The 56,020-nt window shown below is 58.5% G+C and carries 58 protein-coding genes and 2 pseudogenes (1 of these 60 running past the window's edge); 31 read left to right on the top strand and 29 right to left on the bottom strand.

Annotated features, from left to right (window positions below; all coding sequences use genetic code 11):
- Both AC0V6U_RS11675 and AC0V6U_RS11670 read right to left on the bottom strand, forming a co-directional pair.
- A protein-coding gene (locus AC0V6U_RS11675; RefSeq protein ID WP_472643334.1) for a GumC family protein crosses the window boundary here: on the bottom strand, positions 1-908 show its beginning. It extends 1,291 nt beyond the left edge of the window; only the first 908 of its 2,199 coding nucleotides appear in the window; its start codon is at positions 906-908; the stop codon falls past the left edge of the window.
- Positions 909-915: 7 nt separating this feature from the next.
- Positions 916-1,593, bottom strand: a complete 678-nt coding sequence (locus tag AC0V6U_RS11670; RefSeq protein ID WP_472643333.1) for a polysaccharide biosynthesis/export family protein — start codon at positions 1,591-1,593, stop codon at positions 916-918.
- Positions 1,594-1,883: 290 nt separating this feature from the next.
- On the opposite strand from AC0V6U_RS11670, the gene AC0V6U_RS11665 reads away from it, so the two are divergent.
- The gene (locus AC0V6U_RS11665) at positions 1,884-2,456 is read left to right on the top strand and encodes a hypothetical protein (protein WP_472643332.1); all 573 of its coding nucleotides are present in this window, start codon (positions 1,884-1,886) and stop codon (positions 2,454-2,456) included.
- Here AC0V6U_RS11665 and AC0V6U_RS11660 read toward each other — a convergent pair.
- Both AC0V6U_RS11660 and AC0V6U_RS11655 read right to left on the bottom strand, forming a co-directional pair.
- Complete coding sequence (locus AC0V6U_RS11660; protein WP_472643331.1) at positions 2,453-2,935, bottom strand: glycosyltransferase; 483 nt, start codon at positions 2,933-2,935, stop codon at positions 2,453-2,455. The two genes, AC0V6U_RS11665 and AC0V6U_RS11660, sit on opposite strands and share 4 nt — an antisense overlap.
- Positions 2,932-3,267 carry a glucuronosyltransferase gene (locus tag AC0V6U_RS11655; protein ID WP_472645758.1) on the bottom strand — a complete coding sequence of 112 codons (336 nt, stop codon included), beginning with the start codon at positions 3,265-3,267 and terminating at the stop codon, positions 2,932-2,934. The genes AC0V6U_RS11660 and AC0V6U_RS11655 overlap by 4 nt, the downstream gene beginning before the upstream one ends.
- 255 nt (positions 3,268-3,522) lie before the next feature.
- Here AC0V6U_RS11655 and AC0V6U_RS11650 point away from each other — a divergent pair, with 255 nt between their 5' ends.
- The 6 genes from AC0V6U_RS11650 (at position 3,523) to AC0V6U_RS11625 (ending at position 8,913) form a co-directional block, all read left to right on the top strand.
- Complete coding sequence (locus AC0V6U_RS11650) at positions 3,523-4,605, top strand: CaiB/BaiF CoA transferase family protein (RefSeq protein ID WP_472643330.1); 1,083 nt, start codon at positions 3,523-3,525, stop codon at positions 4,603-4,605.
- Positions 4,606-4,609: 4 nt separating this feature from the next.
- Positions 4,610-5,059: a MaoC family dehydratase gene (locus AC0V6U_RS11645; protein WP_472643329.1), complete on the top strand. Its 450-nt coding sequence runs from the start codon at positions 4,610-4,612 to the stop codon at positions 5,057-5,059.
- 78 nt (positions 5,060-5,137) lie between these two features.
- Positions 5,138-7,087 (top strand): DUF3604 domain-containing protein, encoded by a 1,950-nt coding sequence (locus tag AC0V6U_RS11640; RefSeq protein WP_486169470.1) that lies wholly within the window; start codon positions 5,138-5,140, stop codon positions 7,085-7,087.
- Positions 7,084-7,530: a hypothetical protein gene (locus AC0V6U_RS11635; protein ID WP_472643327.1), complete on the top strand. Its 447-nt coding sequence runs from the start codon at positions 7,084-7,086 to the stop codon at positions 7,528-7,530. Before AC0V6U_RS11640 ends, AC0V6U_RS11635 begins: the two co-directional genes overlap by 4 nt.
- Complete coding sequence (locus AC0V6U_RS11630; protein WP_472643326.1) at positions 7,490-7,918, top strand: peptidylprolyl isomerase; 429 nt, start codon at positions 7,490-7,492, stop codon at positions 7,916-7,918. The genes AC0V6U_RS11635 and AC0V6U_RS11630 overlap by 41 nt, the downstream gene beginning before the upstream one ends.
- Complete coding sequence (locus AC0V6U_RS11625) at positions 7,915-8,913, top strand: HupE/UreJ family protein (protein ID WP_472643325.1); 999 nt, start codon at positions 7,915-7,917, stop codon at positions 8,911-8,913. The genes AC0V6U_RS11630 and AC0V6U_RS11625 overlap by 4 nt, the downstream gene beginning before the upstream one ends.
- A 691-nt stretch (positions 8,914-9,604) precedes the next feature.
- Here AC0V6U_RS11625 and AC0V6U_RS11620 read toward each other — a convergent pair.
- The 9 genes from AC0V6U_RS11620 to AC0V6U_RS11580 form a co-directional block, all read right to left on the bottom strand.
- Positions 9,605-9,985: a hypothetical protein gene (locus AC0V6U_RS11620; protein ID WP_472643324.1), complete on the bottom strand. Its 381-nt coding sequence runs from the start codon at positions 9,983-9,985 to the stop codon at positions 9,605-9,607.
- A 40-nt stretch (positions 9,986-10,025) separates the two neighbouring features.
- Positions 10,026-11,522 (bottom strand): hypothetical protein, encoded by a 1,497-nt coding sequence (locus AC0V6U_RS11615; RefSeq protein ID WP_472643323.1) that lies wholly within the window; start codon positions 11,520-11,522, stop codon positions 10,026-10,028.
- A gap of 72 nt (positions 11,523-11,594) precedes the next feature.
- Complete coding sequence (locus AC0V6U_RS11610; RefSeq protein ID WP_472643322.1) at positions 11,595-12,098, bottom strand: hypothetical protein; 504 nt, start codon at positions 12,096-12,098, stop codon at positions 11,595-11,597.
- A 71-nt stretch (positions 12,099-12,169) separates the two neighbouring features.
- Entirely contained in the window at positions 12,170-14,410 is a 2,241-nt protein-coding gene (locus tag AC0V6U_RS11605; protein WP_486169469.1) for a peptidase domain-containing ABC transporter, read from the bottom strand.
- The gene (locus AC0V6U_RS11600) at positions 14,407-15,516 is read right to left on the bottom strand and encodes an HlyD family secretion protein (protein ID WP_472643320.1); all 1,110 of its coding nucleotides are present in this window, start codon (positions 15,514-15,516) and stop codon (positions 14,407-14,409) included. The genes AC0V6U_RS11605 and AC0V6U_RS11600 overlap by 4 nt, the downstream gene beginning before the upstream one ends.
- A gap of 537 nt (positions 15,517-16,053) precedes the next feature.
- Positions 16,054-17,478 carry an efflux transporter outer membrane subunit gene (locus AC0V6U_RS11595; RefSeq protein ID WP_472643319.1) on the bottom strand — a complete coding sequence of 475 codons (1,425 nt, stop codon included), beginning with the start codon at positions 17,476-17,478 and terminating at the stop codon, positions 16,054-16,056.
- A 3-nt stretch (positions 17,479-17,481) separates the two neighbouring features.
- Positions 17,482-18,498 (bottom strand): efflux RND transporter periplasmic adaptor subunit, encoded by a 1,017-nt coding sequence (locus tag AC0V6U_RS11590; RefSeq protein ID WP_472643318.1) that lies wholly within the window; start codon positions 18,496-18,498, stop codon positions 17,482-17,484.
- 31 nt (positions 18,499-18,529) lie between these two features.
- Positions 18,530-19,270 (bottom strand): ABC transporter ATP-binding protein, encoded by a 741-nt coding sequence (locus tag AC0V6U_RS11585; protein ID WP_472645757.1) that lies wholly within the window; start codon positions 19,268-19,270, stop codon positions 18,530-18,532.
- Positions 19,271-19,275: 5 nt separating this feature from the next.
- Complete coding sequence (locus AC0V6U_RS11580) at positions 19,276-20,412, bottom strand: ABC transporter permease (protein ID WP_486169468.1); 1,137 nt, start codon at positions 20,410-20,412, stop codon at positions 19,276-19,278.
- Between the two features lie 94 nt (positions 20,413-20,506).
- Between AC0V6U_RS11580 and AC0V6U_RS11575 the strand changes: the two genes are divergently transcribed.
- Together AC0V6U_RS11575 and ftsH are read left to right on the top strand one after the other, a co-directional pair.
- Positions 20,507-21,139, top strand: coding sequence for a TetR/AcrR family transcriptional regulator (locus AC0V6U_RS11575; protein WP_472643316.1), 633 nt, complete (start codon positions 20,507-20,509; stop codon positions 21,137-21,139).
- 129 nt (positions 21,140-21,268) lie between these two features.
- On the top strand, positions 21,269-23,242 hold the full coding sequence (ftsH, locus tag AC0V6U_RS11570) for an ATP-dependent zinc metalloprotease FtsH (protein WP_472643315.1): 1,974 nt from the start codon (positions 21,269-21,271) through the stop codon (positions 23,240-23,242).
- Between the two features lie 103 nt (positions 23,243-23,345).
- Here the strand turns inward: ftsH and AC0V6U_RS11565 are convergent, their stop codons facing one another.
- A complete protein-coding gene (locus tag AC0V6U_RS11565; protein ID WP_472643314.1) occupies positions 23,346-24,422 on the bottom strand; it encodes a DUF3667 domain-containing protein in 1,077 nt (358 codons plus the stop codon).
- A 176-nt stretch (positions 24,423-24,598) separates the two neighbouring features.
- Entirely contained in the window at positions 24,599-24,946 is a 348-nt protein-coding gene (gene rpoZ / locus AC0V6U_RS11560; RefSeq protein ID WP_472643313.1) for a DNA-directed RNA polymerase subunit omega, read from the bottom strand.
- Between the two features lie 113 nt (positions 24,947-25,059).
- Between rpoZ and AC0V6U_RS11555 the strand changes: the two genes are divergently transcribed.
- Positions 25,060-26,238, top strand: a complete 1,179-nt coding sequence (locus tag AC0V6U_RS11555; RefSeq protein WP_472643312.1) for a phospholipase D-like domain-containing protein — start codon at positions 25,060-25,062, stop codon at positions 26,236-26,238.
- A gap of 24 nt (positions 26,239-26,262) precedes the next feature.
- Here the strand turns inward: AC0V6U_RS11555 and AC0V6U_RS11550 are convergent, their stop codons facing one another.
- On the bottom strand, positions 26,263-27,771 hold the full coding sequence (locus AC0V6U_RS11550) for a replicative DNA helicase (RefSeq protein ID WP_472643311.1): 1,509 nt from the start codon (positions 27,769-27,771) through the stop codon (positions 26,263-26,265).
- 139 nt (positions 27,772-27,910) lie between these two features.
- Here AC0V6U_RS11550 and AC0V6U_RS11545 point away from each other — a divergent pair, with 139 nt between their 5' ends.
- Genes AC0V6U_RS11545 through AC0V6U_RS11535 form a run of 3 tightly spaced genes read left to right on the top strand, consistent with a single transcriptional unit; the run spans position 27,911 to position 29,611 of the window.
- The gene (locus AC0V6U_RS11545) at positions 27,911-28,426 is read left to right on the top strand and encodes a UPF0262 family protein (protein ID WP_472643310.1); all 516 of its coding nucleotides are present in this window, start codon (positions 27,911-27,913) and stop codon (positions 28,424-28,426) included.
- A gap of 22 nt (positions 28,427-28,448) precedes the next feature.
- Positions 28,449-29,198 (top strand): glycoside hydrolase family 25 protein, encoded by a 750-nt coding sequence (locus AC0V6U_RS11540; protein ID WP_472643309.1) that lies wholly within the window; start codon positions 28,449-28,451, stop codon positions 29,196-29,198.
- Positions 29,177-29,611, top strand: a complete 435-nt coding sequence (locus tag AC0V6U_RS11535; protein WP_472643308.1) for a cytidine deaminase — start codon at positions 29,177-29,179, stop codon at positions 29,609-29,611. The genes AC0V6U_RS11540 and AC0V6U_RS11535 overlap by 22 nt, the downstream gene beginning before the upstream one ends.
- Here the strand turns inward: AC0V6U_RS11535 and AC0V6U_RS11530 are convergent.
- The 3 genes and pseudogenes from AC0V6U_RS11530 to AC0V6U_RS11520 form a co-directional block, all read right to left on the bottom strand.
- Positions 29,608-30,297: a DUF4197 domain-containing protein gene (locus AC0V6U_RS11530; RefSeq protein ID WP_472643307.1), complete on the bottom strand. Its 690-nt coding sequence runs from the start codon at positions 30,295-30,297 to the stop codon at positions 29,608-29,610. The genes AC0V6U_RS11535 and AC0V6U_RS11530 overlap by 4 nt on opposite strands.
- Positions 30,298-30,375: 78 nt before the next feature.
- A pseudogene (locus AC0V6U_RS11525) lies at positions 30,376-31,514 on the bottom strand (M14 family metallopeptidase).
- Positions 31,515-31,522: 8 nt separating this feature from the next.
- Positions 31,523-32,182, bottom strand: a complete 660-nt coding sequence (locus tag AC0V6U_RS11520) for a DUF4136 domain-containing protein (RefSeq protein WP_472643306.1) — start codon at positions 32,180-32,182, stop codon at positions 31,523-31,525.
- Positions 32,183-32,332: 150 nt separating this feature from the next.
- On the opposite strand from AC0V6U_RS11520, the gene galE reads away from it, so the two are divergent.
- The 3 genes from galE (at position 32,333) to AC0V6U_RS11505 (ending at position 34,279) form a co-directional block, all read left to right on the top strand.
- Positions 32,333-33,337 (top strand): UDP-glucose 4-epimerase GalE, encoded by a 1,005-nt coding sequence (gene galE / locus AC0V6U_RS11515; RefSeq protein ID WP_472643305.1) that lies wholly within the window; start codon positions 32,333-32,335, stop codon positions 33,335-33,337.
- 96 nt (positions 33,338-33,433) lie between these two features.
- Entirely contained in the window at positions 33,434-33,559 is a 126-nt protein-coding gene (gene ykgO, locus AC0V6U_RS11510) for a type B 50S ribosomal protein L36 (protein ID WP_007165381.1), read from the top strand.
- A gap of 102 nt (positions 33,560-33,661) precedes the next feature.
- On the top strand, positions 33,662-34,279 hold the full coding sequence (locus AC0V6U_RS11505; RefSeq protein ID WP_472643304.1) for an HAD family hydrolase: 618 nt from the start codon (positions 33,662-33,664) through the stop codon (positions 34,277-34,279).
- 98 nt (positions 34,280-34,377) lie between these two features.
- Here AC0V6U_RS11505 and AC0V6U_RS11500 read toward each other — a convergent pair whose 3' ends face one another.
- Positions 34,378-34,719, bottom strand: coding sequence for a CC_3452 family protein (locus AC0V6U_RS11500; protein WP_472643303.1), 342 nt, complete (start codon positions 34,717-34,719; stop codon positions 34,378-34,380).
- Positions 34,720-34,874: 155 nt separating this feature from the next.
- On the opposite strand from AC0V6U_RS11500, the gene AC0V6U_RS11495 reads away from it, so the two are divergent.
- Complete coding sequence (locus AC0V6U_RS11495) at positions 34,875-35,423, top strand: winged helix-turn-helix transcriptional regulator (protein WP_472643302.1); 549 nt, start codon at positions 34,875-34,877, stop codon at positions 35,421-35,423.
- A gap of 11 nt (positions 35,424-35,434) precedes the next feature.
- On the opposite strand, the gene AC0V6U_RS11490 is transcribed toward AC0V6U_RS11495, so the two are convergent.
- A complete protein-coding gene (locus tag AC0V6U_RS11490) occupies positions 35,435-36,931 on the bottom strand; it encodes a YifB family Mg chelatase-like AAA ATPase (RefSeq protein ID WP_472643301.1) in 1,497 nt (498 codons plus the stop codon).
- A 145-nt stretch (positions 36,932-37,076) separates the two neighbouring features.
- Here AC0V6U_RS11490 and AC0V6U_RS11485 point away from each other — a divergent pair, with 145 nt between their 5' ends.
- The 6 genes from AC0V6U_RS11485 (at position 37,077) to yihA (ending at position 41,552) form a co-directional block, all read left to right on the top strand.
- Entirely contained in the window at positions 37,077-38,036 is a 960-nt protein-coding gene (locus tag AC0V6U_RS11485) for an alpha/beta hydrolase (RefSeq protein ID WP_472643300.1), read from the top strand.
- Positions 38,037-38,134: 98 nt separating this feature from the next.
- Positions 38,135-38,269, top strand: coding sequence for a 50S ribosomal protein L34 (gene rpmH, locus AC0V6U_RS11480; RefSeq protein WP_119514694.1), 135 nt, complete (start codon positions 38,135-38,137; stop codon positions 38,267-38,269).
- A gap of 110 nt (positions 38,270-38,379) precedes the next feature.
- Positions 38,380-38,790 (top strand): ribonuclease P protein component, encoded by a 411-nt coding sequence (rnpA, locus tag AC0V6U_RS11475; protein ID WP_472643299.1) that lies wholly within the window; start codon positions 38,380-38,382, stop codon positions 38,788-38,790.
- A complete protein-coding gene (gene yidD / locus AC0V6U_RS11470) occupies positions 38,787-38,996 on the top strand; it encodes a membrane protein insertion efficiency factor YidD (protein WP_472639804.1) in 210 nt (69 codons plus the stop codon). Before rnpA ends, yidD begins: the two co-directional genes overlap by 4 nt.
- A 76-nt stretch (positions 38,997-39,072) precedes the next feature.
- A complete protein-coding gene (yidC, locus tag AC0V6U_RS11465) occupies positions 39,073-40,857 on the top strand; it encodes a membrane protein insertase YidC (protein WP_472643298.1) in 1,785 nt (594 codons plus the stop codon).
- Positions 40,854-41,552, top strand: coding sequence for a ribosome biogenesis GTP-binding protein YihA/YsxC (yihA, locus tag AC0V6U_RS11460; RefSeq protein ID WP_472643297.1), 699 nt, complete (start codon positions 40,854-40,856; stop codon positions 41,550-41,552). Before yidC ends, yihA begins: the two co-directional genes overlap by 4 nt.
- Before the next feature lie 3 nt (positions 41,553-41,555).
- Here yihA and AC0V6U_RS11455 read toward each other — a convergent pair whose 3' ends face one another.
- A complete protein-coding gene (locus AC0V6U_RS11455; RefSeq protein WP_472643296.1) occupies positions 41,556-41,975 on the bottom strand; it encodes a VOC family protein in 420 nt (139 codons plus the stop codon).
- Between the two features lie 146 nt (positions 41,976-42,121).
- On the opposite strand from AC0V6U_RS11455, the gene AC0V6U_RS11450 reads away from it, so the two are divergent.
- From AC0V6U_RS11450 to AC0V6U_RS11435, 4 genes and pseudogenes are all read left to right on the top strand, one after another.
- A complete protein-coding gene (locus AC0V6U_RS11450; protein WP_472643295.1) occupies positions 42,122-42,784 on the top strand; it encodes a glutathione S-transferase family protein in 663 nt (220 codons plus the stop codon).
- The gene (locus AC0V6U_RS11445) at positions 42,784-43,668 is read left to right on the top strand and encodes a S1/P1 nuclease (protein WP_472643294.1); all 885 of its coding nucleotides are present in this window, start codon (positions 42,784-42,786) and stop codon (positions 43,666-43,668) included. The genes AC0V6U_RS11450 and AC0V6U_RS11445 overlap by 1 nt, the downstream gene beginning before the upstream one ends.
- A pseudogene (gene dapE, locus AC0V6U_RS11440) lies at positions 43,665-44,805 on the top strand (succinyl-diaminopimelate desuccinylase). The gene AC0V6U_RS11445 and the pseudogene dapE overlap by 4 nt, the downstream one beginning before the upstream one ends.
- Positions 44,806-44,821: 16 nt before the next feature.
- A complete protein-coding gene (locus tag AC0V6U_RS11435; protein WP_472643293.1) occupies positions 44,822-46,081 on the top strand; it encodes a dicarboxylate/amino acid:cation symporter in 1,260 nt (419 codons plus the stop codon).
- A gap of 506 nt (positions 46,082-46,587) precedes the next feature.
- On the opposite strand, the gene nth is transcribed toward AC0V6U_RS11435, so the two are convergent.
- From nth to dapB, 3 genes are read right to left on the bottom strand one after another with little or no spacing between them, the layout of a single operon-like run.
- Positions 46,588-47,238 (bottom strand): endonuclease III, encoded by a 651-nt coding sequence (nth, locus tag AC0V6U_RS11430; protein ID WP_472643291.1) that lies wholly within the window; start codon positions 47,236-47,238, stop codon positions 46,588-46,590.
- Entirely contained in the window at positions 47,235-48,431 is a 1,197-nt protein-coding gene (locus AC0V6U_RS11425; RefSeq protein ID WP_472643290.1) for a M48 family metallopeptidase, read from the bottom strand. The genes nth and AC0V6U_RS11425 overlap by 4 nt, the downstream gene beginning before the upstream one ends.
- A gap of 22 nt (positions 48,432-48,453) precedes the next feature.
- Positions 48,454-49,185, bottom strand: coding sequence for a 4-hydroxy-tetrahydrodipicolinate reductase (gene dapB / locus AC0V6U_RS11420; RefSeq protein ID WP_472643289.1), 732 nt, complete (start codon positions 49,183-49,185; stop codon positions 48,454-48,456).
- A 34-nt stretch (positions 49,186-49,219) separates the two neighbouring features.
- Between dapB and AC0V6U_RS11415 the strand changes: the two genes are divergently transcribed.
- From AC0V6U_RS11415 to AC0V6U_RS11400, 4 genes are all read left to right on the top strand, one after another.
- Positions 49,220-49,921, top strand: coding sequence for an NAD-dependent deacylase (locus AC0V6U_RS11415; RefSeq protein WP_472643288.1), 702 nt, complete (start codon positions 49,220-49,222; stop codon positions 49,919-49,921).
- Positions 49,922-50,034: 113 nt separating this feature from the next.
- Positions 50,035-50,379, top strand: a complete 345-nt coding sequence (locus AC0V6U_RS11410; RefSeq protein ID WP_472643287.1) for a hypothetical protein — start codon at positions 50,035-50,037, stop codon at positions 50,377-50,379.
- A complete protein-coding gene (locus AC0V6U_RS11405; protein WP_486169467.1) occupies positions 50,366-50,878 on the top strand; it encodes a hypothetical protein in 513 nt (170 codons plus the stop codon). The genes AC0V6U_RS11410 and AC0V6U_RS11405 overlap by 14 nt, the downstream gene beginning before the upstream one ends.
- Entirely contained in the window at positions 50,871-51,896 is a 1,026-nt protein-coding gene (locus AC0V6U_RS11400; RefSeq protein ID WP_472643285.1) for a methyl-accepting chemotaxis protein, read from the top strand. The genes AC0V6U_RS11405 and AC0V6U_RS11400 overlap by 8 nt, the downstream gene beginning before the upstream one ends.
- Positions 51,897-51,929: 33 nt before the next feature.
- Here AC0V6U_RS11400 and AC0V6U_RS11395 read toward each other — a convergent pair whose 3' ends face one another.
- The 4 genes from AC0V6U_RS11395 to mutM form a co-directional block, all read right to left on the bottom strand.
- Positions 51,930-52,718: a HesA/MoeB/ThiF family protein gene (locus tag AC0V6U_RS11395; RefSeq protein WP_472643284.1), complete on the bottom strand. Its 789-nt coding sequence runs from the start codon at positions 52,716-52,718 to the stop codon at positions 51,930-51,932.
- A gap of 121 nt (positions 52,719-52,839) precedes the next feature.
- Complete coding sequence (gene dnaA, locus AC0V6U_RS11390; protein WP_472639793.1) at positions 52,840-54,303, bottom strand: chromosomal replication initiator protein DnaA; 1,464 nt, start codon at positions 54,301-54,303, stop codon at positions 52,840-52,842.
- A gap of 428 nt (positions 54,304-54,731) precedes the next feature.
- Positions 54,732-54,992 carry a 30S ribosomal protein S20 gene (gene rpsT, locus AC0V6U_RS11385; protein WP_472640822.1) on the bottom strand — a complete coding sequence of 87 codons (261 nt, stop codon included), beginning with the start codon at positions 54,990-54,992 and terminating at the stop codon, positions 54,732-54,734.
- A gap of 185 nt (positions 54,993-55,177) precedes the next feature.
- Positions 55,178-55,993: a bifunctional DNA-formamidopyrimidine glycosylase/DNA-(apurinic or apyrimidinic site) lyase gene (gene mutM / locus AC0V6U_RS11380; RefSeq protein ID WP_472643283.1), complete on the bottom strand. Its 816-nt coding sequence runs from the start codon at positions 55,991-55,993 to the stop codon at positions 55,178-55,180.
- Positions 55,994-56,020: the final 27 nt, after the last annotated feature.

Here is a 56,020-nt window from a genome sequence, read left to right as displayed (position 1 = left end):
TGTGCCGCGGGCATGGAGGAAATAGCTCTCCACCTTTGCTGCGCCGCTATGCGTTTTGCCCGCGCGGCGCTGGCGGTTTCATTGATGCTGGTCAGATTGGCGGCGGTTGTTGTGGTAGCCGCTTCGCCGTCTTCGCTTGCTGGCTTTTGCGTGACGATGCCATTGCTGCGGGCATAGGCGTTCGCTGCCTTTTCGGCATCTTGGAGCTGGGCCCGCACATCGGCGATCTGCTCTTGCAAATAAGTGCGCGCATATTCGTTGCTGTCGACGTTCCGGCGCGCGTCGGATGAGACATAAGCCTCGGCATAGGCGTTGGCGATTTCCGCCGCTAAGGCCGGGTCTTCCGATTGATAGCTGATCGTTGCGATCCGGCTGTCATAAGGGATGTCTGCGGTCAGCCCGCCCTTCAGCATCGACGCGGCAATGGCGGTTTTGTCTTCAAGCCATTGCTCGTCACTGCGACCATTCGGGCGGCCACTGTCTGCTTCTTCGCCGATAAATCCGGGGCGCTCAGCCAGGTTGAGATTTTGCGCGACAACCAGCGCAAGATTGTAGCTTTCGATCACGCCAACTTGCGTCGCCATGTAGCTGGAGATTTCATTGTTGTAAATTTGCGGAGCGACATCCTGGCCTTCGACTACATACAGCCCGCGCGGTTCCACACGCAAGGTCGTGTCGGCCTGGTAGACCGGCTGTTGCAGCATGGTAAGTATGAGCCCGGCAACCAGAGCAAGCAGAACTGTGCCGCCAATCGTCCAGCGCTGTCTGAACAATAGGCCGCGCAAGGCGGTCACATCGAACAGCGGTCGCCGCTCCTGCGTGCTCGCCTCAGGCGACGGGAGATAGCGGTCGTACCACGCATTGACTGGCTCGGGCGCCTGACTTGGGACTGCGGACGTTTCGTTCATGACCGGCTCAATTGTCTAGGCTCGCGAAGACGCCGAATGCTGGCAGTGCGCGCAGGGTGTCTTGCCAGAACTGGGACAATGTCGAGGTGCCAACCACAACCCTGTCACCGGGCTCTAGTACTGGGTCGAGCATTGTCCCACGGCTGACCTCGCCATAGTCGAAGCGCGCCGCGTAAATACCATCGGGACGGGTGCGGAAGACCGCCACTTGTTTGAGCTCAGCTACGCGGGTCACCCCTTTCGCCATTGCGATCGCGGATGAGAGCCGAGCGCCCGGCTGAAACGGGTACACGCCAGCTTCTTGCACGGCTCCCTCAACAGTCACCAGATGGGACGCATAATCGGAGATATTGACGCTTACGCGAGGGTTCTTGAGGCCCAGTGTGTCCAATCTTTGGGTGAGTTCGCTTTCGATCTCACCGGTTGTTTTGCCGCCAACTTCGTGGCGTCCCAGCATCGGGAGCGAGACGATCCCATCGACCCCGACGCGCACATCCTCGAGCGAAAGATCAGGCTCACGAAAGACGCTGACGGAGATCACATCAGAAGCGCGCAGCCGATATGTGCCAGGTTTTTCGAAAGTGTAGTCGGCCTGTCCCAACGCTTCGTTAGGCGCGGTGACGCTCGCGCCAATATTGGCCGGGGGCAGAGAGGCGCAAGCCCCTAGGACGGCTGTGACACCCAAGATTAAAGCACTGCGAAGTGCTTGATCAATAATCTGAATTCTCACAATAATGATCCCCAAGGCTCTTCGTTCGAACCTTAAGTATTAGAGACTAGTGCGGCAAATCCTCAGGTGCAACAAGTTACGCGGATTCGTTTGAAGTGACCTCGCGCTACACGGTGAGTAGAGCCCATTCATCGATTGCTGGAGGATTGATATTGCACGCGATCTGGCTGCTGGACCGGCTGGCGGACGTAAATTATGGCTTGTTGCGGATTTGATTTCACTTCGCTGAGAAAGGGTGGGGGGCTGTGCTTCAGGATGTATCGCTCCTCGATTGGCTTGGCGCAGGTCTCTATCTGTTCGTGGCCATGATGTGCGGCGCGGCGTGGAGGGTTTCAGTTCAGCAGGGTGTGAGCGTGCCGCATGGGCGGGCTTGGTCCCTGATGGCATTGTTCTTTTGCCTGCTTATCGCGTCGCGACTGTTGGGTCTTGAGGACACGCTGCGCGATGTGATGCGCGATCTGCTGCGATCTCAGGGTGCTTATGAGGCTCGCAGTGTTTGGCAACTTCCCGCCGTGATTGCGCTCTTTACAATCGCAGTCTGCGCCCTTGGCTTGATTGTCCGACAAGGACTGCGCGCCACGCCCGGTACGGACAATAGCGACGCAAATAGGATGCTAATGACTGCGCAGCTGGCCGCATTTGCGATGCTGCTGTTGGTTGGGCTGCGAACCATATCGCTGCATTCAGTGGATGCTATGCTCTACAGCGGTCCGATAAGATTGAACTGGATTTTGGATATTGGCGCGTCATTGCTCGTTGCTGGATGCGCGGTGCGGTTTGCGGTGATTGTAGCGGGGAAGCAGAGTGGCTGCCGCTAAATCTGGCCTCGCTCAATGAAGCTTGAGACTGCGTTTAGAAGCTCTGTGGAGGCCGTAGGTTCGCCGTCCGGCAGGTCTGGGTTGGCCAAGCTCTCCCTGATCGCAGCACCGAGATCACCTGCCTCCCAGACGACAAGTATACCGGGACGACTGCTCAGCTGCTTGGCTGTCGCCAACTGATGATCATTGCGATGCTCGCCTAACTCCGCTCTTCGGGGAAGTAAGATGACCGGTTTTCGCAGCCTTTGCGCGGTCAAGACTGTGCCAATCCCAGCGTGCGAAACGATCAGCTTAGATTCCGCTACGAGCGCTTCAAATTCCCCAGCATCCAAGCTTTCGTGCGTTTCCATACTGGCTGGACGATAGTCGCCTCGTCCCGTCTGAGCGATGACGGGCATATCCAGCGTTGGCGCAATGTCGTCCATCGCGCGTATCAGCCGGTCAAACCCCAGCTGCATCCCCACGGTCACCAAAATCACAGGACTGCTCCACGAAAACGGGGCTTAGTGTCGCTCGCTAAATGGCTCCACTGCGTAAGGCATTCATGAGCCACGTGTTTCGACAGCTTCCCGCACATTGAGAGCTGCTCAGCATTGGCGACGCTATCAATCCATAGCGTTTTGGCGCCTATCAATCTTCCGATGAGGATGCAGAAAAACCCGGGTGCGGCACCGGTGGAGATCACAGCGCTCGGTCTCTCTTTCAGCACAAGGCGGATTGCCGCAATCAGGCAAAGGAGCGCTCGAAGGGGCGTGCGCTGATTGCAATCAGGCAGTTCCGCAGCGTCCCCAATTCCATGCGCGGCGGCCATGTCTTTGTGGGTCGTGGCATAGCAGACGCCGTGCGGATCAAGTGACGATCGCAGCATCATTAGCTGCTCCCAATGCCCTCCCCCGATGCGACTGCTAGGACCTTTTTCATATCGTAACTGGCCCCTCATCTGGCAAAAATCGCTGACCAAACAATTGTGTGACTTGTGCTCACAAAGTCAATCAATCTCCGACTCGATATCTTGCCAGCCGAAGCCGGGCAGGCCAATGTCCCCGGCCAGAGGGAGACGAATTGCATGACGCAATCGAATGGGCCGCTAACTGGCCTCAAAGTGGTCGAGTTTACGGGCATTGGCCCAGGGCCGCACGTTGCAATGCTGCTCGCGGATCTGGGCGCTGAAGTTGTTCGGATCGAGCGCCATGGCACTCAGATCAGCAACCCAGTGGTCGAGCGTGCACGCAATCGCGTTGCCGTGGACGTGAAGAGCGATGAGGGCCGCGCCTTTTGCCTTGAGACTTTGGCCAATGCAGACGTCTTGATCGAAGGGTTTCGCCCCGGTGTCATGGAGCGCTTGGGGATGGGTCCACGAGAAGTGCTGAGCGCGAATGAGCGCTTGATCTATGCCCGGATGACCGGGTGGGGCCAGGACGGCCCGCTCGCAAAGGCGGCTGGGCATGACATCAATTATATCGCGATCACCGGCGCGCTTGCCGCGGTTGGCAGGACCGGAGAGCTGGCGATACCGCCGCAGAACCTCGTCGGTGATTTTGGCGGCGGGTCGATGTACTGCGCATTCGGGATCCTTGCCGCTCTGTATGAACGAGAGCGGTCAGGCAAAGGGCAAGTTGTCGATGCAGCGATCGTCGATGGCGCCACCAGCCTGATGAGCTTTTTCTTTGGTGCTGGATCGCGGCCATTCCTCTCGACCGAGAAGGGCAAGGGCATGCTGGGCGGAGCGGCGCATTTCTATCGCTGCTTTGAATGCGCTGACGGCTTGGAAGTGTCTGTGGGCGCGATTGAGCCGCAGTTTTATGCCGAGTTCCTCGCAAAATCGAATGCGCCGAGCGAGCTTTCCGAAGGCCAGATGAACCCGGGCAATTGGGATGATTATGCCGAGCAATTGGCGGCGATGTTCAAGACCAAGACGCAGGCCGAATGGTGTGATTTGCTAGAGGGTAGCGATGCTTGCTTTGCTCCGGTCCTTCCGGTCGAGCAAGCCCGCGAGCACCCGCATTTGAAGGCGCGCAGGGCCTATGTTGAGCATGGTGGCGAGTGGCACACTGCGCCTGCTCCTAGGTTTAGCCGCACGCCGGGCGTCATCCGTGACAGCGCGATGGACGGGGCAGATGTTGCCGCAAGTTGGAAGAAGGAAGGCTGAAGCAATGGCTGGAAAGTACTTTGACGAGTGGCAAGTGGGTGAGCGGATCGAGCACGATATCCGCCGCACGGTGACCGAGACAGACAACCTGTTGTTTTCGACCATGACGCACAATCCCCAGCCGCTTCACCTTGATATTGAGGCCGCAAAGGAAAGCGGTTTTGGGCAGATTCTGGTCAATTCGACCTTCACGTTTTCGCTCTTGGTCGGGCTCTCAGTGGGCGACACAACCTTGGGCACGCTCGTGGCAAACTTGGGCTTTGATAAGGTCGTCACGCCCAAGCCAGTGTTCATCGGCGATACCTTGCGCGCGGCAAGCGAAGTCAAAGAACTGCGCCCCAGCAAGTCGCGCCCCGAGGCTGGCGTCGTGACCTTCATCCATGAATTGACGAACCAGCGCGATGAGGTCGTGTGCCGCTGTGAGCGGTCTGCCTTGTTGCAAAAGTCGGGCTGACCATTCCCCTTTGGCTTGACGAAGTGCGTGTCCTCGGCCCACATTCTTGGCCATAAAAAGAGGAATGGGAGGGACGCCATGCAGATGACATGGAAAGCGGCCGCTTTGGCCGGCATTGCGAGTATTTCGCTGGCTGGATGCGACGCGCTCAGCGGCGTTGATGAGGCGCAAAGCGGGGATGGCGAAGGCACCATCGAGCTCGCCGAGTTTCCCGACCGGCCCTATTGGGGTGACACTCACCTCCACACAGACAATTCGGTCGATGCCTTTGGTTTCGGCGTTCGCCTCGGCCCAGAAGACGCGCTGCGCTTTGCCAGCGGCGAAGAGGTGACGGCGACCACTGGTGTGCCTGCCAAGCTCGCGCGTCCACTGGATTTTCTGGTCATTGCCGATCACTCTGATGGCTTAGGTGCGACCCGGCGGCTCTACGATGCCCCGCGTATCGGCGTGCAGGCGATGGGCGATGAGACCATGCTGCGCTGGTACGACATGATGCATGAAAGCCCGGAGCAATCGCAGCGCGCAATTGGTGAGCTGATTACGGCGGCGGCCAATGGCACTTTGCCCGAGGCGATGAGCGATCCAGAGCGGCAAATAGAAAACACCACCGATATTTGGAACACTCAGCTGGAGATTCTTGACCGCTATAATAAGCCCGGCAGCTTCACGGCGCTGGCCGGGTTTGAATGGACGCTGATGCCTGATGGCAACAATTTGCACCGGGTGGTGATGTTTCGCGATGGCAGCGACCGGACCAGTCAAATCCTGCCATTCCCAGGGCTCAGCAATACAGCGGAACAATTGTGGGATTACATGAGCGCCTATGCGGAGAAGACGGGCGGCAAAGCGCTCGCCATTCCGCACAACTCGAACCTTTCCAATGGGATGATGTTTGAGATGACCATGCCCGATGGCAGCGCAATGACGGCAGAATATGCCGCCAAGCGCGCAGCGGCGGAGCCGGTGGTTGAGGTCACGCAAATCAAAGGCGATAGCGAAACTCACCCGCTGCTTTCGCCCAATGATGAAATGGCCGGTTACGGCGTAAAGGGTTGGGAGCTTGGCAATTTGCCGCTCACCGCCAGGACAGAGCCTGAGATGCTGGGCGGCAATTATGTGCGAGAAGCGCTCAAGCGGGGCCTTTCTCTCGAAGAGCAACTCGGTGTGAACCCCTATGCCTTTGGCATGATCGGCTCGACCGATAGCCACACTTCGCTTGCGACGGGCGATGAGGACAATTTCTTCGGCAAGCACACCGGCAATGAGCCCAGCGTCGAGGACCGTGCGGCTGCCGCGCAAAACCTCGGCACACGCGAAGGACGGTTCGGCTGGCACTATCTTGCGGGCGGCTATGCAGCGGCCTGGGCGCGCGGCAACACCAGGGCGGAGATTTTCGACGCGTTCGCCCGGCGAGAGGTTTACGCCACCACTGGCCCGCGCATGTCTGTGCGTATCTTCGGAGGGTTCGACTTCACTGATGCGGATTGGGACGGCGACTGGGTGAGGGCAGGCTACACGCGCGGCGTGCCAATGGGCGGCGAATTGGCCGACAAGGGAAGCGCGCCAAGCTTCATGATCTCCGCACTCAAGGACCCTGACGGCGCAAACCTCGACCGCGTTCAGGTGGTGAAGGGGTGGATCGATGCCTCCGGCGAGGCCCAGGAGCAGGTCTATGACGCCGTTTGGAGCGGCATGGAGAGGCGCGCGCTCTCAGGCGGCAAAGTCCCCTCTGTCGGCGATACCGTTGACCGCGAGACGGCAACCTACACCAATGGCATCGGTGCAGCCGAACTGCGCACCGTCTGGACTGATCCAGACTACTCTGAGGGCCAGCGTGCATTCTACTATGTCCGCGTCATCGAGATACCAACACCGCGCTGGACGCTGTTTGATGCGGTGCGTTTTGGGATCACTCTGTCGGACGCAGCGATGGCCGACGCTGTGGCCCAGGAGCGTGCGTACACCTCACCGATATGGCTGCGGCCTGCGGTGGTGGCGACGGCCACTGCGATCATGGAGGAAGGGTGAGCGAGCCGAGCGAGGCGGCCAGAGCCTGGCCCAATTGGACGCGCGAACCGCTGGTCCATTTCCTGGCCGCGGGCGCGCTCATCTTTGCCCTGTTTGCGTGGCGCGGCGAAGAGGTCGACCCTGCTAGCCGCACGATTGACATTGACCGTGCGGTTCAAGCCGATCTGTCCCTGAGGTTCGAGCGTACCTTGGGCCGGGCACCGACGGATGCGGAGCTTGACCAGCAAATCGAGCGCTTTGTCCGCGACGAAGTGCTCTACCGCGAAGCGCTGCGTCTTGGCTTTGATCAGGGCGATGCCGTCGTTAGGCGCAGGCTGGCGAGCAAGATGGACCTTGCCGCCAGCGCGCGGGCCGAAGTCGCGACGCCGTCTGATGAGACCTTGCGCGCTTGGTATGAGGCCAATGCGGAGCGCTATCGCCGGCGCGGTGAGCTACAGCTTTGATCAGCTCTATTTCGAGAGCGAAAGCGCGGCCACGTCTTCCATTGCTGCCCTCACCTCGGGCGGTGATTGGAGCGCCATCGGCGAGACCATCAGCCTGCCCGCATCCTCGGACGGCATGCCCGCCCGCGAAGTCGATACCCGCTTTGGCGAGCTGTTCTTGGCGGAGCTCGCTCAGCTTGATCCCGGAGATCGCTGGCAAGGGCCGTTGCGCTCTGGCTTCGGTTGGCATTTGGTCCGATTGCGAGCCAAGACCAGCGTTGCTGCGCCCGACTTTGCGAATGTCCGCGGCCAAGTCCTGAACGATTGGCGCAGCGAGACGATCGCCTCCCGCAAGGAAGCAGCCTATGACCTGCTGCGCAGCGCCTACACGGTCGAGATTGCTGAGTGAGGTCATGGCTGGGATGGCTGCTGACGTGCTGCGCGGTGCTGCTTGCAGTGCCTGCGTCCGCCGATGAGATCCGCCCCGCCATTGTTGAGCTGTCCGAGCAAGAGCCAGGCGAGTGGCTGCTCGATTGGAAGCTGCCCATCGCCTCCGCCGATCAAGCCGCCGGTCCCGTTCCTGCGCTGGTGATCCCGGAGAGTTGCGCCTTCATCGAGGGGCCCGTTCTGCGCGCCGCCCCGCTCGCACAGCTTGGGCACGGCCGGTTGCGGTGTGAGGGGACGCTTGCGGAGCAGCGGATCGGCTTTGCCGCGCTGCCTAGCGGTTCGGATGCGCTGCTGCGGGTGGTTCCGATTGGGCAAGCGTCGCAGACCTCTCGGCTGACGTCCGACATGCCAAGCGTTCTCATAGCCGCCGCGCCCACCACTTGGAGTGTCGCCCTCAGCTACTTTGCCATCGGGGTTGAGCACATCCTGCTCGGCTGGGACCATCTGCTGTTCGTCATCGCGCTGGTGCTGCTGGTGCGCGGGGGCTGGTCGGTCGTCAAAGCCGCCACGGCCTTCACGATAGCGCACTCGGTCACTCTGGTCGCGACCACATTGGGCTATGCCGGATTGCCGCAGCGCCCCGTTGAGGCGCTGATCGCGCTGTCCATCCTGTTTCTGGCGGTGGAGCTGCACGCACTCGGTCAGCCGGATCGGACGATGAGCTGGACACAGCGCGCGCCGTGGCTGGTGGCGCTGGGTTTCGGCCTGCTGCATGGGTTTGGCTTTGCCGGTGCGCTGTCGGAGATTGGCCTGCCAACTGGCGAGGTGCCCGCCGCACTGCTGGCCTTCAACATCGGCGTGGAGGCGGGGCAATTGCTGGTCATCGCCGCCGTTCTGTGCCTGCGCTGGCTGGTCCTGCGCTGGGCGCCTCAGGCATGGCCGATTGCGCTGAAGCTCATCACCTATGCGATCGGCACCATCGCTAGCTTCTGGCTGTTTGAGCGGCTTCTGACTTAGCTCCGTCCATCGTATGTGAGGCACGCTTGGAACGGCTGGAACACAGTCATGGCCAAAAAACCAATCGATCACAGACGGGGTTGTTGATCGATTTACTCGATTAATGATGGGTTGGAGAGCACGGGGCAAAAGCATGCCGCAGTCCTAGCGAGCGCGCGCCAAGTAGGAAAATCCGCGCGCCCTCATACTCCCGCGCATCGTCATCCCAGCGAAAGGCACTCTCTTTAGCCCGCCCAAGGACTGGGCTCTCAAGCGGGCAAGCGCTGCACTGCATGGTCCTAGACCCCAGCTCGCGCTGGAGTGACGCAAACGATGAAACACGCGTCATGCTGAATTCAGTTCAGCATCCATCCTTAGCTCCAAGCCTTGTTGGCCGCGCGGGGGATGGACCCTGAACCAAGTTCAGGGTGACGTGGTATGTTTGGTGCTGAGGCTTACCAACTTTACTCGAGCGTCCGCTTTGAGGTGTCTCGTGTCAGCTATAAAATGACCATCGTTGGGGGTGAAAGCGGACAATCCGATAAACAACCGCTGTACTTAGCAATTTTCAAGATCTTCAAGCGGAGCGAACCGGTTGAAATGTCATATGCCTAAGGCAGGGCAGCTGCGACCAGCTTCTCTTCGACGATACGTTATGGGCACTGCCGCAAATATAACCTCGAACTTTTCTATGATCCTCTACCGCGAGAATTCATTGACATTCAATCGCTGCATCTATCGAGGAGCGAGATAACTCACCAGCATATGAAATCCAAATTTCAGAACGACCATCGACTAACTTCGTTGTTACCCTGATGTCTCCGCCGCGGGCGATAAATGTGCTACCGCTAGCGCAATATCCATTGACCGTCCCGCCTCTTGAGCAATGTGCAATCCTCTTTAACTTAGGATTGAATTTATCGGATGCGTTATCAATACAACGACTAAGAGAAGAAATGGGACGATCTGAAGCGAGCTTCAACACGTCTTCGTATTTTGGAGAAAACTGCTTGCTTAGATAGAAAAGTAAAAATGGAGCGGCAATCAAAGAGAAAACTATCGGTAAATTCTGTCTCACCTTGGATAGTTTCAACGTCCACCTCTTCTGCTCACAATGACGGTTCCTCACGCATTTATTCCACGGACACAACCAATTTTGGGGTCTCAATGATAGGGCCTGGCCCATTGCCTTTTGAACAAAGCGCATCGGTCGCTTGTGAGCAGTGGTAGATGATCGCAGCCGCCGCGTATCTTGCTGAGTACGCATCATCCGTAGAATCAAAATTTGTCAGCAATTCACTTAGCGGCTCGGTATTCGCTTTCGGTGCAAAGACAGCGCCATCCACGCAGTTATTTTCAATTTTCGAGAACTGAATATTTAACGCAAGGCCAACATCATATCGGAGATGCTGGCGCATCGCGTAGGCTGCGATTGACAAGTCTTCCCGCACGAAATTCTCCGATGGAATGCATAGCGCAAATGACATGTCATTTTCATACCGAGGTAGCTCTGAATCTGTTTTTGGGACGTGAATGAGATTAGAGATCACAACTAGATTGGATGGTGCACCTGACAAGTCTGAGCCTTCCTCGCAGGCGGTGCCATTCGCGCTGTACTCAAAGTAAGTGTGAGCAATTCGCTCATCGGACAGTTGGTCGGTTCCCCCGCTTTTTCGTGCACGAGAGCCGCAGACACTCGCCCAAGCTAGGCGCAAGTTGTTCGCTTTTGGTTGAGAAATAGGCGATGAACCAAACGTTCTTCGTAGCTTCTTTTGTATACCGGTGAGCACCCTGTTCTCACCTTGTATGATGAACCCGGCTTTTCCAAACGGCCTCACATCCTCGGTTCTTAGCTCAGTGCCGGTAAGGTTGTCATAGATACCAGCAAGAAGCTTAGTGGTCAGAAGCGGGTCGGCTCTGCCTTTGTATGCGATGAACAGAGCATTTGGAATGGAATCCTCCGACTTTAAATTCGCTTCTTTCGGTCCTTCCGATAAATCATCCCAGGCATTCGGGAAAGTAGCAAGCGCAGCTTGCGATGAGGTGATCCGAGTATATTCCCCTGAGTCCTTGAATTCATAAACTTCGAATTCTCCAGGTTTCCAGTCCAACGATTTCGAACCGGCCGCTCGAGACTGCTCTGCAACGCAGGTTTCGTTTCGTATTGCTTCTTCAGTTTGTAATAATGCAGCAGTTGCCGAAGCACCAAATTGTGGCATTTTCGCCAGTAGAGCATTCTCATATCTAACTAGTGATCTCTCCTGCTCTACGATGTCCAAGCCTGGTCGTTTTGCAATCCCTGCGGCAGCGGCAAGGGCGATGTTTCCTAAATCTTCGCGCTCATCCCAATGCTCTACGCTTACTACGATCTTGTCGATGGCAGCTACGGCATCGACAGAGAATGCCTCATGACCTCGATCTGTGAGTTCCTGATCGACCAGTCGCGCATAGAGGTGTTCTTTAAGATGTTGGTCTAAGCAGCTCGAATTCTCAAAATGTAATCGGTGCTCGTGAACTATAACTCTCACCTGCTTTGGATTCGCAGCGGCAGAAGACAAGAGGTGTGGGTATATATTTAACAGAGCTATAATCGCTATAAATATCGAAAAAAATGAAACATATCGGCCCATTTCTCTACTCCCACATTTTGATTTTGGGCCGCAATAAAAATCACGACCCAAAATTCCATTCTATTTCAATTACTATTCTGGGAACTGCGGACCAACCAATGGGCCCAATGCCCTACGTATATCTTCTGCGGGGTCACCGGTTGATTCATTTGCAGGGCCAAAAAGGGCTTCTCTAAGAAGCTCATTAGATCGCTCGACAAATTCCCTGAGGTCTTGTTTGGCTTCTATTGATGATAGATAGCTGGAAATGACCGCAATTGCTGAAGCCAAAGCAGCAGGGACTCCAAAAGCTTGTAGTGTGTAGGAGAAATTTCGTTCGCGCTCGGTCAGATGTTCATCAAAACCATCCGATGGTAGTTTGTCGAACAATCGGGGGGTACCGTCACCAAATGAATCCGGGTCCAAGCCATTGTATCCATAAATCTGCGAAAATTCCACTGCAGCTAAATAGTCGTAGTCGTCGAGATGACCGCCACCAAAGTTGTTTGGTTCTTCAAAGCCACCAGAAACGACTTTCAGTTCGTTTTCGGACAAAGCTCGGAATCCGGATTCCCGATTGATATTGTTATGAAGCAAAGCGCTTCTCCCTTTAGTCTATCTCTGCGCCTTGATGATGCTAATCGAGGCGGCGCAGAAGTTTACCTCGACTAACTCGACGTGCTCGGTTTTACCCCCTCTGCGCTATCCGTAGTGCCTGGGAGCTTTCCTGATGGGACTCCTTGCAAATGGGCGATCATCTCTCGCTGAGCTGCTCTAGCTTTTGCCGCAACTTCAGCATCGGTTGCAGTTCCGTCTCTGACGTCGATTACCCGTTCAGCAGCCTCGAGCGTTGCTGGCCTGTGAGCAACGGCGATACGCGTGATGCCTAGCTCCTTGAGTGTGGCGAGGATTTTATCCTCGTTTTCTGCATCGAGATTGGCAGTGCCTTCGTCGAGAATCAGGACTTTGGGATTGGGATAGAGCGCCCGTGCCAGCAACACGCGCTGAAGCTGACCGCCAGAGAGAACCGACCCCATATCGCCAACGAGCGTTTCATAGCCCATCGGCATCGCCTCGATCTCAGCGTCAATATGGGCTTGGCGCGCAACTTTACGCACACGTTCCATGTCGATCTCTGGATCGAAAAAGGAAATGTTTTGAGCAAGCGATCCAGCGTAAAGCGTATCGCCTTGAGCAACTGAACCAATTGCCTGGCGATATTTGATCTTGCGGTAAGAAGTGATTGGCCTCTCGCCCAGACGTACGGCTCCGTTAGATGGCTCAAACAGCCCCATCAGGATTTTCATCAGGGTGGTCTTGCCGCCTCCGGACGGGCCAGTGATGGCTATGAATTCGCCCGGTTCGATCCTTAGATTAACACCTTGAAGTACCATCGGCTCATTGGTGCCGTAGCGATAGAAGACGCGATCGAGCGCCAGCGATTTGGTAAAGTCGGGCTCTTCGTCGCTCTTCTCCGTCTCGCCTTCTTCGAGCGGGCTGAGCGCGATGTCGGCGATACGGGTCAGGTGAACTTTGACGATCTGATAGTTGATCATTTGCTCGGTCAGCCGCATGCCAGCATCCAGGAACTGTTGCTTGTAGGCCTGGAAGGCGAAGATCATGCCGACGGTCAGGATGGAGTCGAACGCAAGCGTGATCGCGATGTAGACGAAGATCACTCTCTCGACGGCAATGACGAACTGCCCAAGCGCATCAAAGGCTGCGGTTAGACGGCCCAGTTTGATCTGAGCGTTGACGGCGTCTGCTTTGGAATTCTGCCACAGACGCTGGCGGTTGCCCTCTTGCCCGAAGGCTTTGATCGCAGAGATACCGCGCACGCTCTCGATAAAGTTGGTGCTCTCTTTCGCCATTGTCGTGATGACGTCGAGATTGCGCAGTTTGATCGCTTGCAAGAAGGCAAGGCGCAGCGCAACGTAAACGCCAAGTGCAGCGCAAGCGACGCCGCCAAGAAGCGGCGAGTAGACGAACATCAAAGCCAGCGTCAGCAGGGCCATTAAGCCGTCGACAAAGGCTGCGATCATGCCTTGGCTGATGAGCTGGCTGATGGGCTGAGTGGAACCGAAACGCGAGATGATGTCGCCGACATGCCGCTTCTCAAAATAGTCGAGCGGCAGGCGCACCAAGTGACGGAACAGGTTGACGATCACCTGGTACGACAGCGAGTTGCTGAGCGTGACCAAGATCAGCGAACGCAGCCAACTCGCCATGAAGTTGATGACCGTCAGTCCGCCAAAGCCAAGCGCGAGCATGAGGAGCAAATCGGTATCGAATGCCGGAAACACCGTATCGATCGATATCTGCAGGAAGAACGGCGTTGCCAGCACAACCAGTTGCAGCACCAGCGACAACAGCACGACCTGACGGATCGTGCCCCAAAAGCCCGACATTTTCGACCACAGCTGAGTGATGTTGAGCTGTTTGCGCTCAATCTTGGGCTTGAAGCTCTCTGATCTCAGCAGATCAAGCGCTACGCCCGTCCACTGGCGCGACACTTCATCTTCAGTGAGCACAATAGCGCCGCGTGCGGGATCGTTGATGTGATAGCGTTTGCCGCGCACCCCGCCTGTCACTGCGGTGAGAACGACAAAATGATTGAGATTCCAATGCAGGATCGCTGGCATTGAAAGGTGCGGCATGTCCTCAATCTCACCGCGTAAGGGACGGGCGTTGAAGCCAATGTCTTCAGCGACCTGCATCACCTGTTTTAGGTTCGCGCCTTTAAGGGACATGCCATAGCGCTGTCGCAGCGTAATCAGATCAGTTTGATAGCCGTGGTAACCCGCAACCATTGCAAGGCAAGCAAGCGCACACTCACTCGCTTCCCCTTGCGGGATGTAAGGCGTCTTCTGCCGCCCACTAAACTCAACAAGATCAAGCGGTGAGTTCATGAGTTGCGATTGAGCACCGCGTTAAGGGGCTGGAGTATCCAGGCGAGAAAGCTCTGTCGCTCCAGCACAACATTTGCCTGCAAGGTCATTCCTGCTTGCAGCGGTGTCGGCTCCCCAAATGCCTCCACGGTCTGCTCATTAAGTTCGACCTTTACCCGGTAGACTGGTTCTTCAAACGGGAAGGGTATCTCGGTCTCTCGGGGATCGACTGCGATGCGGGAGATTGAGGCAACCCGTCCCTCAAAGCTGCCAAAGCGCTGGTAGGGAAATGCATCGTACAGCAGTCGCGTTTCTTTGCCTGGCTCGACAAAGCCAATCGCTCGGCTTGGTGCGTAGAGCTCTGCGGTAAGCTTCGATCCTTCTGGTACAATGACCATCATCGGACGATTGGGATTGGCTGGACGACCTTCACCGGTTGCTAGCGCGGTGACCCGGCCAGAAATTGGAGCAGTAATCACATAGCTTTGTTCCCCCTGAAGGCGAGCTTGCTCACCAGTCAGCGTCTGCAGATTGCCTTGCAGCCGTGAAATGCCCTGCGCTGCATCGATCCTGACACTGGCGAGCTGACTTTGCGCTTGGCTCGCCTCGGACAGACTGGCGGTTCGTCGCTGCTGGAGATTGGCGAGCTGCTGCTGGGAGCTGAGCAGCGTCTGCCTTCGACGCTCATACTCAATCTTGCTTACGAAGCCGCGTTCAACCACCTCCGATATCTGGTCGAAGATTTGCTGTTTGGATGTGACAACCTGCTCTTGGAGTGCGATCTGGTCAGTCAGGCTTGCCGCTTGGCTCTCTGCGGACGCAATTACCGCTGCCAGTCGGGAACGCTCAGCATCAGCTCTGCTGCTTGCCATGGCCACTTGAGCTTCCGTCAGCTCTCGCCTTGCATCAAGCGCACCAAGGCTGCGCCCTGCGACATTGCCACCCTCTGCCGTTTCCCGGTCTGAGTTGATGACGAGAAGCTTGTCGCCCTTTTGGACAATCTGGCCTTCACTAACTGCAAGCGAAGAAACTGTCCCTGTTTGGCGTGCTATCACCTTCGCGCTGGGTGCATCTGTCTTGAGAATACCGGGAACGGTTTCGATGCGGGCATAGGTTCCAACACTCACCCAAATCGCTGCGATGGCGAGGATCGCAAAGAGTGCGCTAAGCCATAACCTTGGTGGTCAGAGGCTGCGAAAACACAACCTCCCCATGCAGCCGGTCAGTGCTGCTTTCAATCACTTCTGTGCGGAATAACGACAATTCTAGATGCGTCCCTCAACGACGCGACAACGCTATGGGCTGCGCTGATCTTGGCCACTTAAGTTTTTCTGTAGGGGAGCCCAAAATGGGGCGAAATCTGCGACGAAATGTCGCATTGCCGTCGATAGTGATGACTAAGGAAGATTCTGCCTGGATCAGAAAAGCTCTGATCAACCAGGAGGTAGTAGCCAGATCGCTGAACGTAGCTTGTTCGGAAAGCGACAGTCATGCGGATTCGACGTTATTCTTTCGTCCAAAACTGGGTCGAAAGCAGAAAGTCGGCTATGGTTTAACACCGGCAAAAATCGGTCATGTAAGAAGGACAGCGCGTCAGCCGTGGTTAGGCATTCGAGTTAAGCTTGCTGAAGTCAGCAGTTCCGCGCCAACCCAACCATCACCGCCTACATTTGCTCCCCGCCCAATGCCTGCCACAGAAGCACACGAGCGCGCTGAGCTCTGCCAAGTGCGGCGGCGGCGCGTTCTCCGCTGGCATCGGCGGCCCGGCGAGCCTCTAGTACGGTCAGGAAATCGGCCAGCCCGGCGCGGTAGCGTGAGTTGGCGAGGCTCGCTGCGCGCTGCAATTCATCTCTTTCCTTTACCGCCAGATCCGCTTCGCGGTCGCTCGTCTCGATCAGGCCGTAGGCGGTTTCTGCTTCGCCCAGCGCTTGGAACACCGCTCCGCGATAGGCGGCGAAGGCGGCTCTTTTGGTCGCGGCTGCGCCGTCGATCTCGGCCTCTATCCGGCCAAAGTCGAGCAAGGTCGCGGCCAAGCCTGCGCTGAGCGAGCCGACCAGAGAATCCGAATTGAACAGATCGCCAAGGTTGAAGGCGAGCAGGCCGAGCGCGGCGGACAGGGTGAACTGCGGAAAGCGCTGGCGCGCGGTCGCGGCAAGGTCTGCGTCGGTTGCGGCCAGCTCTGCGGTTGCCGCCAAGACGTCAGGCCGGTTGGTCAGCACCAGGGACGGGACGGCGGCTGGTGCCAGCGCGCGCACGCCCGCTGGGCCCTGCTTTTCCAGAGCCGCTGTGACGACGCCCGCGTTCTGACCGGTCAGCGTGACCAAGCGGCCAATGATGCGGACCCGCTCGCTGGCGAGAGCGGCTAGGCGAGAGCGCGAGGCGCTTGCCGCCGCCTCTGCGCGGACGCGGTCAAATCCGGGGGCGAGCCCTGCGTCTTCGCGCATTTTGGCGAGGCCTGCGAGTTGTTCGGCAGCGAGCACGTCTTGCTCGAGCGCCTCTTGCCGCTCAGAGAACGTGCGCCAATCGATCACGCTGCTTGCGATCTCTGCGACCAGAGCCAAACGGACAGCACCCGCAGAGGCGCTGGCGGCGTCAATTCGGGCGATGGCTGCGCGTTCCTGTGCGCGCAGGCGGCCGAAGATATCCAAGTCCCAGCTCGCCGCGACATTGGCGCCATATTGCACCTGCTCGGTGTCGATAAAGCCGCCCTGCGCCGCGCCATCACCGAATTGGTTGGGGTTGATCCGCGTGCCCGTTGCCGATGCATCACCCGTGACGAGCGGCAGGCGCGCAGCACCGGCTCGGCGTGCGCCGGAGCGCGCGATATCGATGCGGGCCAGGGCCTCCTGAAGGCTGGGGGCGCTGTCCAATGCCTGGGCAGAAAGGTCGATGAATGCGGGGTCATCGCTCGGCAAAAGCTCAGCCAGTGTGGCGCTCGTTTCGGCGGAGGGCGCGAACAGAAAGCTCTCAGGCAGCTCAGGCGCAGGTGTGGCGATTTCCGGTGGAGGCCCAGCGACGCAGGCGCCGAGCGATAGGGCTAGCGCGGCGGCAAAGGATCGGCGCAAGAGTGCGGGGGAGAGGCGGGCCATCGGCTATTCCTCCGTCTCACCGGCGGGTGTCTCGGCCGTATCGCTGGAGCTGCTGCGGGCAGGGATGAACGCATCCACTTGCTGTCCAACGCGGAACGCATCGCCTTCTGGCAGCGCGTAGATCACCTGCAGGACGCGGACATCGACGCGCTCTGCTGCGCTATTGGTCAGCTGGCGCTTGGGCACCACCTGCGGCTCAGCGCGCACGAACTTTGCCTCTACTTGGCTGTCCGCCGCGCCGCGCGGGCTGACGATGGCCGATGCGCCGAGGTTCAGGCGAACCGCTTCGTTTTCATCGACATCGATCCGCACGTGGAGGGGGCGTGTCTCGCCCATCTGGATGAAGGGGGTAGAATTGCCGCCGCCTTGATTGGAGACGAACTCGCCCGGGCGGATATTCACCGCCAGGATCTCGCCCGCAATCGGCGCGCGAACGGTCAAACGGCCAAGCTCGGTGCGCGCGCTTGATGCCCCCGCTTGGGCTGCGGTCAGGCGGGCGCGGGCAAGCTCTAGCCTGCTGGTTGCGGCGGCGACTTCGCCTTCGGCGCGGATGACTTCGGATTGGCTGACGGCGGCTGGATCGTCGATCTGGCCGTAGAGCGCGAGCTGGCGCTGGGCCGTGCTGCGCGCGGTTTGAGCCTCACGAATGGCGGCGCGGGCTTCGCCAACGGCGGCGTTTGTCTCTTGGAGGCGCGCGCGAATGGCCCTGTCGTCGACGACAAACAGCGGCTGTCCCTTCTCCACGAAATCGCCCGGCTGAACTCGCAAGTCCGCGATCAGGCCGGAAAGGGCCGTGCCGACATCGATAATCTCGCTCGACGGCTCGACCAATCCAGCGCCAGCCACGCGGGCGGAGTTGGCGAGCTCGCCGCTTGCTTTGGGCGGTTCACGATCAGGCTCTGACAGCTCGCGATCGGGCAGGCCGGTCACGATAAAATACACCGCCGCGATCAGGCCGATGACGGCGAGGATCGGCATGATCTTGCGTGAGAAGCTGAGATTTTCAGGTAGAATAGCCATGGCTGTGCCTCGAGGGAGAACGAAAGAGGGTTTAGTGGTCGTCCGGCATTTCTGTGCCGTCATGCGTGACCCGGCCATCCTCAAGCACGAGGATGCGGTCAGCGAGATCGAAAATGCGGTTGTCGTGGGTCACGATGATGCAGGCGCGGTCTTCGGCGACCGCAACCTCGCGCAGCAGATCCATCACTCTGCGCCCGGACTTGGCGTCCAAGGCAGCGGTTGGCTCGTCGCACACCACAAGGCGCGGTTCGTGAACCAAGGCGCGGGCAATGGCGACGCGTTGCTGCTGTCCGCCGGAGAGCTGTTTGGGCAGCTTGTTCGCCTGATCGCCAATGTTCAGCGCATCGAGCAATTCGATCGCTTTGCGCCGCGCTGGCTCCAGAGCCATGCCCTGAGCGATCAGCGGTACGGCGGCATTGGCGGCTGCATCGATGGAGGGGATAAGGTTGTACTGCTGAAAGATGAAACCGATGTTTTGGAGGCGGAAGTTCACAAGCTCGGTGTCGCTCAGATTGTAGATGTCGGTGCCGAACACGCGCACCTCGCCCTCGGTCGGCCACAGGATGCCGCACATGATCGAGATCAAGGTGGTTTTGCCAGAGCCGCTTTCGCCCACCACGTATGTCATCTCGCCCGGCTGAATATCGGTGTCGATCCCGTGGAGCACGCGGATCGTCGATTGTCCGGCCTGGAAGTCGCGAACAATGCCGCGCGCGCAAATGGCGGCTTCGCGCGGCGCGGCTTCAGAAGGGGCGCTTTGGGTTTGCGTCATATCGCTCACCGGAACACCGCCGCTGGCTCTGTGCGCAGCACGCTACGGATGGCGATAAAGCCGGTTATCGCGAGAATGATGATGACCGAACCAAGGCTAATCAGCGGGATCTGCCAAGGGATGTAGAACCCCTTGAAGAAGGGGTTGCCCGAAAATGCAGCGAGGAAGCCGACCGTGCCGAGTACGCCGATGGCGTATCCGATAAAGCCGACGAGGCCCGCTTGCACGGCCACCATACGAATGATCTTGGCATTGGTCACACCAATCGCTTTGAGCGCGCCGAACTGCTTGATGTTGTCTCTGATAAACAGGCTGAAGGTGAGGCCAACAATCGCGACGCCGACAATAAAGCCGAGCAAGACGGTAATCCCGAAATTGGTCGGAATGCCGGTGTTCTGGATGATGAAGTCGACGCCCGCCTGTGCCAGCTCATCGCGGGTTTCGGCCTTCAGGCCGGTTTGCTCTTCGATGCGTTTCGCAACGCCTTCAGCAGTTTCGCCGTCGCTAATTCCGGCAAGCACGAAGCTCATCCGGTTGCGCGTGCCGGGGACGTAATTCAGCGCTTGGCTGTACTTGGTGTAGAGTGTGACCTGGCTGGTGAAGCTCGGGATTGCATCGGCAACGCCGCGAATGACGGCGCGCTGATCATTCAGCTCCAGCCGCTGGCCAATGGGGTCGGTCCCATCTTCAAACATATTGTTGATGCCGACATCGTCGATCACGACCGTGTCGGGCTGGGCGAAGACATCGAGCGATCCCTCGACCATATTCTTAGGCAGGCCGATCAGGCTCGCATCATCGACGCCGATGATGGTGACGCCTTCAAGATCCCCCGTGCGTGTCCGCACGGCGGCGGTCGCGCGCAGGTGCGGGACGGCCCATTCCACGCCGGGCACTGATCGCACCTGGTCGAGCGCTGTCGATGGCATTGCATAGTTCACGTCGGTCGTGCGGCTGACGGGATCCATCACCCACACCTTGGCGGTCGGCACATTGTAGACCCCGCTCGCGCCGCGTTCGATCAGGTTCACGAAGATCGTGAGCTGCTGCGTGATCAGCAGGGTGGAAAAGCCAATACCGAACAACAGCCCGTAGAATTTTTGGGCATCGCCGGTCAGCATTCGTATCGCAATCCAAAGCACGTGGTGGGAACCTTTACGGCGAGAGGGGGTTGCGTCTTTGTGACGTCTACCACATTATTGAACGATCGCGTTTAATTGAACGGAGCCGTTCATTTTGTCAACCCAGTTTCAAAAAAGAACCGGAAGACCGGTCGACACCGCAAAGCGCGATGCGATTGTGCAGGCGGGCGCGCGTTCGTTCTTTGACGTTGGTTTTGCAGCCAGTTCGATCGAACAGATCGCCGCTGATGCGGGCGTATCCAAGGTGACAATCTACAATCATTTCGGCGATAAGCGTGCCTTGTTCGCCGCCGCTGTCGAGCATGAATGCAGCAAAATGCGCGGCTATTTCTCGATCGATTCGGTCTCCGGCACTCCCATTGCGGAGCGCCTGCGCGTGATTGGCGAGGCCATGTTTGCGTTTCTTTCGCGTCCAGAGATGGTCCAGTTTGAGCGGCGGATTGCCGCCGAGACGGAAACCAACCCCTCCATCGGGCGGGAATTTCTGGAGGCCGGGCCGTGGCGAATGAAAGAGACGTTCAGCAAGTTTCTCGCCCATGCTGATGCCTCTGGCGAGCTGTCCGTGCCAAATCCCGACCTGGCGGCGGAACAGTTTGTCGCAATGTGCAAGGGGATGGGCGATCTTGAGCAGCGCTTTGGCGAAATTATCACGCCAGAGGCAAAGGATGCCCGGATCGGCGGCGCCGTTGATGTTTTCCTGCGCGCCTACTCGCCTGAAAAGTCATAACCAATTGGCTTGAATCGCAAAAACAGATCAATCTGTTCGCAATTTCGCATGATCCGTTACGTATAACGATATCTTGCCATTCATCTCTGCTCACCTACATATTCGGGTGAGAACAAGGAATCTGAGCGCATGAGCGACGAAAACGACCCGCAACAAACTCCACCTGAGAACCCGAACCCATGGGTCAAGCAATTGATGATTTGGGGCGGCATCTTCATGGCGCTGCTCGTCGTGGTGTCGATGTTCAGCAACACCAATGCGGCCCCTGGCCAGCAAATGCGCTATTCTGAATTCCGCGAAGCGGTCGCCGAAGGGCGCGTTTCCGAGGTTCAGATCGCGCCTGACCTGATCACCGGCAAGCTTAAGAACAATGACGAGACATTCTCGACCGTTCCGGTTCCGAGCGATGATCAGCTGACGCAGCTGCTCGATGACAATGAAGTCAAATATGCAGGGCAAGCACCAGAACAGATGAATGTGCTTTGGGTGATCCTGATCCAGGCCTTGCCGTTCATCCTGATCTTGGGAATCGCATTCTTTGCGCTTCGCCAAGTGCAAAAAGGCGGCGGCGGCGGCGCCATGGGCTTCGGAAAATCCAAGGCCAAAATGCTGACCGAACGCCAAGGGCGCGTCACATTTGACGATGTTGCCGGGATTGATGAGGCGCGCGAAGAGCTAGAAGAAATCGTTGAATTTCTGAAAGATCCTCAGCGCTTTTCCAAGCTGGGCGGACAAATCCCGAAGGGCGCATTGCTGGTCGGTTCGCCGGGTACGGGTAAGACTTTGCTGGCCCGCGCGATTGCGGGTGAGGCTGGCGTGCCGTTCTTCACAATCTCAGGCTCTGACTTTGTTGAGATGTTCGTCGGCGTCGGCGCGAGCCGCGTTCGCGACATGTTTGAACAGGCCAAGAAGAACGCGCCTTGCATCGTCTTCATCGACGAAATTGATGCGGTTGGCCGCTCGCGTGGCCACGGCCTCGGCAATTCCAATGATGAGCGCGAGCAGACGCTTAACCAGCTCTTGGTTGAGATGGATGGTTTTGAAGCCAACGAAGGCATCATTATTATTGCCGCGACCAACCGTCCTGACGTGCTTGACCCTGCGCTGCTGCGTCCGGGCCGTTTTGACCGCCAAGTTGTGGTTCCGATCCCCGACATTGATGGCCGGGAAAAGATCCTTGGCGTTCACATGAAGAAGGTGCCGCTGGCACCGGATGTGAACCCGCGTACGATTGCGCGCGGTACGCCGGGCTTTTCTGGCGCTGATCTCGCCAACCTGGTGAACGAGGCCGCTTTGCTGGCCGCGCGCCGTAACAAGCGCCTGGTCGCCATGCGCGAGTTTGAGGACGCGAAAGACAAGGTCATGATGGGCGCAGAACGCCGCTCTATGGTCATGACCGAGGACGAGAAGAAGATGACCGCCTATCACGAGGCAGGTCACGCGATTGTCTCTGTCCACGAGGAAGCATCCGACCCGATCCACAAGGCGACGATCATTCCGCGTGGCCGCGCTTTGGGTATGGTCATGCGCCTGCCAGAGCGGGACAGCTATTCCTATCACCGCGACAAAATGCACGCGAACCTGTCCGTCAGCATGGGCGGACGCGTGGCGGAGGAAATCATCTTCGGCCATGACAAGGTTAGCTCTGGCGCATCGTCAGACATTCAATACGCCACCGATTTGGCCCGCAATATGGTGACCAAATGGGGCATGTCTGAAAAGCTCGGGCCGCTGCAATATGAGCAGAGCCAAGAAGGCTATCTGGGCATGGGCCAGACCGCTCGCACAATGGGCGGCGCGGAAACGAACAAGCTGATCGATGCAGAGATCAAGGGTCTGGTTGAGGGAGCGCACAAGCGCGCGACCCAATTGCTCAAGAAGCACGAGGATCAATTGCACCTCTTGGCGCAGGCGATGCTCGAATATGAGACGCTGACCGGCGACGAGATCAAGCAATTGCTCGACACCGGCAAGATGGACCGACCCGATGAGCCGAAAGGCCCAGCGGTGGTTCAGCCAGCCCATGGCTCTGCGATCCCGAAAGCGGGCAAGCGCTTTGGATCGAAAGATGACAAGGGCGGAGCCGCACCTCAGGGCGCGTAATCTCAGCTAAATATCACGCAAGTGAATGGGGCGTCTGGGGTAACTCAGGCGCCCCTTTTTCTGGTCAGCAAGCACGCGGTTAGCCGCAGTCACTTGCTCGCGCTCAAAACGCTCCAATCATCAACAGCAGCCACGCAAAACCAAATGTGATCGGAAACAAGATCATGTTCAAAAGCGCGCTTGTTCGCCAAAATGCTGAAAAGTGAGACAGATTGTAAGCGCCCTTAAGCTGGCGATAGATATGCACTGGCGGGATAAGAAAGGTCATCAAGACGATCCATCCTGGGCTTACCCCAGCCAAAATGAGCATCGATACGATGATGAACAGCATCGACATAAAGGCCAGCGAGTACGTCACAAAAATCGCGTGATCATATGCTTTGAAACGGCGCTTCCAAAAGAACAGGCCCCATACGAATGGGATCGATAGCGGGATCAAAAGCCAGCTGAATTTGTAGGCGTTATTCTGGAGCTTATAGAGCATCAATCCGGGGTTTTCGTTCCACTTCTTTATGACCCCCTCGTCAAAGGCTTCGATACCAGTCAGATTGAGTGAGTTCGATCCGGCGGCATCTGGCACCATTTCATCAACGGCGTTCATCCCCGCAACGGCCTCTTCGGCTTCCCTGAGAGCGATCTCCGCGGCCACTCGTCCCGGTGAACCTTCGGGTATGTTCTCAAGCGCCTCAGCTGCCGCCTCGCGGTCTGCGGCCACTTCCTCCTGAGCTTCGTTCAAAGAGATGTTGACGTTGGTGCTGTCGGGCAGGGTGGTCGGCGTGCTGATCCCGGCGATTTGGAACACCGCAAACATCAAGAAGACGGTGAACAGGAACATCCCCATCGGGCTGACGAACTTGGCGCGCTCGCCGTCGATATAACGGCGGGTCAATTGGCCAGGTTTCAGTACCAGCATCGGCAAAGTGCGCCACAGCTTGCCATCAAGGTGCAGGACGCCGTGGATGAGATCGTGAGCGATTGCGGCGAGGCTGCTGTGGATGTGCCGCTTCTGGCCGCAGGCGGAGCAGTGCTCGCCCGTCACTTCGGCCCCGCAATTCTTGCAGGTCACCACAGCGCCGCCGTCCGCATTCTGCCCCGCGTTCTCGCCGTGCGCTGGCTCAACTGCGCGGCTGGCCAGGGCCCCTTCAATCGCGGCACCAACGCCTTCAGTTATGTCGCTCATAGACCCCTCAATCCGTCTGCCGCCTTATAGGCAGCATGATCGCCAAGGTGAAAGACCCTGAGGCCTCAGACTTCGCACATTGTGAAGGAGGGCGGCAAGATAGGCACAAAAAAGGCCGCCAAGTGGCAGCCTCTTTCGTCAACTGCACGCAAAAGCGCGCATGAATGTAAGCCAGCTTAGCTGCCGTCGTAATCTGAACCGATCGATGTCGAGCGGGTCGGAGCAGAAGCGGTGATCCGCAGCGCTTCGGCAGACTGGCTCAGCGAACCGATTTCATCGGCATCATCTTCGTCATCAGGAAGGATTTTCTGAAGGCCGGTAACCAGCGCCTCTTTCAATTCCTTCGGCTTGATCGTTTGCTCAGCCACTTCGCGCAGGGCCACAACCGGGTTCTTATCACGGTCGCGGTCGAGGGTCAGTTCAGCACCGCCAGAGATTTCGCGCGCACGCTGGGCTGCGAGCAGCACCAGATCAAAACGGTTTGGAATCTTGTCTACGCAATCTTCAACGGTAACGCGTGCCATACTGGCCTCATAAATTAGATTGTTTGGAAAATGAGCGCCGCAATTAGTCGCAAGGCCGCTGTGAGTCAAGAAATGCGAGCATTCTGCGGGCGAGGCTCTAAGAGGGTCAGCCTATGCAATCTGCGCCCGATCCCGCCGAAACGCCAACGAGTGATTACAGCGATTCTGATAGTTTCCAGATTGAGGCTCAGGGTCACGCCTTCACCTTCTATCCCAGAGGCTCAGACAGGCTCGCTGCTCTGATCGATCATATTGAGGAGGCGGAGCGCTCTTTGGAGGTTTTTTACTACCTCTTTCAAGACGATGTCTCCGGCACGAAAGTGCGTGATGCTATGGTGAGGGCGGCGGAGCGCGGCGTGAAGGTCCACCTTATCGTTGATGCCTTTGGCAGCGATGCCCCGCCCGAATTCTTTGAACCCTTGGAGCAAGCGGGCGGGCGTTTCGCCATTTTTTCACCGCGCTGGGGCGTGCGCTACCTCATTCGCAACCATCAAAAATTCGCGATTGCCGACGGCGCGCGGGTTATGACGGGCGGCTCCAACGTCTCTGATCACTATTATGACCCGCCCGAGAAGAACGGTTGGTGCGATCTAGGCGTAGCCATCGAAGGGCCCGTGGTCAGCCGGTTTGGCGAATGGTTTGCCAGCATTTGTGAGTGGGTGGAGAGCGAAGGATCGCAATTTCGCCGGATCCGCAAGATGGTTCGCGATTGGGACCCTGGGGATGAGCCTGTGCAGCTCGTGCTTGGCGGGCCAGTCGTGCGCGCGCAGAACTGGGCGTACCGGCTGAAGAAGGACCTTGCGAAGGCCAGCAGGCTAGACTTTGTTACGGCCTATTTCGCCCCGCCGCTCAGCATTCGGCGTCAGATGGCCAAGGTGGCGAAGCGCGGCGATGTGCGCATGATCACTGCGGGCAAGTCGGACATTATGGCGACGATTGAAGCGGCGAGATTGCTGTACAACCGCTTCCTAAAAGCGGGCGTTCGCATCTTTGAATTTCGCCCGTGCAAGCTGCACATGAAATTGCTTGTCGTCGATGCGATCAGCTATTTTGGCAGCGCCAATCTGGATCGCCGCTCTGTGCGCATCAATCTGGAGCTGATGGTGCGCGTGGAAGATGAGGCGCTGGCTGCGCGCCTGCGCGAATTCATGGACCATCTGGAACGCGCGAGCACGCCGATCACGCCGGAGTGGTACAGCGAAAACGCCACGTTCTTCACGCGCCTGCGTTGGCGATTGTGGTTCTATTTTGGATTGGCGGATGCCTGGGCCGCTCGCAGGCTCAATCCTTAGGGACCGCGCCCTTTCGCGCCGATATCACTCGTATCCGTAGTCCGAGTAATCCTTGAGGTTCGGCGAGGTAAACTTGGTGAACTCGCTTTGGAAATGCAGCGGGACCATGCCGGTCGAGCCGTGACGCTGTTTTGCGACGTTGACCGCAGCCTTGTTTTTGACCTGCTCGTAGGATTCTTCCCAAGCGCGATATTTCTCTACCGCATCGGGCGTGCTCGCCTCGGTCGGGAAGTCGGGCCGCGTGGCCTCCAGATAATAATCATCGCGGTAGACGAACCAGACCATGTCGGCGTCTTGCTCAATCGAGCCCGATTCGCGCAGGTCAGACAGCATTGGCCGCTTGTCTTCGCGCTGTTCAACCGCACGGCTAAGCTGCGAGAGCGCGATCACCGGAACGCTCAGCTCCTTGGCGAGCGTTTTAAGACCTCGGCTAATTTCAGAGATTTCGTTGACCCGGTTGTCATTCGCCCGGCCAGAGCCCTGCAGCAGCTGGAGATAGTCGACCACGATCAGGCCGATGTCATGGCGCCGCTTCATCCGCCGTGCGCGGGTGCGCAGGGCACCGATGGTGAGGGCAGGCGTGTCGTCAATATACAGCGGCAATTCGGCAAGACGCTGGCTGGCGAAGGACAATTTTTGGAAGTCCTCCCGGCTCATTTTGCCGCTCCGCAAAGCCTCAGAACTGATCTCGGCTTGCTCGGCAAGGATACGCGTTGCGAGCTGGTCGGCGCTCATCTCAAGGCTGAAGAACGCGGCCGGTGCGCCATAATTGAACTCGCCGCCATCTTGCTCCCAGTTCAAATGGGCTTCGGCGCAATTGAAGGCGATATTGGTGGCAAGCGATGTCTTGCCCATGCCCGGACGCCCGGCGAGAATGATAAGGTCGGAGGCGTGCAGGCCGGATGTCTTGCGGTCGATTGACTGCAGGCCGGTTGTCTTGCCTGATAGCCCCCCGCCGGAATTCATCGCGGCTTCGGCCATCTTGATCGCGGTGAGGGCCGCGTCGCGGAAAGTCGAGGCCTCGCTGCCCGTGGCCGCGCCCTCGGCAACCTTGAACAAGTCGGCTTCCGCTTGCGAAATTCGGTCCATCGGATCGACTTCTTCGCTGGTGTCGAGCGCGCCCTCGACAAGGCCCCGGCCAACGCTGACCAACTCTCGCAGCAGCGCGAGATCATAAATCTGCTGAGCCAATTCGCGCGGGGCAAGCAGGCCTGCACCGTTCGCGGTCAGCTGAGCCAGATAGCTTGTCCCGCCCAATTCCTTTAGTGCTTCATCGCTCTCAAAATACGGGCGCAGAGTGACCGGGCTGGCGGTCGCATTGCGCTCAATCAGGGTTAGGATGCGGGTGTAAATCCGCTCGTGCAGCGGCTCGAAGAAATGATCTGGCCGCAGAGGGGTCTGCAATTCCTCAATCACCCGGTTGTCGATCAGAACCGCACCCAGAAACGCCGCCTCCGCCTCTAGGTTGGAAGGCAGCTTGCGAGCATTGTCGGTTTGAGAATCAATGGGGAGAAGAATTTCAGGTTCGGCCATGCGCGTCTCTTGCGCAGCGGATGGGAAATGGCGCAAGGGCAAATGGCGGCAAATTCGCCTCACTTGGCTGTGGATAGCGGGGATGGTTGATCGAAGTGCTTGAACTGTCCCGATACGATCTGCGAAGGCGATGCTTGTAATGGTCACGCCAAGCGAATCTTCTGCGAGCCAACCCGGCAATTATCGCATCGCGCATGTCGCGCTGGATGAGGAGACGATCCTCTGGCGCAACGCCGATGTCGAGCAGGAACGGCGCGTCGCGATTTATGACCTGATCGAGGAAAACAGCTTTAAGCCGCTGCGCAGTGCAGAGCGCGGCGCGGATGGGCCATACCGATTGCAATTGTCGGTGCGCGATGGGCGGCTGGTGATGGATGTCAGCGATACAGGCGAGGCGTTGCTGGAAAGTCTGGTGATTGGTCTGGCGCGTTTTCGCCGTCCGATCCGCGAGTATTTTGCGATTTGCGACAGCTATTATCAGGCCATTCGCAAGGCGACCCCGTCAGAGATTGAGACGATCGATATGGCGCGGCGCGGTATTCACAATAACGCCGCGGAGCTCTTGCTCGAGCGCTTAGAGGGAAAAGTGGAAACTGATTTCGCCACCGCCCGCCGTCTGTTCACCCTGATCTGCGTTTTGCACATCAAAGGCTGAGGGCAGGGGCAGGGCAGCAGACGTGGCGAGCAGTCGTTCCAATACCAAGGCCAAACGGCCAAGCCGTACGCGCACAGGGAAACCGCGCCGCGGGCGTTTGTTGCTCTATGCGGCGGCCAGCCTTGCTTTGGCCGCGATCATCTATGCCGCTTGGTTCTGGTGGGACATGCGCAGTTGGCGCCCGGACGAGGCGGTCTTTCCAGAGCAAGGCGCGGTGGTTGCCAGCGGGGCAGAGGACGTGCGGTTTGAAACGCTGAAAGCGCTGGGCGGACAGTTCGTTTATCTTGATCTGGGCGATGCCACTGCGCCGCCTGATCCTGAGTTTGCAAAGCACCTCAGCGCGGCTGAGCGCAGCGGGATGAAGGTCGGCATGTTGCATGTGTTCAACCCATGCCAGCGCGCAGACCCGCAATCGGCCCGCTTCACCCGCATGGTTCCGCGCAGCGCCGACCTGCTGCCGCCAGCGATTGGCTTGTCCACGGTGGCTGATGTTTGCGAGGAGGCGATTAGCGATGCGGCGGTTGAAAGCGAGCTGATGACTTTAATCAATCAGATCGAGATGCATGCGGGCAAGCCTGTGGTGCTAAAGATCAGCAGCGAGTTTGAAGAACGCCACACGGTTGCCGGCAATATTGAACGTGACCTGTGGCTAGAGCGAGACCGCGCGAAACCGGCCTATGCCGGACGGCCATGGCTGCTATGGAGCGCGAACAGCCAATTGGTCAGTGAAGCGGCAGAGGAGCCGATAGAATGGGTGGTCATCCAGAATTGAATGCGGACGAATTGGTGGCCGCGGCGCGCGAAGCGGCGGAGCATTCCTACTCGCCTTACTCAAACTACTCAGTCGGCGCTGCGCTGCTGTTTGACGACGGCGCGGTTGTGACTGGCACCAATGTCGAGAACGCCAGCTATGGTCTTGCTCTGTGCGCAGAAACAATTGCTGTGTCGAAAGCGATGGCTGATGGCCGACGCGGCGGGCTGGTGGCGGTCGCCGTAACGGGACCGCATGACAGCGGCGACGGGGAGCCGATCACGCCATGCGGGCGGTGCCGCCAGGTTCTGAATGAGCTCGCGCAATTGGGCGGGACTGATCCAGAAATATTGTGCGTCGGCTCGGATGAGGTCCGTCGCGTCGCGCTGTCACAGCTGCTCCCGCACGCCTTTGGACCAGCGCATCTGGCTTAATTGCCGAAGATGTCGCCCAAAGCCTTGCCAACATCACCGAGCGGGTTTTTGCGAAACGCGCGCTCTTCCTTGCCGATGTAAGAGAAAATGCCATCGAGGCCTTGATCGGTCACGCTGCGGTTGATCCCCTCGCGGTTGAGCCCGGCCGCGCTGATAAAGCGGTGCTGGCTCGATAGCTTTTCAAACTCACCGTAAACGCCCAGCTCCTCGAGCGCGCTATCGACCAGCGGAGAGAGCTTGCTTTGCAAAGTGTCATTGGCGCTGCTGCGCAAATAGCGGGTGCCGCCATCGCCTTTGGATATAATGCCGGGCGCATCGGCAACAGAAAGGTCGCCAATCGCATCGCGAAAGATCGGCTTGGCCTCGCCTGCAGCGATCCCGGCGGCATCATTGATCCGGCGGGTGACGCCATCAAGAATTCCCAGCTTTCGCCCCGCGCCCAGGATCGATCCGAGCAGTCCGCCGCGCTTTTTGCCGATTATGGGCAGGCCAATGCGAATGGCTTCATCGCCGTAAAAGGCACCCGGCTGCGCGAGCTGATCGAGCGCGCTGTCGCTGGCCTTTCCCAGCAAAGAGGTGAGGCTGAAACCTTGCGCATAGGCTGGCGCGGGAAGCATCGCCGCAAGGCCGAGCGCTCCTGTTCCAAGCAGAATATTGCGGCGATTCCAGTTCAGTTTTTCGGCCATTCTATTGTCCCTCTCCCTACGCACTGCTGGATAGTAGCACAGCGCCAGCTGGGAGCAGACTGAACGGGATGTAAAATCCTATTGCGGATCGTCCAGCCATTCCAGCAGCGCGGCCAAACAGTCGCGGGCCAGCAGCTTGCAGCGCTCCGGCGACCAACCCTGCTCCGGCTCTGGTGCGTCAGCCAAATCCTTATAGGGCATTTCCAGCGTCATGGCGGTGCAGCCGAACCGTTCCGCGACCAAATTGGTGCTGATCCCGAGATTAGCTTTGCCAGCCGGGGCTTTTGGATAGCCGAGCTTGGTTTGGAAATCCGGCGTGCGGCGGTCCAATATCCGCTGATAGCGATAGAAGTCTTCGCCTTGCGCGTCGGTCCAGGATGGGATGCCTTCAAAGCCAGCCAGGAACACAGCGGGGATCGCCTCATCGCCGTGGGCATCAATGGCAAAGTCGACCCCAGTTGCATCCATGTGGTTGCGGATGGCGAGGACTTCGGGTGATTTCTCAGCGCTCGGCTCGGCCCATTCGCGGTTCAAATTGGTGCCAACCGCATTGGTGCGCAGATGGCCGCGGCGCGACCCATCTGGGTTGCAATTGGGCACAATGTGGAAACGGCATTTGCTGCGCAGCGCGCGCGCGACCGGATCGCTCGGATCGGTCAGGCATTCCAGCACGCCCTCCATCCACCATTCGGCCTGCGTTTCGCCAGGATGCTGGCGCGCATAGAGCCAGACGGAACGCTCGCCTTCGCCCATTTCAAGGCAATCAATCGCTTGACCGTCCAAAGTGGTGCCAAGGCGCAAGAGGTCGACGCCTTCGCTCGCGGCGGCCTCTGCGACGAGGTCGTGATGCCGCTCCATCGAGTAAGGCGCGAAGTATGCGAACCAGGCGATATTGCCCGATGGGACATAGCTGATGGTCAGCGTGCCATTCGCTTCATCCTTATCGAAACTGCTGGCCGCGCGCGCCCAAAATTCGCGATCCTCAGACACGCAGGCGTCATAATCAGGCCAGCCGCCTGTGAATGCGCTCTCGTTGAGGCCTGTGATCTTCAGCGTCAGCTCTTCGCCGCAGCGGCGCATGTGACCCGGAAATGGAACCACTGCGCAAATTCCGACATATGATCCTTGCGCAGCGCGAGCTCGGCGCCGTTTCCGGAGACGGAGAGAACTTGGATATTGCCGCTGTCAAACTCGGCATCAATGGCAATGTCATTCACTGTGTTGGTCACTCACTCGTCTCTATATCTTCTAATTTGATCGTTACGGTGTCGCCATTGCCCCCTGGGAAATCGCGAAACAAGGCTTTTGCTAAAATTGGTGCAGTTTCAGCCGCCTGAGCTTCAGGCGTGCCCTCAGATACTTCGATCTGAGCGCGCCCTTCCCATAGGTTGCTTGGAGCTGGCGTCTGAGCGCCGACAGGTCGCAATGTGACCGACAGCTCCGTGCCAATGCGCGCGCGGTTGCTGCTGCCGCCGAGGTTGATCCCAATGCCCAGGCCAACGCCTGAACCAAACGATCCGGTCCGGCCGCCGACCCCAACGCTTACAGGCCCGCGATCCCGGCGCTCGCTGCGCACATCGAACCGCTCCAGCGAGATGCTGGCAATGGCATTGGCTTCGCTGCGCGGCCCTTCACGGTAGCCGAGCGCTGCAAGCTGAGCTGCCACCGCCGCCTTATATGGGGCGAGTTCGAGATTGGCGTTGCTCTCGTCCGGCGCGCTTTCAACAAACACCACGCCTTGGCCGATCTCACTCAGCGTGTCCTGCTGGTGAAACCGGGTCACAGACACCGGGCTGGGCGGCGGCACGGTGGCGCAGGCGCCAAGCGCGGCGCTGGCCGCCAGTGCGATGAGCATTGCGGCTGGTTTCCTGATGGGCTGAGCCATGTGGGCCTCCTCAAATATGCGCGGCGATTGATCGCGCGATCCCGTTATAATGACGCACTGTTTGGACCCATTGGCGCGATTGTGCAAAACTGCGCTTCTTTCGATGAGCCACCTACGCTTTTGCACGCCTACCTTGCTAAGGCCTTACCCATGAGTGAAATTTCTAAAGTCCCAGTGCTCGTGACGGGCGGTGCCGGTTACATTGGCAGCCACGCAGTGCTCGCGCTGAAAGACGCAGGCTGGCCGGTTGCGGTGATCGACAACCTTACCACTGGCTTTCGCTTTGCCATCCCCGATGGTGTGCCGCTTTACGAAGGCGACATTGAAGATGGTGAGCTGCTGGCGCGTATATTTGCCGAGCAGGGAACCGGTGCGGTCATGCATTTTGCAGGTTCGATCATCGTTCCTGAGAGCGTCGAAAACCCGCTGAAATATTACCATAACAACACCGCGAAGAGCCGGGCCTTGATCGAGGCTGCGACCAAGGCTGGTGTGCCGCATTTCATTTTTTCCTCCACCGCCGCCACCTACGGCGTGCCAGAAACCTCGCCTGTGACGGAGGATACGCCGCGCAATCCGATCAATCCCTATGGCTGGTCGAAACTGATGACCGAGCAGATGTTGGGCGATGTGTCAGCGGCGCATGATCTCAATTACTGCGCTTTGCGATACTTCAATGTCGCGGGCGCAGATCCCGAGGCGCGCAGCGGACAATCCACTGCAGGGGCTACGCACCTCATCAAGGTGGCGGTTGAAGCGGCGCTGGGCAAACGCGAATCGGTGAGTGTGTTCGGCACCGATTATGACACGCCCGATGGCACGGGGGTGCGCGATTACATCCATGTCAGCGATTTGGCGGCGGCGCATGTGCTGGCGCTTGAGGCGCTGATTGAGCAGCCCCAACGTTCGCTCACGATGAATTGCGGCTATGGCCGAGGCTTCTCGGTACTTGAGGTGCTGGATGCGGTCGACCGTGTGACGAATCGCCCGATAAACCGCGTGCTTCAGGGGCGCCGGGCGGGCGATCCCGATTCGCTTGTCTCTGACCCAAAGCGGATCCAATCCACCTTGCCGTGGCAGCCCAAGCACGCTGACCTCGACACGATTATCACCCACGCGCTCGCGTGGGAGCGAAAGCTGTCAGATCTGCGTTAGATTGCTTGACCTTGGCGGGCTCGGGCGCTAGTGGGCGCTCAACAAATTCCGCGCGTCGGGGCTATCTCCGGCGCGCTTACCTTTGGAAGACAGACAATGAAAATCCGCAACAGCCTGAAGTCGCTGAAAAACCGTCACCGCGATTGTCGAGTGATTCGTCGTCGTGGTCGCACCTATGTGATCAACAAGACCAATCGCCGTTTCAAGGCGCGCCAGGGCTAATCAGCCCTGTTATTGGCCGATTGCCCGCGCGGCAATTGAGCAACCGCACCGGCCCGCCTCCGCAATGGAGAGCGGGCCGTTGCCGTGTTTGGAGCATTCCCAATGAGTAAGTCACCGACTGCTGTCGTGTTCGATGTGGGCCGTGTCCTGTTTCACTGGCAGCTTAGGGCTCTGTTCGAAAAGCTGATTGATAATCCGGAAGAGCTCGATTGGTTCCTCGACAATGTCGTGACCGAAGAATGGCATTTCGAACATGATCGCGGCCGCCCGCTGGGTGACATGGTCCCAGAACGGATTGCGATGTTCCCGAAATATGAGGCCCATCTCAATGCCTATGCCACGCGTTTTAACGAGACTGTGCCAGGCCCGGTTGAGGGGACGCATGAAATCGTCAAACGCCTGCATGCTGATGGGGTGCCGCTGTTTTGCCTGACCAATTTCGGGCATGAGTTTTGGAACATGTTCCGCACTGAACACGCGATCTTCGACCTGTTTGAAGACATCATCGTGTCAGGGACGGAGAAGGTCGCAAAGCCTGAAGCACGCATCTACGAGATTGTCGAGCAGCGCAGCGGCTATGCGCCTCAGCAGCTGTTCTTTACCGATGATAACGCCGCGAATATCGAGGCGGCGCAGGCTCGCGGCTGGTCGGCGCATTTATTCACCAATGCGCCAAGCCTAGAGGCGCAATTGCGCTCCGCTGGCTTCCTAGCAGACTAGAATAAAAGACCCCCGGCGCGCATTGGGGAAGCGCCGGGGGCCATCTTTCTTCGCCCGAGTTGGAGAGCTTCGGGCGAGAGGAGTTCTGTTAGGTCGGCTTATTTGCCGTTGCACTTCGCCAGCTTGTCGGCGGCCAGCTGCTCACCTTTGGCGGTGAAGCTCACGATCTCGCCGAATTCACGCGCGAGGCCGCGGCAAATGCGAAGCGGGCGAGAAGGGCCTTTGTTCGCGACACAGGTCGTGCCTTTGCAGGACCAAGCGACGCCTGATGCGACCGCGCGGTTGTCATCGGCGGGCTGAGCAAGAGTGACGGTGTAATATGGGCCGCTCTTCGCCATTGCGGGCGACGGTGCCGTTGCCACGCCGAATGTGAGGGCAGTGTAGACCAGCGCCATTGCGAAAACCGAAAAGCGGCTGAAACGTGAAAGGGAGAGGGTCATCGTTCATTCCTTGCTTGAGTTGTGATTTAGTTTCATTTCAAAACCAGTTGCGAATCACTACCTAAGCGATTAGGTTTTGAGTTGCAACTAAAAACTGAAATCTTTTTGCGTCATTGGAAAATCGCGCTAAATAGGTTTCAGGGAGAGGACTGAATATGGGCGATATCCGCGAGCCACTACGCGAACTGACCGAGTGCGGCCTGCCGCAAGCACTTGAAGTGATGGGCGAACGCTGGTCATTTATGATCCTGCGTGCGAGCTTTAACGGGCTGCATCATTTCGAGGAATTCCTCAGCGAGCTCGGCATTGCGCGCAATATTCTGTCCAACAGGCTGGCGAAATTGGTCGAGCATGGGATCCTGAAAAGAGAGCCATGCGCGGATGATCGCCGCAAGATCGAATACCGGCTCACCCCTAAGGGCTTTGATTTGCTGCCCGCGATGCTTGCGCTTCGCCAATGGGGCCAGAAATACGGTGTCGAGGTTGAAGAGAGCCCGGTCCTGGTTGACGAGAAGGATCGTTTGCCAATCGGTCCGGTTTCAATCCTCGCCCATGACGGACGCATTTTGACGCATGAAGATCTGTGGCTGGTCGCGCGGGAAAACCTCGGCAAACGCTCCGATGGTTCTATCGCGTCGGCAGAGGGCGATCTGACGCGCGGTGATGTGGTTGATCTAGCGGCTGCGAAGCGCGCAGCTGGCTAAACGCAGGGTTGCTACATCCGCGCTGGCTGATGGCGATAGCTTAGCGCCTCGGCGATATGCGCGCGCCCGACAGTCTCCGCTCCTGAGAGATCCGCGATTGTCCGCGCGACTCTGAGCATTCTGGTGTATCCGCGCGCTGACAGGCGCAGCTTCTCCGCCGCTTGCATCAGCAATTGTCGCCCGGCCTCATCGGGCGAGGCATAATGCTCCAGCTTCTCACCATCGAGCTCCGCATTGGAGCGCACACCTCGGGCCTCTTGCACTCGCCGGGCCGCCGACACTCTTTGCGCGACTGCTTCGCTGCCTTCGCTCGCTGGCGGCAATGCCATGTCCATTGCGCTGACCGCTGCCACTTCAACATGCAGGTCGATCCGGTCCAGCAAGGGACCGCTGATGCGCGCTTGATATTCGGTGGCGCAGCGCGGTCCGCGTGCACAAACATGGCCAGGCTCACCCGCATGGCCGCAGCGGCACGGGTTCATCGCGGCGATCAATTGAACGCGGGCTGGAAAGGTAACGTGGGCATTGGCGCGAGCGACATCGACATGGCCGGTCTCTAGCGGCTGCCTTAGGGAATCGAGCACCGGTCGCTGAAATTCCGGCAGCTCATCAAGGAACAGCACACCGAGATGCGCGAGGCTGACCTCGCCGGGGCGCACCTTAAGACCGCCTCCCGTTAAAGCAGCCATGCTCGCCGAGTGATGCGGCGCGCGAAAAGGGCGCGCGCGGCTGATCCGTCCGCTGTCGAGTAGTCCCGCAACCGATTGCACCATCGACACTTCCAGCGCTTCGCTGGGAGTGAGTTCTGGCAAGATCCCGGGGAGGCAGGATGCGAGCAGGCTCTTGCCCGATCCCGGCGGCCCCATCATCAGCATATTGTGCCCGCCGCTCGCCGCGATCTCGAGCGCGCGCTTGGCGGTCTCTTGCCCTTTGACTTGCTTCAGGTTCGCCCCAATCGGCTTCTCTTCAATCGCGCCACGTTCGGGCTCCGCTAAGGTCTGCGTGCCTTTGAGGTGATTGAGCAGGCTGACCAGATCCTTCGCCGCCAACACGGGTATGCCGCTCGCCCATTTGGCCTCTGGTCCTTGCTCCGCGGGACAGATCAATCCGATCTCATTTTCGCTCGCATGCAGGGCGGCCAGCAATGCGCCGGGCGTGGCGACAATTCGGCCATCGAGTGACAGCTCGCCAACCGCCAGCCAGTCGCCCAATTGCTCCGCATCGGTTACACCCATCGCCGCGAGCAGTGCGAGCGCGATTGGCAAATCATAATGCGAGCCGTCTTTCGGCAGATCGGCTGGAGACAGATTGATGGTGATCCGCTTTGGAGGCAGGGCGAGGCCCATCGCGGCCAGCGCCGCCTGCACCCGCTCTCGGCTTTCGCTGACGGCTTTGTCCGGCAAACCGACCACTGTGAAGCGCGGCAAACCAGAGGCAACCTGGCATTGTACTTCGACGCTGCGCGCTTCTAGCCCGAGATAAGCAACCGTTTTTACCAGCGCGACCACGCAGTAACCCCCTAATAACTATAGTGCGTTTGACTCTCTAAACTCTTTAAAGCGCACTACTTACGGGCATAGGTGCAAGTCCTAAAGGTTTTGGCAAGCATAAAACTTCGCCATTCCTAAAATATGTCGAATCTATAGAGTCGGCATGCAAAAAATCGGTCGCCTTTTCGTCATTCTTTTCAGCTTGTTTGCATTGCCAAGCGTCGCCGCCGCACAAGAATTCGCCGCGTCGCGTTCAGTTGCGGTGGAGCGTTGGGTGGAAGAATGGGACCCCGCGGCTCAGCGCTGGGTGCGTCTGCAATCCTCGGCCACTGCGCCTGCTAATTTTCAGTCGGTGTCGGCTGGCAGCACCACGGTCATTACTGAATACACCTATGTGGAGCCGCAAACTGCGGCGATGACCGCCCGCTATGCAGCGCCGCTGCCAGCGGCTGCACGGCCAGCGAAAACGGCCCTGGCGCAATATGGCCCGTTCCAGGTTCTCGATGAGAACCGCGCCGCTGTGGTCGGCTCAACCAATCGGATGAGCCCGCAATATTTCAGCGCGATGCTGCGCGATTTCCCAGGCCTTAAGCAACTCGAACTGATCGAAGCGCCAGGCACTAGCGATGACATTGCCAACCTTGCCGTGGGCCGCGCCATTCGCGCTGCTGGCATCTCCACCCATGTCCCGGACGGCGGATCAGTGCGCTCTGGCGCGGTTGAGCTGTTTCTGGCGGGCAAGACCCGCACGATGGAGGATGGCGCTGAGTTCGCGGTGCATTCCTGGCTCGACAATTATGGCCGCCAACCACAGGACTTTGCCCCAGACGCACCGGAAAACCGCCTCTATCTCGACTATTACACCGAGATGGGCATGAGCGATGTGCGCGCCCGCGACTTTTACGCGATGACCAATTCTGTGCCGCACCAAAGCGCCAAATGGCTGGGCGCGGACGAAATGCGTAACTGGCTGCGCCCAGATCGCTTGCAGCAGGCTCCTAAGGTTGAGCGCAAGCGCCAGATTGATCTGAACTTTATCATGCTGCCCACCATCAAACTGGCATTCAATGATATCGCTCATGTTGAGCTCGCAATGCTTGACTCAGGTTACGCTTTCCCATAACTGCGCGCTCGTAATGCGGTCGCCAGCAGGCGGCCATTTTTTATTCGCGCAGCAATAGCGATACTGATATTGCTGAGCACACTGATTTCGAGGACGATATGAAGCGGACATTCCAACCTAGCAATCTCGTGCGCGCCCGCCGCCACGGTTTCTTCGCTCGCAAAGCTACGCCAGGTGGCCGCAAGGTCCTGCGCGCTCGCCGCAAGCGTGGCCGCAAGACCCTTTGCGCGTAAATTAGACTGGTCGGCGCCTCTTCTGGGGCGCGCAGTTTTTGCTCGCGACAGATACAGTCGCATGCTGCGGGCTCCCATCGGGGGCCCGTTCTGCGTATAGCAGCACCCTAATGGCTCAAGTTCTTACAAAGCGGTCTGACTTCTTGGCAGCGAATCGCGGTCTGCGTGTGGCGCGGCCTGGGTTCGTTTTGCTCACTCGCCCCAATGGCGGTTTGGGTCAGCGCTATGGCATCACCGTGACCAAGAAGATCGGCAATGCCGTGGTGCGCAACCGAATGAAGCGCCGTTTCCGGGAAATTCTGCGGGCCGCTCTGCCTCAGTTTGGCCTTGCAGATCATGACCACGTCCTGATCGGCCGTGCCGACGGTGTGGAGCGCGACTTTGACACACTGGGCCAAGAGCTTGAACATGCGCTGGAACGCGCCAAGGCGGGGAAGGGTGATCCGGCACGTGGGCGCAGGCCGCGTCGAGGCAAGCGCCAAATCCCTAACCTAAGGGCTAGCGGTTCGGCGCCTTCATGAAGCATGTTCTCATCTTTATCGCCAAGCTGTGGCAATGGGGGCCAAGCCGGATTTTGCCGCCGACCTGCCGCTATGCGCCGTCTTGTTCGCAATATGCGATCCAAGCCTTGGGGAAATATGGCGCGATCAAGGGTGGATGGCTGGCGACGAAGCGGCTAATGCGCTGCCATCCGTGGGGCGGGCATGGATATGATCCTGTCCCTTGAGTTAGCATTTTTGACTGTCATACCTATATAACACGCCTGCCGCCAAATCGGGCAAACATACAAACAGGATTTACTCTTGGACAATCAGCGTAATTTGTTGCTGGCCGTAGCGCTTTCAGGTCTGCTTATCCTCGGTTGGGACGTGGCCATGCGCCAGTTCTATCCGGATGCCGCGATCACCGCGTCGACCGAAGAGGTTGAACCAGCGGCGGCTGCGAGCGCGGGCGATGTCCCGGGGACCAGCGTTGTCGCAGCAGATTTGCCCAGCGGCGTGACCCCTGCGGCAGGTCCGGTTGATCTCAATGCAGCGTTGGAGAACCCGCTGCGGGTGGCGATTGATGCGCCGCGCCTGGCTGGCTCGATCAACCTTGTTGGCGCGCGGATTGATGACATTGTCTTTAAGGATCATCGTCAGACAATTGACGATGACAGCGGCCCGGTGCGGCTGTTTGCCCCGGATCGCACGGACAACCAATATTTTGCGGAATTTGGCTTCTTGGCGAATGCTGAGCGGCTCGGCCCGGATGTGGTGTGGGCCGCCGATGCGGAGCGGCTGACGGTTGATACGCCAGTCACACTGATGCACGAGGCGGCCGATGGCCTGACCTATTCGATCAAGCTTTCGATTGATGACAATTACATGCTGGAGGCGGTGCAAACCGTATCCAATGCGGGCGAAAGCGCGGCTGTGGTTCAGCCGTTCTCGCTGATCAATCGCACGAGCGCCAATGCTTCGGCGGACGAGTTTATCGTGCATGCTGGTCCAGTCGGTGCGTTCGGCGGCACAATCGATGAAGAATACGCTTACGATGACCTCGATGAGGTCCCCAGCTACACTCCCGAAGGCAAAGCCAATTGGCTCGGCTTTACAGACCGCTATTGGCTGTCCGCACTGGTGCCGGGCGAGGGCAATTTTGAGAGTAGTTTCCGCGCGCTGGGCGGCGAGATTTACCGTAGCGATTTGATCTATGATGCGGTCACGCTGCCTGCCGGGCAATCTATCGAGCAATCAACTCAGCTGTTTGTTGGCGCCAAAGAGAGCTCAGTGCTCGATGCATATGAAGCGTCTGGCATTGACGATTTTGGCTTGGCGATTTCCTGGGGCTGGTTCTGGTTCCTAGAGAAGCCGCTGCTGCTGCTGCTCAAAACTCTGTTCGCATTCGTCGGCAATTTCGGCGTTGCGATTATCCTGCTCACCGTGATCATTCGCGGATTGTTGTTCCCGATTGCGCAAAAGCAATTCGCCAGCATGGCCGCGATGAAGGCGGTTCAGCCTAAGATGAAGGCGATCCAGGAGCGCTTCAAAGACGACAAGCAGAAGCAGCAGCAAGAGATCATGAAGCTGTACAAGGATGAGAAGGTCAATCCTCTCGTCGGCTGTTTGCCGCTGCTTATTCAGATTCCGATCTTCTTCGCGCTCTACAAGGTTCTGATCCTGGCGATCGAAATGCGGCATGAGCCGCTAGTCGAGTTCTGGATCAAGGATTTGTCGGCGCCTGACCCTTGGACGATCCTCAACCTGTTCGGCCTGTTGCCGTTTGAAGTCACCGGCTTCCTTGGCATTGGCGTGCTTGCGGTCCTGCTCGGCATCACCATGTGGCTGACGTTTAAGCTGAACCCATCGGCCATGGATCCGATGCAGCAGCAAATCTTCAACTTCATGCCGTGGATTTTGATGTTTGTTATGGCGCCGTTTGCCGCTGGCCTGCTGCTCTACTGGGTTACCTCGAACATCCTCACGCTGGCTCAGCAAAGCTATCTTTATTCAAAGCACCCGCAATTGCGCGCTGCTGCGGAGAAGGAAAAGGCCGAGAAAGAGCGCAGCAAAGCGCTTGAGGACCAATCAAAGGGCGAGGCGTGACCCCAGAGGAACAACAAGCGCAAGAGCAGCAAGAGCAAGAGGAGCGGGCGCAGAAATTTCGTGAGCGCACCGCTTCCAAGCTCTTCTCCGGGCGCGTGGACTTTCTGCTGTCCGCGCCCCAGCTCAAATTCCTGCCTGAGCCGACGGTGCCGGAGATTGCCTTTTGCGGGCGTTCCAATGTGGGCAAGAGCTCGCTGCTGAATGCGCTCACGGGCCGCCGCTCCATTGCGCGGACCTCGGTTACGCCGGGCCGGACGCAGGAACTCAACGTCTTTGAAGTGGGTGAGCCGACGCAGTTCCGGCTTGTCGATATGCCGGGCTATGGCTTTGCCAAGGCCCCGCCCAAAGTGGTTGAGACGTGGAAGAAGCTTGTCCGTCAGTACCTGCGCGGACGGCCCGTTCTCGCTCGCAATCTGGTGCTGGTCGACTGCCGTCACGGCCTCAAGGATGTTGACCGCGAAATGATGACCATGCTGGACGAAGCAGCCGTCGGCTACCGCGTCGTCCTGACCAAGGCGGATAAGATCAAAGCCAGCGAGCTGGCCAAAACGGCAGAGGCGGTTTCCGCTGAGGCGCGCAAGCATGTTGCCGCCTTTCCTGAGCTGCACATCACCAGCAGCGAGAAGGGTATGGGTATCGCGGAGCTTCGCGCTGCGGTCTTGCTCGACGCGATGGGCGACAGCTACTTCACCTAAAGACTATTTCGCGAAGAGCTGAGCGGGATCGGCGAAAGCCTTCATCTCGATCGCATTGCCCGATGGATCGCGGAAGAACATCGTCGCTTGCTCTCCGGCCTCGCCTTTGAAGCGCACCGTTGGCTCGATCACAAACTGTGTACCTGCGTCTTTCAACCGCTGCGCCAGAGCTTCCCACGCAGGCATATCCAAGACCAATCCGAAATGCGGCACCGGTACGCCGTGCCCATCAACCGGATTGCTCGCGGCATCGCCCGCCGCGCCCGGTGCGAGATGCGCAACGATCTGGTGCCCGTGAAAGTCGAAGTCGATCCACTCGTCGCTGCTGCGCCCCTCTGCGCACCCCAGAACGCCTCCGTAAAAGGCGCGCGCGGTGGCAAGATCATCAACCGGGAAGGCGAGGTGAAATGGTGGTGTGGCCATGTCTGGGTGAAGAGCCTTTCTGTGATTGGATGGCCGAGAAGTAACCGTTCAGCCTCGACAGCGAAACACTGAATATCTAGGGCATCGCAAAGCGAGGCGGATAATTGCCTCAATCCTCTGAGCCCCGCAAGATGGAGCAAGCCGTCATGAAGCTGATTATCGGCAATAAGAATTATTCCAGCTGGTCGCTGCGCGGCTGGCTGGCGGCGAAGCAATCCGGGCTGTCATTTGAAGAACTGACGGTGCCGATCCTGGGCGAAGGCTGGGAAGAGCAAAAGCAAGGCATGGGCGAGATGCAACCCTCGCATGGCAAGGTTCCGATCCTGTGGGATGATGACACAGTCATTTGGGACAGCCTAGCAATCATGGAATATCTCGCTGACAAGGTCGGGCGTGACCGTTTCTGGCCAAAGGACGAGAGCGCGCGCGGGATGGCCCGCGCGATGGTGGCTGAGATGCACTCATCCTACATGGCGCTGCGCCGTGATCTGCCGATGAATGTCCGCCGCAAGGTGAAGCTGGAAGACGTCTCGGAGGAGGCGCGTCAGGACATCGTGCGTATCCTGACCCTGTGGGCAGAGGCGCGCTCGCGCTACGGCAGCAGCGGGCCATTTCTGTTCGGAACCTTTGGCGCTGCGGACATCTTCTACGCGCCGGTCGTCTCGCGCTTCATCACTTACGGTATTGGCGTTCCCGGCTTTGCCGAGGCCTATATGCAAGCCTTGTGGGAGCATGCCTGGATGCAGGAATGGATCGGCGCCTCAGAAGAGGAGCAATGGGTGATTGAGCAATACGAGACAATCGGCTGATGCGCGCCTTCGCAAAGCTCTGGCTGTGCGCCTTGGCAATCATGCTCGCCGCGCCAAGCCCTGCTTTCGCTTGGGGCTTTTATGCGCACAGCAAGACGGCTGAGATTGGCGAGGCAAATATCTCGCCGAGGGCCCGCGCTGAGATTGCGCAGCTGCTGCGGTCAGAGGCGCTGCTCGGTACGCCGGAATGCTCGCTTTCCTCGTTGGAAGAGGCCTCCGTCTGGCCGGACTGTGTCCGCCGGACCCGCTGGCGCTGGGGCTACACCGCTGCGTGGCATTACCGCACGACGCCGATTTGCGAGGCTTACAACCCGCGCGCCAATTGCTCTGGCGGGAACTGCGTCACCGCCCAGATCGAGCGCAGCCACCGTATCCTCGCCGACGAAAGCCTGCCGGATCATATTCGGTTGGAGGCGCTGGCCTTCATGGTCCATTTCGCAGGCGACATTCATATGCCGCTGCATTCAGGCGATAAAGGTGATCGCGGCGGCAATGACCGTGAGACGGATTACGGGATCGTCCCCAGCCTCAATCTGCACTGGATCTGGGATGGTCCCTTGGCAGAGCGCGCAATTACCAGCGGTGAGCGGCCTGTTGTCCGCTCCTACAGCAACGCAGAACGCAGCGAGCTGGGCGGCGGATCACCGGCGGATTGGGGCCGGGAAAGCTGGAAGATCGCCCGCGATTTCGTCTATCCAACCGCCTTTGACACGCAGGATGTTTGCGGCACCGAGCTGCCCAATAAAACCGCGCTCAGCCAAGAGGATATCGTCAAAGGCGTGCCAATCGCGCGGCGGCGCGTTCAGCAGGCTGGCATCCGCATTGCCGAGCTGCTTGAAAGCGCCTTTGCCCCAGGACCATTGCCCGAACCGGAGCGACGATGACCACAGTTTTAGAGATTGCGCAGCGGCTGATCGCAGCGCCCAGCGTTACGCCGCGCGACCGGCACGGTGTTCGATGCGATGGAGGCGATGCTGATCCCGCATGGCTTTGCGGTGCACCGTTTCACGCGCGGCGACGGGCCAGAGGGCAGCGACGAGGCCCCGGTTGAGAACCTGTTCGCCATTCGCAAAGGCCCAGAGGGCTCCAAGCATTTCGCCTTTGCTGGGCATCTGGATGTTGTGCCTCCGGGCGAAGACTGGACCAGCGCTCCGTTTGAGCCGGAAATCAGGGGCGACCTGCTGTATGGGCGCGGCGCGGTCGATATGAAGGGCGCGATTGCCGCCATGATCGCAGCCATCGCCGATGTGCCAGCGGATGCGGGCACGATCAGCTTTATCATCACGGGCGATGAGGAAGGCCCCGCGCTGCACGGAACGCGCGCGCTGATTGACTATATGCGCGAGCAGGGCATTCAGCCTGATCTGTGCCTTGTCGGAGAGCCTACCAGCGTTAACAGGCTGGGTGACATGATGAAGATCGGGCGGCGCGGCTCGGTCAATATCTGGCTGAGCGTGGAGGGCACGCAGGGACACGTCGCCTATCCGCATCTCGCCGACAATCCACTGCCAAAACTTGTGGCTATGCTGGGTGAGCTTGACGCGCTTACTTTGGATACGGGCACCGATTGGTTCCAACCGTCCAATTTGGAGATCACCGATCTGACCGTCGGGAACAAGGCGCACAATGTGATCCCGGCAAAGGCCGAGGCGCGCATTTCAATTCGTTTCAACGATTTGCACAGCGGCGCCAGCCTGTCTGACAGGGTCAGCTCCATTGCCGTAAACCATGGCGGGACTGCGCGGCCGATCATTTCAGGCGAGCCATTTCTGACCGAGCCGGGCGCATTTTCACAGATGATCGCCGATGCGGTTGAGGCGGAAACCGGCACCGCGCCAGAGGCCTCCACCAGCGGCGGCACATCGGATGCACGCTTCCTGCGCAATGTTTGCCCAGTGATTGAATTTGGGCTTTGCAACGCAACCATGCATAAGCGCGATGAAGCGGTGGCCATTGCTGACCTGGATGCGCTGGCCCGGATATATACGAATGTGGCCTTGGCCGCTCTAAAACACGACTAAACGCGGGAGCGCAGATGTGCTGAAGGCTTGGTTCAATATTCCCTTGTGGCAGCGGGTAATCGGGGCGCTGATCCTCGGCATACTCGTCGGCTATTTCTGGGGGCCAGAGGCCGCCAGTATCAAGATCATCGGCGATATCTTCATCGCGTTCATCAAGATGCTGGTCGTCCCACTGATCTTCTTCAGTCTTGTGGCTGGCGTTGCGAGCATTGGAGACCTGCGCAAATTGGGCAGCGTCGGGTGGCGAGCCCTGCTAATTTTCGTGGTCACCGGGCAAATGGCCGTCTGGCTCGGTCTTGGCATCGGCACCTTTGTACAGCCGGGCTCTGGCCTTGATGCATCGGCGATGCAGCTCGATTCAGCGGCGCTTGAACGCGCGCAGGACCGCCAAGAAAACGCGGTCACCTTTCAAGACATGATCCTGGAGGTTGTGCCCTCCAGTCCGGTTCAGGTGATGGCGGATGTGAATGTTCTGCCGCTGATCGTCTTCTCGCTGCTGATCGGGATCGGCATCCTGATGGCAAAGGAAGAGGGCGAGCCTGTCCTCAAGATCTTCGAGAGCGGCTCCGTCGTAATGCAAAAGGTCACCATGGTGGTGATGGAGCTCACGCCGTTTGGCGTCTTTGCGCTGATGGCGTGGGTCGCAGGGACGCTTGGGATAGAGGCGCTGCAGGCGCTCGGTATTCTGGTGTTCTTGAACTATCTCGGCTGCTTCCTGATCATCGGGATCATCTATGCTGGGATGATCAAATTCATCGCGCGCTTACCCGTGATCGACTTCTTCCGAGGCATTATCGATGCCATTGCGGTCAGCTATTCAACCGCCAGTTCCAATGCGACATTGCCGGTCACTTTGCGCTGCACGCGGCGCAATTTGGGCGTGTCGAACTCTGTGGCCAGCTTCGTGATTTCGCTGGGCGCGACGATCAATATGAACGGCACGGCGATGTATCTGGGCCTTGCGACCTTGTTTGGGGCGCAGGTGTTTGGCGTTGATCTGTCGTGGAGCGACTACTTCCTGATCTCCGTCCTGGGTACTCTCGGCGCGATTGGCGCGGCGGGCATTCCCGGATCAGGCCTGATCATGATGGTGCTGGTGTTTGGCGCGGTCGGCGTGCCGCTAGAGACGATCGCTCTGGTCGCTGGTATCGACCGGATCATGGACATGATGCGCACCACCACCAATGTCAGCGGCGATGCAGCGGTGGCAACGACAGTGGCAAGCCTGACGAACGAGATCGACCGCGAGGAAATGATCAGCGCAGATGATGTTTAGGATTATTTTTCCCCTCGTTTTTGCCTTGGCTGGAGTGACCTCCTGCAAAGAGGGCTACGTAGGCAAAAATTCGGCGGCATATGAAGTCTCGCTAGAGAGCCAAGATGACCGAAAAAGGTTTCTCTTGATCATGCAAGAGCAAGCTGACGAGTTCGGTTTTCATGTGGACCACGCTACTGATGAAGAGCTTGTACGCCTTTCTGAGGTGGCACCTCAGACTTTCAGAGCTAGCGTGTGGAAGGGAGCAAATGACGACGAGAATATTGCCTCTGCAATGGACCTGCCTTCCAATTTGGGCCGGGTCTGGCTTAGTTTTCCCGTTGGGAAAGATCCAGACTTGTCAGAACGTTTCAAAGCCTCATTGATGCAAAGGGTGAGAGCGACGTGGCCTGAAACCAAGGAATTGCCGCTCCTGAACGGGGAAACGATTCCGCTTCCTGATGACCTAATCGTTGACGGAGATCGATACGTCCTCGATCCATCTGCGGCTCATCGATACAACGTGCCTACCGCCCCTTCGGCGCCTCCAGCACCTTCTTCCTAAAGCTGCACAGGTCCACCAGCTGACAGCGCCAGCACTCCGGCGTGCGCGCTTTGCATACATAGCGGCCATGCAGGATCAGCCAGTGATGCGCGTGCAGGCGGAAGGGCTGCGGAACGCGCTTCTCCAGCTTTGCCTCGACCTGCTCCGGGGTCTTGCCCTTGGCCAGGCCTGTGCGATTGCCCATCCGCAAGATGTGCGTGTCGACCGCAAAGGTCTCTTGGCGGAACCAGCAATTGAGCACGACATTCGCCGTCTTGCGCCCCACGCCGGGCAGCCGGACGAGGTCTTCGCGCGTATCGGGCACTTCGCCGCCATAATCGTCGATCAGCAATTGCGAGAGCGCGATGACGTTCTTCGCTTTGGAGTTGAACAGACCGATCGTCTTGATGTGCTCGGTGAGGCCCTCCAGCCCCAGATCGAGCATCTGCTGCGGCGTTTCCACCTTCGCAAACAGCGCGCGCGTCGCCTTGTTCACGCCAACATCGGTCGCCTGCGCAGACAGGGCCACGGCAACGACCAGCTGATAGGCGTTGCCATATTCAAGCTCGGTCTCAGGCTCAGGATTGTCCTCAGCCAGTCGGCGGAAGAATTCGAAGATCTGGTCTTTCGTCATTGCGCCAATGCTTCAGTCTCTCGTCCTGCCTCGGCCTCTGGCGGATTGGCGGCTTTCCATTCCATGGCCGTGCGAATGCGCCGCTCAACGCTTGGGTGAGTGTAGAAGATTGTTTCTTCAAGCGATCCAGCCAGCGGATATCGATATTCCGCCGTTTTGATGAGCGCACCTGACAATGCATCCGGCAGGTTGATCGTCTCAAGCGAATATCGGTCTGCCTCGCGCTCTCCAATCCGTGTGAGGGCGTTGGTAACCGGCGTTGCCAATATAAAGAACAGCAACACCACGAATGTTAGCACCGCGATCCCGCGCACATCAGACAGCGGCGCATCACTGCCGAATTTTCGCGCAAACCAAGCATATGTGCGGTCGGTAAGGAAAAAGACGATCATAGCCATCACGCTTAATACCATTACACTTCGCCAGACATGGCCCAGCACATAGTGGCCAATCTCATGGCCAGTCACCGCTTTTACCTCGTCAAGAGACGCCTCATCTAGTGCGACATCGGAAATTGCGATCCGCGCAGAGCCACCGATGCCGGATACATTAGCCGTGAAATTGTTCGACTGGCGCGATCCATCAAACATGAAAACGCGGTCGGTCGGGATGCCGGCTTCTTCTGCCATAGCATAGACGGCGTCGCGCACTTCGCCTTCTGGGATAGGTTTGAAATCATTGAACAACGGCTCAATGACAGCGGGAGAAAGCAACAAGGTGAATGCGGTGAAGGCAGCCATGAGAGCGCCAGACCATGCCCACCAGAACCTGCCCGTTTTGCGGATCAAGAAATAGACACCAACGAGCAGCAACCCGCCGATTACCGAAGACAGCACTATTGAAAGCCCCGATTGCCCCAAATAGTCAGCCAGCGGCTGGCTAGTGCGGCCATACTGGCTCTCGCGCCACCAATCGGTGTAGACTGCAAAGGGTAAAGAGAGCAGCGAATTGAGCAGCAAGAACACCAACGCCACGCAATAAACGCGCAGATTTTGCCACCGGTCGCTGACCCGCGCGAATACTCTTTCGAGCAGACCGCTTTTGACGATCAGCCATGTGACGAGTGCGCTGACCACCAGGCCAGCCAGGATCAACCAGTGATTGCCGGTGGTGTAGCTGCGCGCGAGCTCCAGCTCTGCCTCGCTCAACGTTGCGATATATTCCTGTGTCGCCGCGGCTGGATCAAATGCCATAATTTCCTCCCCTGCTTTGGGTTTAGCCAAGCCCCAAAACGTCATTCATCGTGTAACGCCCCGGCGTTTGCTTGGTCAGCCAAGCGGCCGCTTTCACGGCGCCGCGCGCGAAAATCATGCGGTTTTCTGCGCTGTGCGACAGCGTAATGCGCTCTTCGTCGCCAGCCAGAATGACGCTGTGATCACCGGCAACGCTGCCGCCGCGCAGCGCCGCAAAGCCGATCGCGCCTTCTTTGCGAGGGCCCGTTATGCCATCGCGGCCGCTCTCTGTGTTGCCAGCCAGCGAGATGCCGCGCCCCTCTGAGGCTGCTATCCCGAGGATTTTAGCGGTTCCCGATGGTGCATCAACCTTGTGGCGATGATGCATTTCCAGGATTTCGATATCCCAGTCAGGCCCAAGTGTCTCAGCCGCGCGGTGAACCAAATGTGCAAGCAGGTTGACGCCCAGCGACGTGTTCCCGGTCTGCAGCACAGGGATTGTCTCGGCTACATCATCGATCAACTGGTGATGCGCATCTTCCAGCCCGGTCGTTCCAATCAGGATCGGCGTGCTGGATGCGAGGACGGCATCTAGGTTTGCTTGCAATGCGGCAGGCGCTGAGAAGTCGACCAGCACGTCTGACTGTGCCGCTAATGGGCCCGGCGCCTCGCCTTGATCCACGCCGCCTGCCAATTGGTGGCCAGAATCCGCGATGGCCCGGGCCAAAGCCTCGCCCATACGCCCCTTGCTGCCGATAATTCCGATTTGCGCCATTGCTACTAACCTATTCAAAGTGTTTGATGGCCTCATGGCAGACATTGAACGCATCGTCATCCTGACAGGCGCAGGAATTTCCGCGGAGAGCGGGATTGACACATTTCGCTCTGCTGGCGGGCTGTGGGAGCAGCACAAGGTCGAGGACGTGGCGACGCCTGAGGGCTTTGCGCGCGATCCGGATCTGGTGCTGGGCTTTTACGATATGAGGCGCGAAGCACTGTCCAAGGTGGAGCCGAATGATGCGCACCGCGCGCTCGCCCGGCTTGAGCGAGAGTTTACTGGCGAAGTGCTGCTAGTGACGCAGAATGTCGATGATCTGCACGAGCGCGGCGGTTCGCGCGATGTGCTGCACATGCACGGCGAATTGAAAAGCGCGCTGTGCAGCTCTTGTGAAATCCGCTCGCCGTGGGATGCGCCGATGGCGGACCGGCCGCCATGCCCCGTGTGCCAGGCACCGGCCCTGCGCCCGGACGTCGTCTGGTTTGGCGAGATGCCGTATCAGATGGACCGCATCTATGCGGCGCTGCTGAGCGCTGATGTGTTCGTTAGCATTGGGACGAGCGGCGCGGTCTATCCCGCGGCGGGTTTCGTCCAAGAGGCGAAGGCGGCGGGCGTTCAAACCGTGGAGCTCAATTTGGAGCCAAGCGAGGGCACGCACCATTTTGCAGACGCTCGCCACGGCCCCGCCAGCGTGCTGGTGCCAGCGTGGGTGGATGAGGTGCTCAGCGACTAGGCTGGCGCCATTCCAACTTACAAAAGTTGCGCAAGTCCGCCGCGGGTATAGGCGCAATCCCTGAGCTTGCTTGCAAGCGCTCGGAGGGACTCAGGCATTAGATACGCCTGACTATGACCCGACAAGGCCGCATTTCTATCAGCCACATCATGGCGCTCTCATCGCAAGCCCTGCTTGCGGTGTTTGTAATGCTGGCCGCGGTTTTTTGGCCGCGCGCTGGCGAGGCCGCGATGCTGGTGCCGATCGGCGAAAGGCAATCAGCAGATGCCCTGCAATGGCTTGAGCAAGAACAGACAAGCCTGCTCAGCTTCGATGCGCGCGGCGGCGCTTTTATCGCCATTGTTCCCAGCAATATCAGCGTTTTGCGAGCCGTGAGAATGGGTCTTCTGCCAATCGCGGCGGACGGCGCAATCTGCCGGAGCGATCCCCCTCAAGAGGTGAATAATGAATATGAATGAGATTGATAAGCTCAGAGCGCAAGGCGCGCGATTGATCACGGCTTTGGCCGTTGTGAGCGCTATCGTGATCACCTTTTGGGGCGCGAAAACGGGCGACTATATCTACGCCGCGCTGGCCGCGTGTCTGTGCGTTTTGCCCGCCTATCTTGCTTGGACAGGCAAGACCGACGCGGTTTCCCGGATTGCGCTGGGCGCGACTTTGCCGCTCTTTGCAGCGTTGCTGCTCGCGCTGGCCAAGAACTCCGGTTGGCTTGTGGACATGCATATGACCTTTTTCGCCTACCTTGCGGTGCTGGCGATCATGGCCGACTGGCGGGTGATCGTCGCTGCAACATTGGTGACGGCGGTGCATCATTTGCTGCTCAACTATGTCGCTCCGATCTATGTCTTCCCCGACGGTGCGGACTTGATGCGGGTGCTGTTTCATGCGCTCGTGGTTGTGGTGGAGGCGGCCGTCTTGATCCTCCTGTGCACCCGGATCGAATTGATCTTTGGCTAAGCTGACAAAATCCAGAAACCGTCAGGACGAACAGGATCAGGAGGCCAAGGCCGAGCGCGCTCGAATCGCAGCGGAGCAAGACCTAGTTCTGGGCGGAATGAGTCACCGTCTCGCAGCGCTCGCTTCTGGCAATTTGTCGGACCGGCTGACGGAGCCGTTTCCGGCGGATTATGAGCCTGCACGCGAAATGCTCAACAAAACCTGTTCAGAGCTGGAGCAGGTTGTCGGCACCGTCGTCATCACCGCCGACCGAGTGGCGGATGGATCGCGGGAAATGAAGGAGGCCTCCGATCATTTGGCGACTCAGACAGAACAACAATCCTCTTCCATTGAGGCGGTTTCCCGCACGACAACTGAGCTGCTCGAAGATTTTCAGGAAAGCTCAAAAATGTGGAGCGAGACCCGCGAAACCGCACTTGGCGCAAAAGGCGAGGCGGACCGCGGCAGCGAGGTGATCGAGGGCGCAGCAGAAGCAATGCGGCGTATCGAAAGCTCGTCCTCCAAAGTCGTCGAGATGGTTGCCTTTATCGATTCTATTGCGTTTCAAACCAATCTCTTGGCTCTCAACGCTGGTGTTGAGGCAGCGCGTGCGGGCGATGCTGGCAAGGGCTTTGCTGTGGTTGCCAATGAGGTGCGCGAACTCGCTCAACGCTCCGGCGAATCGGCGACTGCGATTAAGGAGCTGATCGAGCAATCCAACAGCGAGATCACCGATGGTGTCGAGCGCGTCCAACAAATGGTCGCTCTGCTTGGCGGCGTTGTCACCCAGATCAGCGATATCACCGCCAGGATCGACCAGATCGCTGAGAAATCAGACACGACCTTGGGCGGCATTGACGAAATCAATCGCGCGATGAGCTTGCTGGATCAGGCGATGCAGCAAAACGCGGCGATGGCGGAAGAAAGCAATGCGGCGTCTTTGGAGCTATCAAGCCGCGCTCAGGAGCTGAAGCAATGCGTCTCCCACTTTAGCTATGGCGCAGGCTTTGATGAGGAAACCGAGCAAATGGCGGCGTAAGTCGGCGTTTGGTGGTCAGGCTTTTGCAGGGGTTTAGGCGGTTGACGGCCCGCAGCCCTTGCATGCTGGGTCTTTGGCGATGCTGAGTGTGCGCATGCCGGGCTTCATGCCGTCGAGGATGTGAATCTTGCCCCATTGCGGATCGCCAAAGGCGCTCACACCGCTGAGCAAGACGCGAACCGCCTGCATGGCCGCAAAGCTGCCCGCCCAGCCTGCCATCGCGCCCAGCATGCCGTCCTCTGCGCATGTGTCGCAGTCCTCAGCGTCAAAGGCATCGCCGACGAAGCAGCGATAGCAGGCATGGTCAGGATTGTGGCCCGCAAAGGCGCCAACTTGGCCCTGAAAGCGGCCAACCGCGGCGCTGAGCAGCGGCACACCGGCTGTGACGCAGGCATCTGATACCGCCAAACGGGTGGCGAAATTGTCTGTGCCATCGAGCACCAGATCAGCGCTGGCGATAAGGCCGTGGGCGTTGCGTGGATCAATGCGCTTGTCGGAAATCTCAGCGTCGATCTCGTCATCAAAATTTGCCAGCCACCGGCGGGCTGAGACCGCTTTGCCATGCCCAACATCGCGGGATGAAAAAATGGTCTGGCGCTGGAGATTGCTGGCATCGACCACATCATCATCAACCAGTGAGAAGCGACCAATGCCGCTGGCCGCGAGATATTGCAGCGCGGGCGATCCAATCCCGCCGAGCCCGATCATCGCAATATGCTTGCCAGCCAGCGCGACCTGACCCGCCCCGCCAATCTCTGGCAGCACGATATGGCGCGCAAAGCGATCGAGGCGGGCAGGGGATAAGGCGCTGGAAACAGTCATGCACAGCCTGTTGGCATCATGTTCACAAGCTGTCGACAGCCTGTGGGCAGGGCTGTTGATGACCCTGTCGACAGGTTGTTGGCTTTTTGTGGGAGCGGGTGGCTACGGCGTCCCTAGATCGTCAGCTCTCCAGCTGGCGCAGAAGGCTGCGAACATCGCCATCCATATCCGCGTCGCGGGTGCGCAGATCTTCGATCAGCCGCACAGCGTGGATAACTGTCGAGTGATCGCGGCCGCCAAATTTGCGTCCGATCTCTGGGTAGCTGCGCGGTGTCAGAACCTTCGCAAGATACATCGCCACTTGGCGCGGCCGAACAACGGCGCGGGCGCGGCGCTTGGAAGACATTTCGCTGCGGTCAATTCGGTAGAATTGGCAGACCGTGCGCTGAATCTCATCAATCGTGATCCGGCGGCGATTGGCCGACAGGATATCGGTCAGCTGTTCTTCGGCGAGCTGCAATGAAACCTCTTGGCCGGTCAGCTGCGCATAAGCGATCAGCTTGTTAAGGCCGCCCACGAGTTCGCGGATATTGCGCGTGATGGTGCGAGCGAGGAAATCGATCACATCATCCGGCACATTGAGCGGCGCAAAACGCGTAAGCTTCGATTCCAGGATCTTGCGCCGCAGTTCAATGTCGGCCGCTTGGATGTCGGCAACCAGACCCATCGACAGACGGCTGAGGAGACGCGGTTCGACCCCGTCGAGCGCCTGAGGTGCGCGGTCAGCAGCGAACACCAGACGTTTGCCTTCAGCTAGCAAGGCATCGATCGTATAAAGCAGCTCTTCTTGAGCGCTCGCCTTGCCGATGATGAATTGAATATCGTCAACCAGCAGCAGATCAAAGCTGCGCAGCCGCGCCTTAAACTCGATCATCTGGTTCGCTTTGAGCGCTTGGACGAATTCGACCATAAAGCGCTCAGCTGAGCAGTAGAAAATCCGGGCGCGCGGGTGGGCTTGCAAGAATGCATGCCCAATTGCGTGCAGCAGGTGCGTTTTACCCTGGCCGGTCGCAGCCTTCAGATAAAGCGGTGAGAATTGCGGCTGTTCGGTTGCGGCCATACGCTGCGCAGCGTTGCACGCGAGCACATTGGCCTCGCCTGTGACGAAGGCAGCAAAGGTCAGCGATGGGTCGAGCCCCACAGAGCTGGTGAAGCCTGCATCGCCGATCGTACCGGCAGCCATCGCAATTGCGCTGGCATCCGCATCATTGGCGGGGCGGCGGCCATTGTCGAGCCGCAGCTCTGGCAATTGGCGGCGTCCTGGGTGAACTTGCACGCGAACATTGCGAACTTCGCTGCGCGCAATCTTCCAGGCGAGCTGCAAACGGTCGTGAAACCGGTCTTGCACCCAATTGGCCGAAAACTCGGTTGGCAAAAACAGATCGAGCGTGCCGGTCTCTTTATCAATGCCGCCAACCTGGATCGGTTTGATCCATTGGCTGTGCAATTGATGGCCCAGATCCTTGCGAAGTCCTTGGCTGATATCTGACCAATCGGCAGCGAGGTTCACAGCTTCGGAATCTTCCATCAAGTCGTCATCTGCTTTCCGACGCGTAGACCGCGCCTTATCTATTTTATGAACCATCTTACGTAATCCTGTGCCAACTCCAGAGCCGCTGATCTGGAGCGTTTCCCCAACTTCATGACAGGCAAAGCCTTCCCATGACCCGGAATCGAAAGATCCGGGTTTCCCCTCTTCATTCAAACTTTAAAAACCCAGGCTGTCCCGCCCCGAGTCAGGCATGATGTACCTATGGATTTCACCTTCAGGCAAGGGTGCATAATGTAAAAAAACAGAAATATTTGTGTTGACTCGGCTGTGACCCGCAGGCCTCCGTTCAACGCGCTGAATTACCTTTAATTTTTGGTTTATGACCCCGCGAATCGCGGGGAATCCTGAGCTCTTAGTGTGTCAGCTCTGTCATGTTCCGCACAAACAAAAAGGGCCGCGCCACTACGGCCCGACCCTTATGTATATTTATCCGCAATAATACGGATGTGAGTGGTTGCGAATCAGAGCGCAGCGACTCGTTTTGAGAGACGCGACATTTTCCGCGCGACTGTGTTTTTGTGCATGACACCGCGAGCAACGCCGCGAGCCATTTCAGGCTGAGCAGCTTTCAGCGCTTCAGCAGCAGCAGGCTTGTCGCCAGCTTCGCAAGCGGCCTCTACCTTCTTCACGAAGCCGCGAATGCGGCTCATGCGGGCGGTGTTGATTTCCGCACGACGATTGTTGCGGCGGATGCGTTTGCGGGCTTGCGGCGTATTGGCCATATCTGTGTCTGTCTCGCGGTTTGTGCGGGCCACCAAGGATGGCCTGATCTCTAATATCGGTTGCTCGAAGAATCGGCGCTCAGGAATTCACCCGTTCGCCGGAAAACGCGGCACATAGGGCTAGCCTTGCGAATCGTCAATGATTTTGGTGCGATCCTGCCTGAGGCCGCATCAATCCAGCGCGCTCACTTTTGGCACTTAGGGCAAAACCACGTGCTGCGCCCGCCTTGCGCGATACGCTTAATCGTCCCGCCATCATCGTGGTGGCAGGCCTCGCCCGTGCGGTCATAGACACTAAAGCGCGTGGCAAAATAGCCCAGCTCGCCGTCGGGCTGCGCATAGTCCCGCAAGGTGGAGCCGCCATCGCGGATTGAGGTCTCCAGCACCTCGCGAATGGCCGGAACCAGCCGAGCCAGTTGCGGCTTTGTCACTTTGCCGCCTTGCTTGCGCGGATGAATGCCAGAGCGCCACAGTGCCTCGCACACATAGATATTGCCAAGCCCGGCGATAATCCTCTGGTCGAGCAGGCACAGTTTGATCGACTGGGTCTTGCCTTTCAGCGCCGTCTTCAGGTGCTCCACACTTAATCCATCGCCCAGTGGCTCCGGACCAAGGCTCGCAAATTGCGGCCACTGGTCCAGCGCATCGCTTGGCAGCAGATCAACCGAGCCAAACCGGCGCGGATCGCATAGGGCAAATTGATGGTCGTCTGTCTCGATGATCAGGTGATCGTGCTTGTCCGGCTCCTCAGGATCGATTCGCCAGCGCCCGCTCATGCCCAGATGGAAGACCATCGAGTGGCCGCGATCGATATCAATGAGACCATATTTCGCGCGCCGCGAGAGGCCAGTGATGACCGCTCCGGTCATGACTTGCACCAAGTCTGGCGGGAAGGGACGGCGCAGGTTGGGGCGGTTCAATTGGACGCGCGCAATGCGCTCGCCCAGCATAAAGCGCTCTAGCCCGCGAACGGTGGTTTCAACTTCTGGTAATTCAGGCATTTGATTTCTGCGCCTTTGGACGAATAC

This window comes from Erythrobacter sp. W36 (genome assembly GCF_057364935.1).
Note: the sequence above shows the minus strand (reverse complement) of the source record. Positions and strands in the feature narration are given on the sequence as shown.

Bases quoted from the DNA above. Each gene is read 5' to 3' on its own strand.
- AC0V6U_RS11650 (WP_472643330.1), top strand. From the start codon at position 3,523: ATGACGCAATCGAATGGGCCGCTAACTGGCCTCAAAGTGGTCGAGTTT.
- AC0V6U_RS11595 (WP_472643319.1), bottom strand. From the start codon at position 17,478: ATGGCCCGCCTCTCCCCCGCACTCTTGCGCCGATCCTTTGCCGCCGCG.
- AC0V6U_RS11395 (WP_472643284.1), bottom strand. From the start codon at position 52,718: ATGACTGTTTCCAGCGCCTTATCCCCTGCCCGCCTCGATCGCTTTGCG.
- AC0V6U_RS11615 (WP_472643323.1), bottom strand. From the start codon at position 11,522: ATGGGCCGATATGTTTCATTTTTTTCGATATTTATAGCGATTATAGCT.
- AC0V6U_RS11555 (WP_472643312.1), top strand. From the start codon at position 25,060: ATGCAATCTGCGCCCGATCCCGCCGAAACGCCAACGAGTGATTACAGC.
- AC0V6U_RS11455 (WP_472643296.1), bottom strand. From the start codon at position 41,975: ATGGCCACACCACCATTTCACCTCGCCTTCCCGGTTGATGATCTTGCC.
- AC0V6U_RS11485 (WP_472643300.1), top strand. From the start codon at position 37,077: ATGCAAAAAATCGGTCGCCTTTTCGTCATTCTTTTCAGCTTGTTTGCA.
- AC0V6U_RS11630 (WP_472643326.1), top strand. From the start codon at position 7,490: ATGCGGAGCGCTATCGCCGGCGCGGTGAGCTACAGCTTTGATCAGCTC.
- rpoZ (WP_472643313.1), bottom strand. From the start codon at position 24,946: ATGGCACGCGTTACCGTTGAAGATTGCGTAGACAAGATTCCAAACCGT.
- AC0V6U_RS11565 (WP_472643314.1), bottom strand. From the start codon at position 24,422: ATGAGCGACATAACTGAAGGCGTTGGTGCCGCGATTGAAGGGGCCCTG.
- rpsT (WP_472640822.1), bottom strand. From the start codon at position 54,992: ATGGCCAATACGCCGCAAGCCCGCAAACGCATCCGCCGCAACAATCGT.
- AC0V6U_RS11545 (WP_472643310.1), top strand. From the start codon at position 27,911: ATGGTCACGCCAAGCGAATCTTCTGCGAGCCAACCCGGCAATTATCGC.
- AC0V6U_RS11405 (WP_486169467.1), top strand. From the start codon at position 50,366: ATGAATATGAATGAGATTGATAAGCTCAGAGCGCAAGGCGCGCGATTG.
- yidD (WP_472639804.1), top strand. From the start codon at position 38,787: ATGAAGCATGTTCTCATCTTTATCGCCAAGCTGTGGCAATGGGGGCCA.
- AC0V6U_RS11590 (WP_472643318.1), bottom strand. From the start codon at position 18,498: ATGGCTATTCTACCTGAAAATCTCAGCTTCTCACGCAAGATCATGCCG.
- AC0V6U_RS11585 (WP_472645757.1), bottom strand. From the start codon at position 19,270: ATGACGCAAACCCAAAGCGCCCCTTCTGAAGCCGCGCCGCGCGAAGCC.
- AC0V6U_RS11500 (WP_472643303.1), bottom strand. From the start codon at position 34,719: ATGACCCTCTCCCTTTCACGTTTCAGCCGCTTTTCGGTTTTCGCAATG.
- ykgO (WP_007165381.1), top strand. From the start codon at position 33,434: ATGAAAATCCGCAACAGCCTGAAGTCGCTGAAAAACCGTCACCGCGAT.
- AC0V6U_RS11415 (WP_472643288.1), top strand. From the start codon at position 49,220: ATGGCAGACATTGAACGCATCGTCATCCTGACAGGCGCAGGAATTTCC.
- ftsH (WP_472643315.1), top strand. From the start codon at position 21,269: ATGAGCGACGAAAACGACCCGCAACAAACTCCACCTGAGAACCCGAAC.
- rnpA (WP_472643299.1), top strand. From the start codon at position 38,380: ATGGCTCAAGTTCTTACAAAGCGGTCTGACTTCTTGGCAGCGAATCGC.
- galE (WP_472643305.1), top strand. From the start codon at position 32,333: ATGAGTGAAATTTCTAAAGTCCCAGTGCTCGTGACGGGCGGTGCCGGT.
- AC0V6U_RS11505 (WP_472643304.1), top strand. From the start codon at position 33,662: ATGAGTAAGTCACCGACTGCTGTCGTGTTCGATGTGGGCCGTGTCCTG.
- AC0V6U_RS11645 (WP_472643329.1), top strand. From the start codon at position 4,610: ATGGCTGGAAAGTACTTTGACGAGTGGCAAGTGGGTGAGCGGATCGAG.
- mutM (WP_472643283.1), bottom strand. From the start codon at position 55,993: ATGCCTGAATTACCAGAAGTTGAAACCACCGTTCGCGGGCTAGAGCGC.
- AC0V6U_RS11655 (WP_472645758.1), bottom strand. From the start codon at position 3,267: ATGGCCGCCGCGCATGGAATTGGGGACGCTGCGGAACTGCCTGATTGC.
- AC0V6U_RS11535 (WP_472643308.1), top strand. From the start codon at position 29,177: ATGGGTGGTCATCCAGAATTGAATGCGGACGAATTGGTGGCCGCGGCG.
- AC0V6U_RS11605 (WP_486169469.1), bottom strand. From the start codon at position 14,410: ATGAACTCACCGCTTGATCTTGTTGAGTTTAGTGGGCGGCAGAAGACG.
- rpmH (WP_119514694.1), top strand. From the start codon at position 38,135: ATGAAGCGGACATTCCAACCTAGCAATCTCGTGCGCGCCCGCCGCCAC.
- AC0V6U_RS11550 (WP_472643311.1), bottom strand. From the start codon at position 27,771: ATGGCCGAACCTGAAATTCTTCTCCCCATTGATTCTCAAACCGACAAT.
- nth (WP_472643291.1), bottom strand. From the start codon at position 47,238: ATGACGAAAGACCAGATCTTCGAATTCTTCCGCCGACTGGCTGAGGAC.
- dnaA (WP_472639793.1), bottom strand. From the start codon at position 54,303: ATGGTTCATAAAATAGATAAGGCGCGGTCTACGCGTCGGAAAGCAGAT.
- AC0V6U_RS11495 (WP_472643302.1), top strand. From the start codon at position 34,875: ATGGGCGATATCCGCGAGCCACTACGCGAACTGACCGAGTGCGGCCTG.
- AC0V6U_RS11425 (WP_472643290.1), bottom strand. From the start codon at position 48,431: ATGGCATTTGATCCAGCCGCGGCGACACAGGAATATATCGCAACGTTG.
- AC0V6U_RS11445 (WP_472643294.1), top strand. From the start codon at position 42,784: ATGCGCGCCTTCGCAAAGCTCTGGCTGTGCGCCTTGGCAATCATGCTC.
- AC0V6U_RS11450 (WP_472643295.1), top strand. From the start codon at position 42,122: ATGAAGCTGATTATCGGCAATAAGAATTATTCCAGCTGGTCGCTGCGC.
- dapB (WP_472643289.1), bottom strand. From the start codon at position 49,185: ATGGCGCAAATCGGAATTATCGGCAGCAAGGGGCGTATGGGCGAGGCT.
- AC0V6U_RS11410 (WP_472643287.1), top strand. From the start codon at position 50,035: ATGACCCGACAAGGCCGCATTTCTATCAGCCACATCATGGCGCTCTCA.
- AC0V6U_RS11520 (WP_472643306.1), bottom strand. From the start codon at position 32,182: ATGGCTCAGCCCATCAGGAAACCAGCCGCAATGCTCATCGCACTGGCG.
- AC0V6U_RS11640 (WP_486169470.1), top strand. From the start codon at position 5,138: ATGCAGATGACATGGAAAGCGGCCGCTTTGGCCGGCATTGCGAGTATT.
- AC0V6U_RS11530 (WP_472643307.1), bottom strand. From the start codon at position 30,297: ATGGCCGAAAAACTGAACTGGAATCGCCGCAATATTCTGCTTGGAACA.